Origin of the sequence: Comamonas sp. MYb69, assembly GCF_037479315.1 — a bacterium.
Taxonomy (GTDB): Bacteria; Pseudomonadota; Gammaproteobacteria; order Burkholderiales; family Burkholderiaceae_C; genus Comamonas.
Window position 1 is genome coordinate 373,220 of the sequence record NZ_JBBGZG010000002.1, and the last position, 57,671, is coordinate 430,890.

Below are 57,671 nucleotides of genomic sequence, written 5' to 3' on the forward strand. Positions count from 1 at the left end.
AGCAAGAAGGTGGAGGCGCCTGCGCCGTCGAGCTGAGCGATGGCTGAGATCAGCACCGTGCCCACGGCCACGGCAATCACATTGCCGCGCGTGATGCGCACCATGGCGCGAATCAGCGGGTCAAACAGGCCCACATCGTTCATTACGCCAAAAAACAAAATGGCAAAGATGAACATGGTCACCACCTGCACCACGGAGCTGATGCCATGGCGGTAGAAACCGGTGATCTCGCTGGTACTGAAGCCAGCGATCAGGGCGCCAGCAAGGGGCACCAGCACCATGCTGATCACGGGCGAGACCTTCTCGCTCAGCAGCAAGGCGACGATGACAACAACAATGGCTAAGCCAATCAAGGTGAGCATAAATACTTCTTCTAGTGCGTGGGGGGAATGGCGCATACCTTGCGCGGTATGCAGCCGGCGCTGAGTGGCCCACACATGCCCGGTAGCCAGGCCCGGCGGTGCTTGTGGCACCGCCAGCGGCTCGCCTCTCGTCTCCATGGCAAACACGGGGTGGGTTTGCCGGGGCGGTGTGGGCCGCTCTTATCTGTCGCGGGACCGGGTCGCGTTGAATTTGAAAAGGTCCTTGTCTTTCACATAGCGGGCCGATTGCTTGCGGGCGCGCCGCGCCCGGCTGCGCCGGCGTGTGTAGCCGGACCAGTCGGCCCACAGCTTCCACAGCAAGGCCAGCAACGAGGGCAGCAGCACATGGGGCCATGGCCAGCTATCTATCGGTGGAATTTCATAGATTTTCAGCATCAACAGGCTGACAGCAATGATCAAGAGGTACATGGCAGAAAGAAGGGGCGGGTTGCGCTGCCTGCGAGGGGCGGATCGGTACGACCCGCAGGCAGCGGCAGCGCAAAGCGGGCGGTGACCTCACCACCCGGGATGAAACGGGGAATCAGGCCGGCGATGGCTGGGCGGTACCCCACCCGGTGCCTGCAGACCTGAAGAACGCGTGTCTGGGCCGCCATCTGTAGAGACCGGGCGGCATGCGGTGACACATGCGTTTAAATTATAGCTTTATGCTAATAAATCAATGAATCAAATCATTAACAGCTATGTTGATTGCGCATTCTGTACTGGCGCTGCTGCTGGGCGTGGGGGCGGAAAAAGGCTGTCGATACCTTGGCTGCAGGCGGCCAAACCCTGGGAGCTACAGGGTTTGGCGGGGCGGGCGCGGGTTTTTGCGTAGCGCATGGGGCGCATTCCGGTTCATTGAGCTGGCAAGCGTCCGATGCGATTTTTGCGGTGCATTTCCAGGGTTTTAGAGCCCCGTGGCCTCACTCAGGTACAGCGCTTGGTTGTCAGAAGTTAACAAATCAAAAGCATATAGATAAAGACATTAATTAAATAACTAGCCAGTCATATCTGATGCCTTGCTGATCAGAACTTATGAAAGTCTGCAGGTGCCTAGAGCATTGCTAATACAGCAAATTTTTCAAGAAATGGTAGTTTTTGTGCGCGTGCTGATAAACGGTAAATGCTGTGGGTTGCATGCATAAAAAACCAATAGTTACGAAATAAATCAAAACTACCGTGGTACCGATTTGGCGACTAATTGTTAACGCAATGTCCTGGGTTATCGCGGTAACGCGACGTTGAATGTCAGCGGCAGAAGCCCTTATCTGTACTGGGTTTGCGGGGCCATAGCAGGAAAAAACTGCGCAGCGAAAAGCCGGCCAGGACGCACCCACGTAAACCCTGGTTTGTGGGGTTTGTATCGGATGAATGTCAATTTTTTCAAACTATGGAGAAATTAGTGGTTTTTATGCCAGCACTTGTAAGAGGTGCTAGTTTGGGTGCAGCGGTGATTAAAATCTGTACATATTTATATTTCCAATGAATGGAGTTGATGTGATAAAAAATTATTTGCATCGTGCGCGCTGGGAGGCGCAAGGGCCGGCGCTCCGGCCCACGGGAGGCGCCCTGCGCGGCGCGGTTATCGGCAGGGCGCTGTTGGCGCTGGCGGGGCTGTGCGCCTTGGCCGGCCCGGCGCATGCCGCTATCACCATCACCAGCGCGGTGGTCAGTGCCGATGGCAGCGGCCCCTTTGACGCCAACAACAACCCTGGCAATGACAACGGGCCTGCCAATGGCATCGTGCGCAGCCAGGACACCGTCCTCTACACCATCGGCTACAACGCCTCGGACACCAGCAACGGCGTGATCACCGCGACCTTGCCCGCGGGCATGCGCTGGGATGCCACCGCCACTGCTGCCAGCGTCTGCAATGGCCCCGGCGGCGGCAGCTTGAACGCAGCCAGAACCGTGCTGACCTGCAACCGCCAGCCTGGCAGTGCGGGCGTGGAATCGTTCCAGGTGCTCAGCTGGGTGGGCAATGTGGCCAATGGCGCCTCGGTGGCATTGACGGCCGCCTCCGGCGCCACGTCGGCCACGTCGGCGCCGGTTACCGTATCTGCCACCCCCAAAACCGACACCCGCGTGCGTGTGGAGGCTGCAAATATATTGCGTGCGGAAACCACGCCAGGCTCCAATGTGTGGGAGCGGCGCATGCCGGTGGCCATCAGCCTGGGCGCCTTGCTGCCCGCCAGTGGCAACTTCAAGGGCTATGAGGCGCTGCAAAACCCGGTGTCCGTCACCATCAAGGTCCAAACGGGCGCGGTAGTCCGTACCTGCCCCGCTGGCGCTACCTGTAGCCAGCCTGGCGGACCCGGCACCGATATCACGGTACAGATCGCCAACCCCACCACGCATTTCCTCGATGCCGCAGCGGTCGGTGGGCTCGATGCTGCATGGCGAAGCACGGCTTTGCTGACGGTGCTGATTGGTGTGCCCGAGATCCCGAACTTCCCGGCAGGCCAGAACAGCCCCATCACGGCGCAGCTGGTCAACTTTGCACCACTGGGCCTGGGCGGTCAGTCCAATGCGGTGCCAGCGCCGGGCTACCAGCCCGGCTATGTCTGCCCGGCTGGCGCGAACGGCACACAAACCTGTGTCTTTGCAACGGTCAGCCGTACCCAAACCCTGCAGCTGGCCATCAGCGGCGGCGCGGTGTATGACAACGTCAACCTGATCTACGGCGATGGCCATGGCTACACCCAGAACTTTGAGAAGGTGGTGCCCGGCCAGGCCTTTAATGCGCTGATGGGCGTGGGCAACCGGCCGACCTCCGAAGACCCTGCCACCGATGCGCAATCCTGCGTCGCCTGGAACCCGGCCTTGCTGGAGCTGCGTGCGGCCGCCAGCCTGAAGCTGAGCAACCTGGCGATCTTCTACCAGCCGACCAACCTGCTGTCGCCCGATGTGGCAGCCGCCAATATGGTGATGGAGTACTCGGCCCAGCCCTATGCCGATGATGCGGCGCGCCGCGCGGCCAACTGCGGGGTCGCCGGTGATGGCAATCCGCTGTGGACCAGCAACTACGCATCGCTGCCGCCCAATACCATCACCAGCGTGCGCTACGCGTACATCCCCAATCTGACGCCTGGCCAAACGCTGGGTCTGGTGCTGCCGCTGCAGCGCAGCAGCAGCGCCACCTCGCTGGCGCTGGCCGATGATGCACCACTGCCCTGGTTCTCCCAGTACTTCACGGCGGCCAGCGGGCGCGTGTACTCCACCTTTGACGGCAACAGCAGCACCGTTGGTGCCAACGGTGGCGGCTATGTGCAGGCGGCCTCTGCGCTGGTGCGGCACAGCATTGCGCTGCCCGGCAGCGTCTCGCCCGGCGATATTTTCCCGATCAGCGTCACGCCCACCACCATTGGCGCGACCACGCCCGGGGTCAATGGCGTCTCACGCAATGTGCAGATCACCATCGATTTCCCCAACACCTACATCCAGCCGCTGGAAAGCTCGATTGCGCCGTCTTTGCCGCCCGGAGCAACCTATGTGCTCACGCCTGCCGATCTGGGCGGCGACGGCCTGCCTGGTACGGCCGATGATGGCGCGCCCGCCAAGCTGGTGCTGAACCTGGGTGACCTGGCCGCACCCGGTGGCGCGGTGGGCCCGGCCCCGTACCAGGGCCATGCCACGGCCCACCCGGCCATCACCTTCCAGGCCCAGGCGGCCTATATCTCTCCGGTGGGCACCTACCCGCTGGTGGGCCTGGTCGCAGCCAACAATGACCTGAGCTTTGCCGATTACACCGGTGTGCCCAATATCGTGCCGGCCGCCTTGCTGCAAGACCGCAATGAGCGGGTCAGCACCACGGTCTCGGGCGTTGCTGGCTTCCAGATGAGCAAGGCACTGGTCAGTGGCGGCACGGTTGACACCAGCGACCCCGCCAACCCGGTCACCCGCATCACCGCCGGCGAGCCCTTTACCTATGCGATCTCGTTTGGCAATGCCACCAGCACGGCCAAGGCCCAGCTGCGCCTGGTCGATGTGCTGCCTTTGATGGCGACGACCGTGGCACCACGGGCCTGGGCCCGCTGCAAATGGTCAGCGCCACGGCGGCCATGGGCGGCTCTGGTCAGGGCACGATAGCCATCGAGTACACGACGATGCCCGCTGCCGACGTGCGCAATGCGCTCCTCAACATCCTCGATAACGAAGATGCGGCCACCGGCGTGCCCTGGACGGCCTACGCCGGCGGTGCCTTCCCCGCGGGCGTGACGGCGCTGCGCTTTAGCACCAGCTCGGCACTGCAGCCGGGTTACAGCGGTATTGCCAACCTGACGATGCGCAGCCTCTCGCCGCTGGCGCCCACCACCGAGCTGTACAACGACGTATATGGCCGCGAACAGATCCCGAACGGACTGGTGCTGGCGGCCAGCGGCCAGGTCGAGCTGCGTGGCCAGGCGGCTGCCAGCCTGACGGGTCTGGTGTTCAACGACCTGAACATGAACAACACGCTGGACGCCGGTGAAGCCGGCGTGGCGGGCATCACGGCCACGCTGACCTGCGATGCCGGCCCTGCGTGCACGGCAGGTGAAACGCATAGCGCGGTGACCGACGCCTCGGGCGTGTACAGCTTTGCGCCGGGCGCCACGGTCGATGGCCAGCCCAACTTCCCTGGTCTTGCCAGCGGCTCCTGGACCTTGAGCATCGCCCCCGGTGCGCAGTGGCTGGCCGTCGGTGCCACCCCTGGTACCGTCAATGGCACCGCGTCCGGCACGGCGGTGGACCGCAGCATCAGCGGCATCGTGGTGCCCACGGGTGGGGCGGCGGTGGACTACCTGTTTGCCGAGCGCCAGCAGGGCAGCCTGACCATCAACAAGGCGCTGGTGCTGCCCGCTGGTGTGACCGGTCCTTTTGACTTTGCGTTTACCGCAACCTGTGACCTGCCCACCGCTGGCTTTAGCTACCCTGCGACCTTGATCGGCTACCCGGGCAACACCTCGGTGACGATTGACGAGGTGCCCGCGACTGCCAACTGCACGGTGACCGAAGACACCCCCCTGCCCACGGCCCCTGCCTCGTACGAATGGGCGGCCCCCTCGGCGCCTGCGCCCGTGGTGATTGCTGCCAACGGCGATGTGGCCGTGACCGTGACCAATACGCTCAATGCGCTGCTGGGCAGCATCACGATCACCAAGGATCTGGTGTTGCCGGCCGATGTGCCCGGTCCGTTCAACTTCAGCTACACGGCGACCTGTGACCTGCCCAGCGCTGGCTCGGTGTACTCCGGTACGTTGACGGGCTACCCGACGGCGACTGCAGTGACCATTGCCAATGTGCCTGCAGGTGCGCAGTGTGTGGTGGCCGAAGGCCCCTTGCCTGCAGCCCCTGAGAACTACAGCTGGGGCCCTGCGGCAGCCAATGTGCCGGTGACCGTGCCTTTGAATGCCTCGGCCCCGGTGACGATGGCCAGCAGCCTGGTGCGCTTGACCGCCGGTATTGAAGTGACCAAGACCCTGGCGCTGCCCAGCGGTGTGACGGGACCCTTCAGCTTTGGCTTTACCGCCACCTGCAACCTGCCCAGCGCCGGCTCGACCTACACCGCGACCTTGGCCAACTACCCGACCAACACGCGGGTGACGATCCCTGGCATCCCCTCGGGTGCGAGCTGCGCGGTGGCGGAAAACACCCCGCTGCCGGCGGCGCCTAGCGGCTACGAGTGGGGCGCCCCGAGCGTGCCTGCGGCGGTGACGGTGCCCAGCGCGGGTGTGGCGTCGGTGGGTGTGACGAATACGCTGGTCCAGCAGTTCGGCATGATCACCATCAACAAGACGCTGACGCTGCCCAATGGTGTGACCGGTCCGTTCAACTTCACGTACACGGCCACCTGCAATCTGCCCAGCGCCGGCACGGTGTTCCCTGCGAGCCTGAGCTACCCGACCGCGACATCGGCCACCATTGCCAATGTGCCCGCTGGCGCGCAGTGTGTGGTGGCCGAAGGCCCGCTGCCCACGGCACCCGCCAACTTCAGCTGGGGCCCTGCGGCTGCCAATGTCAACGTCACGGTGCCTGCCAACAGCGACATTGCCGCGACGATGGCCAGCACCCTGGTGCGCCAGCAAGCGGGTATTGAAGTGACCAAGACCCTGGCGCTGCCCAGCGGCGTGACGGGCCCCTTCAGCTTTGGCTTTACCGCCACCTGCGACCTGCCTAGCGCTGGCTCGGTCTACACCGCGACCTTGGCCGACTACCCGACCAACACCAAGGTGACGATCGCCAATGTGCCAGCCGGTGCCAACTGCGCGGTGACGGAAGACCAGCCGCTGCCAACGGCGCCTGCCAACTACGAGTGGGCGGCTCCGTCGGTGCCCGCACCCGTCGTGGTGCCCAGCACCGGCGCGGCGGCAGTCGGTGTGACCAATGCACTGACCGGGCAGACCGGCGAGATCCTGGTGAACCTGAACACCACCCTCCCCGATGGCGTGACCGGTCCCTTCAGCTTTGTCGTGACCGCCACCTGCAACCTGCCCACGGCAGGAACCACCCACAGCGTGACCATCGTGTCGCCACCGGCCAGCGCGACCGGCACCATCACCGGTGCCCAAGCCGGCGCGGAGTGCACGATTGCGCAAACCTTGCCTGAAGCACCGGCTGGCTACCAGTGGGATGCGCCAACCGTGGAAGGCGGCCCGGTGACCATCGCCGCCAACAGCAATGTGCCGGTGACGGTGAGCAACAGCCTGGTCAAGGCACAAACGGGCACGCCAACGCCCGTGCCGGTGGACAGCCGCGTAGCCCTGCTGCTGCTGGCGCTGCTGCTGGCCGCCGGCGCCAGCCTGCAACTGCGCAAGCGCTAAACCCGCCATCCAGCAGCGCGGGCCACTCCGCACTGCTGGCCGGGTGACTACAAACAGCAAAACCGGGGCTTGATGCCCCGGTTTTTTTACGCCTGTTGGTTGGCTGCCCTTGTGCGCCAAGGCCCGCTTGTTGCGCAAGCGCGCTGCCGCTGCGAGCGCCCCAGCGGCTTTGACGACCGCTGGCGCTAATTCAGCAGCCCGGGCAGAAAATCGCTGGCCCGGCGAAACCGGAAACGTTGGTACGCCCGCAGCCGGTAGGTGTGCACGGTCGCTGGGCTGATGGACAGCGCCTCGCCAATGTCCTGGGCGCTGTCGCCCAGCAAGGAGCGCGCAATGACCAAGCGCTCGCGTGTGGTCAGGGACGGAAAGCTGCGCTCCAGGCGCGCCAGCAGCACCGCCTGGGCATCGGCTTGCGGCCGCGTGAGGGCAGCCGATGCGCGGACCCGGGCATGCAAGGCCACCATCGCCAGCTGCCCCAGGGCGGCCAGCTGCGGGCTGGGGCTGGCGGACTGCACATGCAGGCCCCGGTAAAAGCTCAGGATCAGCAGGCGCTGCGATGCATCACCCCAGGTGAAGCTGAGCTTGTCGACAAAGCCCGGTTGCTCAAAACACAGTTCGCGGTACTCGCCCGAGGGCAGGTGGCAGGCCCGCACCTGCTGAGAGAACGCCCCGCTGCGCTTGCCCCGCAAGGACTGGGCCTGCAGCACCGGGTCCATCGCATGGAAGCGCCGGGCGTAGGCGCCTGTCCGCTCGGCAATGCCCCGGCGCTCGCCTGCGGCCAGCACCTCATGCACACCGCCCGCTGCATCGACCTGGTAGGCGAAGATTTCCTCCACCTGGTCAAGGCCGCGCGAGGCGCCCAGCAGCGTTTGCGCAAAATCGGGCGACAGCGCCGCATCGAGCAGCGACTGCCCCATCGAGGGATCGAACATCAACGCTTGCATGGTGGCGACTCCTTGCTGCGGCCTGGGCAGCCTTCTTGGTTGTTGTGGGTGGCATCGTGGCACAACGCGGGCCATCGCGGGGCGCTGCCCCGCTGGCACCCGCTACTGCTTGAGATCGACGCCCATGCGCTCCCGCGTGGTGCTGACGGCAACCAGCGACAGCAGGGCCAGCCCCATGATATAGATGCCAATGTAGGTGGACTGGCCGTAGCTGGTGATAAGCCACTGCGCAATGGATGCGGCAAAGGCCCCGCCCAGGATGGTGCCCAGTGCATAGCCCACCGACACGCCCGAGTAGCGCACATGGGCCGGGAACATCTCTGCATAGAGCGCGGCCTGCGGGCCATAGGTGAGGCCCAGCGGAATGCTCAGCAGCGCCAGCGCCACAAAGAACAGGCCCAGGCTGCCCGAATCGACCAGCCACCACATCGGCACCGCCCACAGGGCCAGCAGCACATAGCCGATCTGGAAGGTGCGCACCCGCCCCCAGCGGTCGCCCAGGATGCCGCCCACCAGCGTGAACACCAGCCAGCTCAGCGAGGCGGCCATGGTCACCATCAGCAGTGGCGTGGCCGACAGGCCCAGCTTGTTGCGGCCATAGGCCACAAAGAACGCAATGAGCAAGTAGCCAGCGGCGTTGTTGCCGACAAAGATCAGCGCGGTGCGCAGCACGGTGCCGCCGTGGTGGCGGAACAGGCTGCGCAGCGGGGTGGATGACGCCGCCTTGCGGGCATGCATCTGCTCAAAGATCGGCGACTCGCCCACGCTGCGGCGAATCAAGGTGCCGACCCCGATCAGCACAATCGACAGCAGGAACGGAATGCGCCAGCCCCAGGCCATGAACTGCGCGTTGGACATGGACGAGGTCAGGATGCTGAGCACCAGGGTGGCCAGCAGCAGGCCAATGGGCACCCCGATCTGCGGAAAGGAGCCGAAAAAGCTGCGCCGGTGGCGCGGGGCGTGTTCCACCGCCATCAGCGCCGCGCCGCCCCATTCACCGCCGGCAGAAAAGCCCTGCACCACGCGCAGCACAACCAGCAAGATGGGGGCCCATACCCCAATCTGGGCATAGGTGGGCAGCAGGCCGATGAGCATCGTCGCGCCCCCCATCAGCACCAGGGTCATCACCAGCACGGCCTTGCGGCCCAGCCGGTCTCCCAGCGAGCCGCAGACGACCGCACCCAGCGGCCGGAACAAGAACGAGATGCCGATGGTGGCAAAGGAAATGATCTGCGCCATGGCCGGGTTGTGCTGGGCCAAAGGCCCAAAGAACAAGGTGCCCAGCACCAGGCCGGCCATCTGTGCGTAGATGAAGTAGTCATACCATTCGATGGCCGTGCCGACCAAGGTGGCGGTGAGCACCCGGCGTTCATCCGGGGTGGTGGTGCCTGCCTGCGACGCGGGCAGGCTGCTGATCGATGAATTCCCCATGTGCTTGTCTCCTTTTATAAGGTGGGTCTATGCCCTATTTGCTGGCTGGCGCTGGCGTGGTGGCTTGCGAACAGGCCACCGGGCCACCGGGCCAACGAGCCATCGGGCCACCGAGCCAAACGAAGGCCCCGGGGCGCGGTCAATCTGCCGCTTCGCCCGCAGCCGAGCTGGCCAGTGCGATGGCGCTGAGCACCACGCTGCTGTCGCCAATATGGTTGGCCAGCAGCAAGATCAGCCTGGCACTGGCCTGCAGGCTTTGGGCCTCGTCCAGGCCCTCGTGCATCTGCAACAGTTGCTGGTAAATATCATCGACGCGCTCCAGGTTGGGGTGGCGGATCAGGCGGGTCATGGCCGTGCTCCTGTGGCAGGGGTGAATCGGTTGGGCAGCGGGGCGGCACCAGTGCTGGCGCTGTCGCAGGCGCAAGCGGTATCCAGTGCTGCGTGCAAGACGCTGGCCGCGACCGGCGCCTGAAAGCGCGCGGCTACATACTGGTCCGGGCGGATCAGGTAGCCGCAGCCCGGCGCCAGCGCGTAGCGCGCCTGGAGCAGGGCCGTGTCGCCCAGCGCGGCAATATCGAGCAGCGCCACGCCTGCGGGTACGGCCTCGTGCCACTGGTGGGCCAGCAGCACAAAGCGCCCGCCCAGGCGCGGCAGCAGCCAATGCCCCGCCAGTGGCGCATCCACCGCTGGCGAGCCGGGGCACAGGCCGCCCTCCCAGGGCTGGTCATCGGCGGTGTTGAGCGGGCTGTGCGGGCAGGGGATGGCGGTGGAGAGCCTGCCTGAATTGACAAAGGGCCGGGCCCAGGCTTCGCGTGCTGCCAGCTCCAGCACCGCGTCGCGCAAGGCCCGGCTCGCGGTGCTCTTGGGCGTGAGGAAGTCGGTGGAGCGGCTCGAATGCAGAATGTTCTCATCGGCCATCGCAATGGCCTCGTCGTTGTAGCTCTCCAGCAGCGCCTGCCCTGAGGCCCCGCGCAGCACCCGGTCGAGCTTCCAGCCCAGGTTGTCGACATCGGCCAGGCCGCCATTGCAGCCGCGCGCGCCAAAGGGCGACACCAGGTGGGCACTGTCGCCGGCAAACAGCACGCGGCCATGGACAAAACGCGCCATGCGCCGGCACTGGAAGGTGTAGACGCTGTACCACTCCTTGCTGAACGGCACCCCGGGCCCCAGCATCGCGCGCACATAGCGCTCCACGTTCTCGGGCTGGACGCAGGCCTCGCGGTCAATGCCCCAGCCGAGCTGAAAATCCAGCCGCCACAGCCCATCGGGCTGGCGGTGCATCAGCGCCGACTGGCCCGGGTTGAACGGTGGGTCAAACCAGAACCAGCGCTCGGCAGGGCGCTCCTCGGGCATGCGGATGTCGGCGATGAGAAAGTTCTCCTCAAACACCCGGCCGTTGAAGTCCAGCCCCATCAGGCCGCGCAGCGTCGACTTGCTGCCGTCGCAGGCGATGAGCCAGTCGGCCTCCTGGGTGTAATGCTGCGCGCCTGCCTGCACGCCCAGCCGCACATGGTCTTCCAGGATCTGCAGAGACTCGATCTGCTGGCCCAGGCGCAGCTGCACATTGGGCAGTGCGCGCAGCGCATCGAGCAAGGCCTCTTCGACGTAGTACTGCTGGATATTGATAAAGCCCGGGTACTGCTGGTCCTTGATGGGCAGCATGTCGAACTGGTAGATGGGCTCGGCGCGCGCGCCCCAAAACACCTTGCCCACATTCCAGGTCACGCCCTTGTCCAGCAGTGGCTGGCCCAGTCCCAGGCGCTCGAAGATATCGAGCGAGCGCTTGGAAAAGCAGATCGCCTTGGAGCCCCCCGGCACAAAGTCCAGCCGGCTGATGACCACGACCGCATGGCCGCGCTGGGCCAGGTCCAGCGCCATGGCCAGCCCCACGGGCCCGGCCCCGGCGATGACCACGCTGGCGCGCGGCGGCTGGCGGCTGGGTGCCGGCGTGGCCCCGATATGGCGCCACACCGGAATGCCCCGCTGCTGCGGGGGGGCGGGCGGCGCGGCGGCACTGCGCGCCTGCGCCACGGAATGCATCGTGCTCGCTGCCATGGCGCTCACCCTTGCAGCTGGGCCCAGACGTCCCGGTCGCGCTCGGCCGTCCAGATGCGCGGCCAGCTGATGCCGTCGAACTCGTCCCACAGGCGCTGCACATTGAACGGCAGGCAGTGCTCAAAAATAGGCCAGCGGCCAAACTGGGGCGCCAATGCCTGGTGGGTGGCCTCAAAAGCCTCCTTGAGCGTGCCGCCGCGCCGGAATACCGGGCCCACCTGGTCGATCATGCCCTGGAGGAACGCGCGCGTCTGCTCGATGGCCGCGTCGCATGCCGCTTCGCCCCGGGCCACCGCGCCCCGGCCGCCGACCAGGTTCTGCGCGCGGTACTGCTTGAGCTGGTCCAGCGTTGCGCCGGCCCATTCAAAGTGGTGGGCATCGCCCGTGTACAAGGCCGCTTCGGCCTCCACCAGATCGCCCGCAAACAGGGTTTTGCTCTTGTCGTGCCAGACCACGATGTCGCCCGCCGTATGGCCCCGGCCGTTGAACTGCAGCTCCAGCTTGCCCCGCTCGCCTCCCAGTTCGATCTCGTGGCGGGTGGCAAAGGTCTGGGTCGGCCGGGTCAGCCCCGGAATGCCCTCGAACTCCTTGAACAGGCGCGGCATGCGGCCGTATTCGCTGGCCCAGTCCTGCTCGCCGCGTTCCTCGATCAGCTGGCGGGTCACGTCGCTGCTGATGATGTGCTCGACCTCAAAGGCCGATGCGCCCAGCACGCGCACGGCATGGTAGTGCGTCAGCACCAGGTATTTGATCGGTTTTTGCGTGTGGGCCCGCAGCGTGCGCAGCCAGTCACGCGCTGCCGCTGGTGTGGCGCGCGCCTCGATCGCGACAATAAAGTCCTCGCCCTCGATCGCGCCCACATTCGGGTCGCCTTGCGCGGTCAGCGCATAGACCCCGTCGCCCAGGATCTCCAGCGTCTCGGTTTTGGCCGTCATGTCGGCCGATGATGCAAAAGGTTTTGCCATCGCTTTGGTGCTCCTCGGTAGTCCATCCATGGTGTTCATTCACGCCAACGCGGCTGCCTGCCAAGCCAAGCCCGGCCCTTGCCACAGCGTCTGCGCCCATGCCAACCAGTCTGCTGTGGCTATGCAGCGCTGTCTGTCCATAGGTTGATGGACAAGCAGCACGGATCGGGCAAGGCGGTGTTGATTTGCCTCAGGTTTTTCTGCGAGCACACGGGTATATCCCTAGCTTTGTTCCACCCGCCCGACATGGGCAAAAGCCGCTGCTCCAGGCACCGGGTGCTCTGGCTGGCCCCGCTGCGGCGGCATCGGGCATGTTCTCGGCACGACGGCAACCAACGCCGGCCTCGCAATGCGATGCCAGCAGCATCAACCAACCGCTGCAAGCAATGAGAATAATATAAAAATGTAATCGTACTTTGTTTATTAATGGACATCATTTATCTTTATTGCCATCGCCATGGCGTGCCTTGGGGCCCTGGGTCTGAACGCGGGCTTGGGCGATTCATGTCCATCCCATGGGGCTGAAGAGGCTCCCTGCAACGGTGGTTTTCATGCAGGCGGATGCTGCGACTCAGCGGTATCTCTGCCGTGGAAAGCAGCGACCAAGGCTGGCAGGGCGCTCCAACCGGTGATGCGGCATGTCGGGACGTCTCAAACGCAATGGGCAAGGGAATGCAGAGGTTCTCTGCTGCGTTTGTCTCTTTCACTGCCTCGCCAATAGGAGGAAAAGATGCAAAGTCTCTCAAACTTTTTCAGGCTGTGCATGGCCGCTTTCTTGCTGTGTGCCGGTGCGCAGCAGGCCTGGGCACAAAAGGTGCTGCTGCTGACGACCAATATCTCAGGGGCCAATGCAGAGGCAGCAGATGCCATTACTGCTTACAACAACCTCCAAAGCGAGTTTTCCGCACAGCTCTCCAATCCCAGCGACTTGACCCGTTTGTCGGTATTGGGCAATGCCAATGCCCTGTCGCAAGCCAGCTTCACTGCTGCAGCCGGTACGCCCTATGACATCGTGATTGTTGCCAGTACGTACAGACCTGTTGATGCAACAAACTGGGCGGTGCTACAAAGTGCCGTGGCTAACCGCTGGGCCAACTCCATCCTGTTTTTTGTGGATGCGTGTTGTGAGGCCCAGAACGGAGGCAATGCGCAGCAACTGGTCACGACGCTCAATAGCAGCGCAGGAACTGCTTTCTCGCTTGGAGGTTCCATTGCCGGCTTTGCCAGGTTTCCACTCAATACCAACTCGCCTTTTGCGCCTTCATTTGCGGGACTCAATCCCTTTGCCGGGGGCGAAATCACCTATATCAACCAGGTGCCGGCCAACAACGCGCTGTATTTGGCAGCGGGCACGTTGCCAGGAAATTTGCCACCGGCAGGCAACTCCCTTATCGATCATGTTTATGGGCTGCTGATCCCCACCTCCCAATCCAACCAAGGCATGGGGGCCTGTGTGTTCGCGGTGGTGGATGTTTCTCCGTTCATCGATATAGAGTCAAGCTACCCAACCTGGGTGGAAAACCAAGGCAAGGTGGGCCGCGCCTTCCTTCACGCTGCCACATCCGGGGCGAGCGCCTGCGGCCTGCTCAAGGTCAGCAAAAGCTTTGACAAAACGGACCTCTCTCTGGGTGGCGGTGACAACACCGCACTGTTGACGATCACGCTGTCCAACAGCGCATCGCAGGCCGTCAGCAACGTGACGCTGAGCGACAAACTGCCTGCCCCCCTGGTGGTGGCACCGGGCGCCGTGAGCAACACCTGCACCGCTGGCAGGTTCAGTGCCGTGCCAGGCTCGGACATCATCCGCGATAGTGGCATGACCATTCCTGGTGGCGGTTGCAGCATCACCGTGCCCGTGCAATGGCCCAACACCGATGCCGGCCGCCAGGCATGCATCAGCACCCCGTCGGTGACCAACACCATCACGCCGGGTACCGACTTTGTCTCGCCCACCGGCCAGGTCAATACGCCAGCGACCGCAAGCCTCGCCTGCCATGCCGCGCAGCTTGCCATCTCCAAGCAGGTGGTCTGGCCCGCCAACGTCGCGCCCGTGGATCTGACGGGCAGCAGCTTCCCCGTCTCGGTGGTCTGCACCGGCAGCGATGGGCTGGCCTTGCCCGCGATCGACACCTCGATCACGCTGGATACGCCCAAAACCGGCAGTGTCACCGTCACGCCGGTGATCGCCAGCGGCAGCTGCGTGGTGACCGAGGGCGCGCGCCCCGCGCCCCCCGCCAACCATATCTGGATGGAAGACCCGGCGCCCAGCGTGTCCGTCCCCATGGCAGCGCCGCCTGCGGCCAACCATGCGCTGCTGGTCAACACCTTGGCCCGCGCCAACACCGATATCACCATCAGCACCGCCGTGACCGGTGGCCCGGCAGCGGGCATCAGCGGCAGCTTTAGCTTTAGCGCCCACTGCGGCACAGATGGCAGCTTCACAACGGCTGTCACCTTGAGCGGCAGCAATGCCGGTGCCATGGCCATCACCGGTGTGCCCCAGGGGGCCAGCTGCACCGTAAGCGAGGATCCGATCTTGCCCGCCGCTCCGGCCGGCTACGCCTGGAGTACCAGCTTGCCCGCCCCGGTGAGCCTGCTGACGGGCGATGGCGGCAATACGGCCTCCTTTGTCAACACCCTCGTGCGCACGGCGCCGCTGGTGCCTGCTGCCGTACCCACGCTGCAGCTATGGGCGCTGGTGGTGCTGTCGCTGATGCTGCTGGGTGCTGCCACGCTGCGCCGCCGCCAACGCTGACTGCCCCAAGCCGCTGCCAGCTGGCTTGGCTGCAGGCCGTAGGCCCTTGCTACCGCTAGCCGCCCACAAGACGAGCGAAGACACCGAGGCATCCCCCTTTGCCTCGGTTTTTGATGGCTGCTTGACAAGCAGGTGTGCGAATGCAGGTGGCCTTGCAGGCTTGGCAAGGCTTGGCTAAGCCCCTCTGCAGCGGTGCAGCCTGTGCCCGCTGAGCCGGTAGCTCCCCCTGTGCAGGCGCTGGGCCGGATGGTGCGCGCGACCACCTCCAAACCCCACAAGCTGCTGTCAATGCTTTTAATCAATTAACAATACAATTGCAATAGATTGCATTTGATCGATTAGTAGATTTTCTCAATAGCTTTTGTGTATGTATGATGCCATTTCACACGATATCTCTGCAGCGCAAGGTCGCCTCCTTGCGGCCCTTGTGCGCCATCAGGGCCGCGTAACAGCAGGCGCTTGCCACGGCCGGCCGCAACAGCCGCCCGCGAGGCGGTCCATCGGTTTGCGTTGCAGATCTGTTTTTTAGATGGACAAGTAAAGAGAGGACGAAATGAAAAATTTCCCCCATTTTTTCAGGCTATGCCTGGCGGCTTTGTTGCTAAGCGCGGGTGCACAGCAGGCCTGGGCACAAAAGGTGCTGTTGTTGACGACCAATGTCACGGGTGCCAATGCAGAACGAGCAGATGCGATTGCTGCTTTCAACAACGTACAAAGTGAGTTTTCGTCGCAGTTAGCCAATCCTAGTGATCTCACGCTCTTGCAGGTGCTGGGCAATGCCAATGCCATTTCGCAGGCCACTTTTACTTCGCCTTCTGGCGCCCCTTATGACATTGTGATTGTTGCAAGTTCTTATAGCCCTATTGATGCAACAAATTGGACGATGCTACAAAGCGCCGTTGCTAATCGCTGGGCTAATTCCATCGTGTTCTTTGTGGATGGGTGTTGCGAAGCGCAGAATGGGGGGAACGCGAGAAATATGGCGGCTGCCTTGAATGCAGGAACAGGCTCAGCTTTTTCAGTGGGGACGACTTCCGTTGACTCGCAGTTCCCCCTCAATACGAATTCCCCATTTGCAGCGACCTTCGCAGGCTTGGATCCATTTGCCGGAGGAGTTGTTTCTTACATCAATAATGTGCCAGCGGATAACGCACTTTATTTGGCGCAGGGAACGCCTCCTTCCCGTTTTCCTCCTCCAGGCGCAGCACCTACGAACAACGTTTATGGGTTGTTGATCCCCACGTTTCAATCCAACAACGGACTCGGCGCTTGCGTGTTTGCTGTGGTGGACGTTTCCCCATTCGTTAATTTTGCCCAGTACCAGTCATGGACGGCCAACCGAGGCAAAATCGCTCCCGCCTTTCTCGGTGCCGCGACCTCCGAGACCGGCGCCTGCGGCCTACCCAAGGTCAGCAAAAGCTTTGACAAAAGCGATATCTACCTGGGCGGTAGCGACAACAGCACCGTCCTGACGATCGATCTGTCCAATGGCACGCGCGACCCCATCATCAATGCCGATATGACCGACAACCTGCCCGCGCCTTTGGTGGTGGGAGCCGGCACCGTCGGCAATACCTGCACGGGCGGCAGCCTCAGTGCCGTCGCTGGCGCCAATGTCATCCGCAGCAGCGGTGTGACGATTCCGCCCGGCGGCTGCAGCATCACGGTGCCGGTGGTCTGGCCCAACACCGATGCTGGCCGCCAGGCTTGCACGGACACCCCGCTGCTGACCAACACCATCACGCCGGGCACGGACTTTGTCTCGCCGATTGGCCAGGTCAACACGCCAGCGACGGCCACACTGACCTGCCAGCCCGCGCAGCTCTCCATCGCCAAGCAAGTGGTCTGGCCGGCCAACATCACGCCGGTGGATTTGACCGGCAGCAGCTTCCCCGTCTCGGTGGTCTGCACCGGCAGCGATGGGCTGGCCTTGCCCGCGATCGACACCTCGATCACGCTGGATACGCCTAAGACCGGCAGTGTCACCATCACGCCGGTGATCGCCAGCGGCAGCTGCGTGGTGACCGAGGGCACACGCCCCACGCCCCCCGCCAACCATATCTGGGTGGAAGACCCGGCGCCCAGCGTCTCCGTCGCGATGGCAGCGCCGCCAGCGGCCAACAACGCGCTGCTGGTCAACACCTTGGCACGCGCCAATACCGACATCACCATCAGCACCGCCGTGACCGGTGGCCCGGCAGCGGGCATCAGCGGCAGCTTTGGCTATACCGCCAACTGCGGCGCCGATGGCAGCTTTAGCGCCACGGTGAACCTGAGCGGCAGCAGCGCTGGCGCCATTGCCATCACCAATGTGCCCATGGGCGCCAACTGCACGGTAGAACAAACGCCCACCATGCCAGCGGCCCCTGCAGACTACGTCTGGAGTGAGACGCTGCCGGCAGAAGTGGGCTTGGTGACCGGCCCCACCGGCAACACGGCGTCCTTTGTCAACACCCTTGTGCGCACGGTGCCGGCCGTGCCCGCTGCCGTGCCCACGCTGCAGCAATGGGCGCTGGTGGTGCTGTCGCTGATGCTGCTGGGCGCTGCCACGCTGCGCCGCCGCCAGCGCTGAATGCACTAAGCCACTGCGCGGCAGCAGGGGCTGGGTGGGCCACTCCACCGGGCTCCTGAGCGCCGATACGCCAAACCGCCGGGGCAGCTGCCCCGGCTTTTTTGTGCCTGCGCCAGGGCGCCGTAGCGGCGGCGGCGCACTGGGTACCAGTGATAAAAATGCCCCTGGCGCAGGCCACGGGGCATCGATATGGATAGGGCAGGGTGGCCGTGCAGCGCACCCTGGGTCTTGCTAGGCTGCGATAAGCCGCAGGCTCAGACCAGTTTTCGGCGGGCAAGGCCGACCAGCAGCAAACCCAGGCCCGCCAGCGCCAGTGGGTGGCCGACCGGCACGGCCTTGGGCACGACGACCACGGGGGCAGTCACCTCCAAGGTGACGGTGGCCGTATCGCATTGCGTGGCCTGCACGGTGCTGCAGATCTGGTAGCTCACCGTGTAGGCACCGGGCGTGGCGGCCGCGCCAATCAGCACATTGCCATCGGGCGTGACGGTGATGCCGGTGGGCCAGGTGCCCACGGGCGTCAGGGCCACATTGCTGGTGGTGGCGGGCGCCGCATCGACCGTGTCATTGGCCAGCACATTGACGGCGGTGACCGTGCCGCTGTTGGGGCGGGTAATGGCGGGAGCGGTGTCATTGACGGCGTCCACCCCAATCAGCTGCACCCCGCCAATGCCCTTGAAGGCAAAGATAAAGGTGTTGGGCGTGCCATCGGTGCTGGGGGTTCCGGGCGGATTCTGGCTAGGTTTGCCCAGCGAATAGGCCTCGGAGCCAAAGGCGGCCAAGGCTGCCAGCGCATCGACCTGGTTGCCCGCTGCGCCATAGCCAATGGTGAACTCCACCTTGGCGCCGGGAGCAATGGTGCCAAAGTTGAAGCGGAAGTGCGCGCCGTGGTCCTCGGGGCCACTGTCCTCAATATCCTGGTTGGTAAACAGAATGCCAGCGTCGGGGTTCAAAGGGTCTGCGTTGTGAAAACCGTTGTCGCTGGAGAAGACCAGCGCCGTGCTGCTGCCGCGCTGGATGGTCGTGTATTCGCTGAACTGGGTGGGGAACACATCCCAGTCCATTGCGCGGCCATACAGGGCTTCGACTGGTGCGGACGAGATGTTCTCGATCGTGACCTTGACTTCGTAAATATTGCTGGTGGCCGAAGAAGGCGCAAAAGCATGGGTCACGCGGAAGGTATTGAAGGCATTGGCCACGGCGGTAGCGGTGGTGGCCGTAGCGCTGAAAGACTCTGACGTAATCCCTTGAATACCGACATCGGCGCCGGTATAGCCCGACGTATTGCTCAGGGCATCGGCAACGCCCCAGGCCTCGCAGAAGCACCCTGGTGTCAGCCCATCGGCACCACTCGTCAAATAGGTAATGCCCGTCAGCGGCGATATTTCCTGGGGCATCAGCGAGCCATCGTTGCGCACTCCCACCCGCAAGGTGCCATTTTCAATATTGGCCTGCGCCAGCACGATCGCCGGCACGGCAACCACCATCCCCGCCAACAGTTTTCCTAGTTTCATGCTCTCACCTCATTTAGTATTTGAATTTATGATGAGGTTTTTTATCATAGTTATAAGAGATGAAAAAATTACTATACCAAACTTATGGCGTTAGAAATACCTCATAAAAACATGGACTTGTGTAGATGTCTGGAGTCAATTTTCTGAATGCATGTGATTATTCACTTTTGTCAAACATTGTCAAAATCTTGCTATCAAATATTCTTGATATAGGTCATGAAAATGGGGTTGCAACGCATTGCAATGCCTGCGCATTTGATTCGCAAGGCGAGAGAGGAAGTCGTCGTTTTTGACCTGCAGGGGGTGCGCAATGCTGGCTGCAGCACATTCCGCCCATGGATGGGCGGTGTATATCTGGGTGGCTCGCTGCATATGGCTGTTGATGGCCGCCTGAGCGCAGCGCTGGCATGGGCCCCTGGGGTGTTGCACCTGCACGCGCCAGTGGGGGCGATGGCCGCAGGCCTCAGCGGCTGACCCGGCTGGCCAGATGGGCGGGGTAGCGCGCACCTTCAATCGCAATGCGGTCCAGTGCCTCGCTGATGCGCTGCAGGTCGGTGCTGTCCAGAACGACTTGGGTGGCAGCCAGGTTCTCTTCCAGCCGGTGCAGCTTGGTGGTGCCGGGGATGGGCACTATCCAGGGCTTGCGGGCCAGCAGCCAGGCCAGGGCCACCTGCGCCAAGGTGATGCCCTTGGCCTGGGCCATGCTGCCCAGCGCATCGACCAGCGCCTGGTTGGCCTGGCGCGCCTCGGTGCTAAAGCGCGGCACGATATGGCGAAAATCATCCGGGCTGAAGGCGGTGTCTGCCTGGATCGCTCCGGTCAAAAAGCCCTTTCCCAGCGGGCTGAAAGGCACAAAGCCGATGCCCAGCTCTTCGAGCAGTGGCAAGGTGGCTTGCTCGGGCTCGCGCCACCACAGCGAATACTCGCTTTGCAAGGCTGCCACTGGCTGCACCGCATGGGCGCGGCGGATCGAATCGACGCCCGCTTCGGACAGGCCAAAGTAGCGCACCTTGCCCTCAGCAATCAGCTCTTTGACGGCACCGGCTACCTCTTCCATCGGCACGGCAGGATCGACGCGGTGCTGGTAGAGCAGATCGATATGGTCCGTGCGCAGGCGCTGCAGCGAGGTATGGACCACCGCTCGGATGCGCTCGGGCCGGCTGTCGAGCCCGGCTTGGGAGTCACCATCCTTGAAGCCAAACTTGGTGGCAATCACCACCTGGTTGCGCACCGGCGCCAGCGCTTCGCCAACCATCTCTTCGTTCAGGGCCCCATAGGCCTCGGCCGTGTCAAAAAAGGTGACGCCACGCGCTGCGGCATCGCGGATCAGCTGCACGCCTGCGCTGCGGCTGAGCCCCGGGCCATAGCCAAAGCTCAGGCCCATGCAGCCCAGGCCGAGGGCGGAGACCTGCAGGCCGCTGCGGCCGAGTGGGCGGGTGGGGATGGGGGTGTGGGTAGCAGAGTTCATGCCTATCAATGTAGGTATGTAGCCCCGTGATGACTAGATGGTCAGCATGGCACGCCATCATGAGCGGGGCTCATCAATGGCCTGCGCCATGCAGGCGGCATCAAGCGGCCGTGCTGGCCACCACGCAAATCTCGATCAGCTTGGCCGGGCTGGCCAGGCGCGCTTCCACCGTTGCGCGGGCCGGTGCATGGCCAGCGGCGACCCACTGGTCCCAGACCGCATTCATCTCGGCGAAATGGCGCATATCGGCCAGGTAGATCTGGCAGCTCAGGATGCGCTCCTTGTGGCTGCCATGCTCGGCCAGCAGGCGGTCAATCTTGGCAAGCACTTCTTCGGTCTGGCCGCTGATGCCCGCATCGGCCTGGTCAGCGACCTGGCCGGCCAGGTACAAGGTGTGGTCGTGGCGCACGACCTGGGACATGCGGTGGTTGCCGCCGATGCGGGTGATGGTGTTGGTGGTAGTCATCTGCTGTTCTCCTGGGTGATGGCGCAAGCTGGCATTCATCAGCGCGCATCAGCGCTCAATGCCGGCCTTGTATTTCTGGTACTGGATGGTGCTGACCACGGCGATGCGGCGCAGCGGCTCGGGCGGCAGCCAACTGGGGCGCTCAAAGCCGAGCGCATCGGCCAGCTGGGGCGACTGCTGGCCGCAGGCCATCTCGCCGAGCAGCTTGCCGAACATGCTGCCCTTGAGCATGCCCGCGCCATTGCAGCCGATGGAGATGTAGAGGCCATCGCCCACCTGGCCAAAGTAGAGCGCGCCGTTGCGGGTGAGGGCGGTGACACCGCCCCAGACCAGCGGCAGCGCATGCGTGCGCATCTGCGGGTAGCGCATCTGGTAGCAGCCCTGCAGCGCTTGGCGCACCTGGGCGAGCGGCTCTTCGCTGTCGTACGAGTACGAGCTGCGCACCATAAAGCGCCCGCCCGCGACCTTGCGCAAGGTGGTGCCCAGGCGGTTGGCGGGGATCACGCCCCATTCCGGCGCGGGGCCCAGTTTGTGCAGTTCCTCATCGTCCAGCGGCTCGGTGAGACCCGCGTAGGTGTAGATGGTGAACACGCGGTCACGCGCAAAGCCGAGCTTGCGGGCAAAGCCGTTGTTGGCGATGACGATGCGCGGGGCGCTCAGCTCGGCGGTAGCGGTACGCACGCGGTGGGGCTTGCCCTCGTGCAGCGACAGCACGGGCTCGCCCTCCCAGAGCTGCACATTGGCCGGCAGGCTGTCGGCCAGGCCACGCACCAGGGCGGCGGGCTGCACAAAGACGTTGTTGTCCGAGTGGTAGCCGTAGTGGTAGTGCGTGGTGCCCAGCTGCTGCTGCAAGGCATCGCGCCCCAGCTCGGTGTAGGCGACGCCCCAGTCCTGGTACTGCTGGAGCGTGCTTTTGAGGCGGGCTGCGCCGTCGGGCGTGGCGGCCGCGTGGTACTTGCCGACAGGGTTCCAGCCGCAGTCGATCTGGTGCTGGTCGATCAGCGATTTGAGCCAGGCCAGACCCGTGTTGTAGAGCGCTATCTGCTTGCGCGCCACCTCGATGGGGCTGCCGTGGCCGGACATGCCGGTGTTGTGCGGCAGGTTGATCAAAAAGCCCGAGTTGCGGCCCGAGGCGCCGTCGCCCACGGTGCTGGCATCGACCAGCAGCACGCGGGCCTGGGGCTCGAGCTCGGCGATGCGCCGGGCGGCGGCCAGGCCGGTGACGCCGGCGCCGATGACGATGGCATCAAAGTGCCGCTCGCTGGGCGCCTGGGTCTTGGCTTGCCTTTTGGGGAGCAAGGTATTCCAGCCCGAGCCCGCTTGGTAGCTCGGGAAAGTAGGTTGCTTGGACATGGGGTGGTGGTGGTTAGTGGCGGGTGGCCTGCAGGCTGCGCATGACCTCGGACTGCACGGTGTCCCAGATCTGGCCCTTGAGTTCGTTGTAGCGCGGCGAGAGCTGCACCTGCGCATTGCGCGGCATGGGCAGGTCGTTGCGGATATCGGTCACCACGCGGCCGGGCCGTGCGCTCATGATGAGCATGCGGGTGGACAGCAGCAGCGCCTCGTCGATGGAGTGGGTGATGAAGATGATGGTCTTCTTGCTCTTTTCGTAGATCTGCAGCAACTCGTCCTGCAGCACCTGGCGCGTCATCGCATCGAGCGCGGCAAAGGGCTCGTCGAGCAGAATCACATCGGGGTCATTGGCGAGCACGCGGGCGATGGACACGCGCTGGCGCATGCCGCCGGACAAGGCATTGGGGTACTTGTCCTCAAAGCCCTGCAAGCCGACCATGTCGATAAAGCGGCGCGCCACCTGCAGGCGCTCGGCCTTGGCAATGCCCTTCATCTTGAGGCCAAAGGCGACGTTGTCGAGCACCGTGAGCCAGGGAAAGAGCGCGTACTGCTGGAACACCATGCCGCAGTGCGGATCGACCTTGTTGACCTCGCGGCCGTTGACGACGATGCGCCCGGCCGTGGGCTTGTCAAAACCGGTGACCAGGTTGAGCAGGGTGGACTTGCCGCAGCCCGAGGCGCCCAGCAGCACGACAAACTCGCCCTTTTCAATCTCCAGATCGACGCGCTCGAGCGCCTTGAAATCCCCGTAGTGCTTGGCGATCCCCTGGATCGAGATCATCGGGCCTTTGTGTTGCGCGTTCATTGTTTCCACCTCAGTACCCAGTTTTCAATCAGTCGGAAGAAAAAGTCGGTGATCAGCACCGTGGTGCTGATGAGCACCATGCCCAGCACGACCACCTCGGTCTGGAAGAACTCCTTGCCGTTCATGATGAGAAAGCCCAGGCCTTCGCGCGCGGCGACCAGCTCGGCGGCGATCACGCAGGTCCAGGCCAGGCCCAGGATCACCTTGAAGCCGCTCAGGATCTGCGAGAGGCTGCCCGGCAGGATCACCTCCTTCATCACCTGCCAGCGGTTGGCGCCCAGGTTTTGCGCGGCGCGCACCAGGAGCGGATCGACATTGCGCGTGGCCTCGATCACATAGACCATCGCTGGCGCAAAGCAGCCCATGAAGACGATGCTGTACTTCTGCGTCTCGGTGATGCCGAACCACAAAAGCGACAGCGGAATCCAGCTCATCGAGGGCAGCGGGCGCAGAAACGACAGGATGGGGTCAAAGGCCGCCCGGGCGTACGACGAGGTGCCCAGAAAAATGCCCAGCGGAATGGCGACGGCGGTGGCCGCCAAAAAGCCGATCATCACCCGGCGCGCAGACGCCAGGATGTGGGGCCAGAAGGTGCCGTCGCCCAGCATGGCGGCGGCCTTGCCCAGCGCGGCGCTGGGCGGGGGCAGAAAGATGGGGTCGACCAGGCCTGCGCGGCACACGGCCTCCCAGACGGCGATGAACAGCAGCACGGAAGCCGCACTGGTGGCGGCCAGCGCCATGGATGAAGGGGGTTTGGCAATCACGGGGTGTGCTCCGGCCTTCAGACAAAGGAGGCATCGATCCAGTCTTTGACGACCGGGGCCTTGTCGATCTGCTTGTGCTTGACCAGCATCTCGGCGAGCTTTTGCAGGCCTTGCACAAACTCGCCCGTCAGCAGCTCTTTTTGCTGGGCTTGCGGGTACCAGTCCGAGCCGGTGACGGCCGACATCTGCTCCTTCATGGTCAAGCCGGTGAACTTGAGCAGCGCCTGCGAGGCCTTCTCGGGCTGCTCGCGCAGGAGATCGCTGGCCTTGAAGTAGGCCGACAGGTAGCGCTTGACCAGCTCACCGTTCTTGGCGGCAAACTCGCGGCGCACCAGCAGCACATCGGGGCCGGGCGTGACCTTGAAGGACTTGTAGAGGCTGAACTGCGAGTCATCGGCCAAGAGCTTGACGCCGGGCTCGCGCAGGATGTTGTCAAAGTGCGGGGTCCAGGCGGCGGCCGCATCGATCTGGCCGGTCTTGATCGCGCCATGCAGCTCCGGGCCGGGGATGTTGAGCACATCGGCTTCGCCCGGTTTGATGCCGGCCTGCTCCAGCACATCGAGCACCAGCAGGTGGGTGCTGGATGCGAAAGTCACGCCGATCTTCTTGCCTTTGAGATCGGCCACGGTCTCGATGCCTTTGCGGGCGACCAGGCCTTCAACGCGGCCAAAGTTTTCCGGAATCGCAATGATCGCGAACTGCTTGGCGCCGCGCGACATCAGCGCCAGCGCCGAAACAATGCCAGCGCAGCCAATATCGACGCCGCCGGACATGAAGGCGCTCATGCGGGCCGACGAGGTAGCAAAGGACTGCCAGTCCTGCGTGATGCCTACCTCCTTCAAATAGCCTTCGGCCATCGCCAGGTGGGCGGGGTAGTGGCCCAGCCAGGGTGAGCCCCCGTATTTGACGGTCGCATCGGCCGCCCAGCTGGGCAGCGACAGCGCGCCGGCCAATGAGGCGGCGGCGCTTTGTTGGATAAAGGAACGGCGGTTGAGGGTCATATGTGTCTCCTTGGATTTCCTGTTTTTCAAGAGCTGGCCAATCGCTGGACAAGGCGCTCCCCTGGCGCGGATGCGGTGGCATCCCAGCCATGGAGAGCGGCTTGTGCAAGGGCTGGCTAGCTCAGCGCGATCCCGCTTCTGAGCCAGGGGATCAGTTGGCGTACATCGGGAAAGATGTCGTTTTCCATGACGCTTCTGCTCACTTGGAAGCAGTTCTCGGCCATGTCCACATACTCCCCCTCGCGGGAGAGCTGGTAGATGGTGCGGTGCAGGCTGGCGCCGGGCAGCGGAATGGCGGTAATCTGCCCGCTGTAGGTGCGGCCCTGCAGCAGGCAGATGGGGGTGGTGACGGTCCAGCCCAGGTCGGCGGCGACCATGGCCATCACCACGTCGGAGGTGTCGATCTCCAGATAGGGGCGCGGGCTGAAGCCCTGGCGGCGCAGGTGCCGCTCGATCAGCGCGCCAAAGTGGGAGCGGGCGCTGAAGCGGATCAGCGGCATCTTCTCGATCAAGGTGGTGAGGTCGGCGTTCTTGAACTCTTTCTCGCGCACCTTGGGGATCACCGCGATAAAAGGCTCGGAGAAGATGGAGCGGCGCACGATGTGGTCGATGTCGTCGAGCGTGTCGGTCGTGACGATCAGGTCGAGCTGGCGCTTCATCAGCGCCGTCGCATGGCTGTTGGCGAGACCCGACCAGAGCAGCAGCTGGCTGGCCGACTCGGTGACCTTCTTGACGATGGCCGGCCCTGCGGTGGCGGCAAAGGAGTCGATCATGCCGACGCGAATCGCCGGGCGGCTGGCCAGGTCGGCATCGCGCACATGCACCACCAGCCGCTCCATGTCTTCCACAATCTGCCCGGCGCGGCGGCTGAGTGCAATGCCTGCCGGCGTGAGCTTGAACGGCCGCTGCGAGCGGTCAAACACCTGCGTCTGCAAGATCGCCTCGATCTGCGTGATCGTTTGCGACACCGCCGATTGCGTGACCCCCAGCGCTGCCGCGCCCTTGGACAGGCTGCCCGAAGACGCCACCGCCTCGAAAATCTTCAAGGCGCGGACATCGAGACCCGAGGTTGTCTTCATGTCGTCTCCGTTGTGGATCCACTGCAGTGCCTGGGGCACTTTTCAGTAGATTTTTAAGTATTAGTATTTCTACAAATACTAGCTATTAAGCGGAGATTTTGATAACAAATTAATTAAAACTAATACTTAGGATCAGTTTCGCTTTCAAGTTGGTTTGTTGAAGTGAGACACAAAAAAGCCTCCAAGGCCGCAACCTGCTGGCGGCGATGGAGGCTGTAGCCGGGGTGGAGCCGGTGCTTTTAGGCCTGCTGGCGCGTTGCGGCGAGCACGATTTCGCGGATGCAGACGCCGGCCGGCTGCGCATAGGCGTAGTGGATGGCGTTGGCCACATCTTGCGCCGCCAGCACCTTGCCGCCCATGGCGGTTTTCCAGTCCTCATAGCCGGACTTGATGGCCGCATCGGTGGTGTGGCCGAGCAGCTCGGTCTCCACCGCGCCGGGGGCGATGGTGGTCACGCGCACATTGTGGGCAGCGAGCTCTTCGCGCAGGTTCTCCGTCAGGCCATGCACGGCGAACTTGGTGCCGACATAGGCGACATGGTTGGGGAAGGTCTTGCGGCCCGCGACCGAGCTCACATTGATGATGCTGCCGCGCTGGCGCTGCACCATGCCGGCGGCAACAGCATGCACACCGTTGAGCACGCCTTTGACATTCACATCGAGCATGCGGTCCCACTGGTCCGGGTCCTGGCGCGTGATCTCGCCCAGCAGCATGACGCCGGCGTTGTTGACGATGGCATCGGCCGGGCCAAAGCGGGCTTCGCCTTGTTGCACGGCGGCGGCCAGTGCGGCGCGGTCGGTCACGTCGACAGAGATCGCCAGCGTGTCGGGCAGGTTCAGCGCCTGCATGGGCTCCAGCCGGCGCGCCAGCAGCAGCAGTGGGTGGTCCAGCGACGAAAACAGCTGCGCGGTGGCCAGGCCAATGCCCGAGCTGGCACCGGTGATGACGATCAGGGGTTGGCGGTTTTGCATGGTGTTGTGGCTTTCTAAAGAAATAGATTTTTCTGATGAATCAGTAGAGAATCTAGTGTAGATCGAGCGTATGTCGTTTGAAAAATGGTTTATTCTTCTTTCACTCATACGTTTTACTTATGGCTTGTGATGGATTACCGCCAGTTCCGCGCCTTTGTCGCCGTCTTTGAAGAGCGCAATATCACCGCTGCCGCGCAGCGCCTGCACCTGAGCCAGCCGGCGCTGTCGGGCAGCATCCGCCTGCTGGAAGAGGCCCTGGGCACGGCGCTGTTTGTGCGCAAGGCGCGGGGGGTGGAGGTGACGGACGACGCCCGCGCGCTCTACCCCCAGCTGCGCCGCATGGTGGCCGAGGCCGACGACCTGGCCCAGCGCTTTCGCCAGCGCGGCGCGCGTGCGCGCCTGACCATTGGCGTCGAAGAAGATGTGGCCCGCAGCACCGTGCAGCACTTGGCCGCCACCGCCCGGGCTTGCGTGCCCGGCCTGCAGCTGCACCTGCTGGCGCAATGCGAGGGCGATGCGCGCCTGGCCAGCGAAGAGCTGCGCTGCGAGGACGAGCTGTTTTTACCGCTGCTCAGCGAGCGCTATGTGCTGGCCCTGCCCGCCCAAGCGCTGCCACCAGACAACGCAGCGGGCACCCCACAAGACCTCGCCACCGACTGGATCGTCTGCCCCAGCCACGCCAGCCACCAACGCCTGGTGCCGATTTACGGCAGCCGCGCCGACACCCCCGCCGCGCTGGCCGGCAATTTCTCGCTGGCGCTGGACCTGGTGGCGGCCGGTGTGGGCCGGGCCATCGTGCCTGAATCCCTCGCGCAAGCAATGCCGGGCGTGCAGACCCAGCCGCTGGAGGTGGAGCTCAAACGCCGCATTGGGCTGTGCTACAACGCGCAAGCGCTGGGCAATGGGGCGCTGGCGCAGTTGCGGGATGGGGTGTTGGCCGTTTGATTGGCTGCGTATTGGTCGTCGGAATACGGAGTACAGCTGCCATTCAACGCGCTCGCCCGCCAAAGGGTTTTTGTCGCCAGGCTTTATCGCGTCATTGAATGGTTTAAGACGGCTGTTGATACCAACACAACTGCCTTTGAGGACGTAACGACGCATTACGCCGAAATGAGACATATCCAAACCCGGCACGCTTAAAAGCACAGCTGTTGTGTTTCAATATGTGTGAATCTGTATAAATATGGCCGCTGCTTTGCGGAGATTGTTGGCTGCATTTTGCCAAGAACTATTGGGACGAATAGGGACAGGGCATGCCGGTGAGACTTGGCAACTGCTATCGAAAAACAGAGCTTACAGCCAAGCATAGATAGAGCTAAACAATATATTCCATAGGCTGATGGTGAATAGCTGGCGCAACGCTGCATAGCCGCCCATACTGACAAGTCGCTGACAGTCCATGAGAAACCCACCGTCATTTCGACGGTTACAAACACGCTAGGTGCTTTTGTAAAGCTCGTCTACATTTGCCTCCATAGTTATATCAAATGGAAACAAAATGTATATAAGGGGAGCCTGAGGGAGGGAAGCGGCCGCGCGCTGCATCGATGTCGTAATGCTTCGCCACCCTGGCGAAAACCACGCTGGCAATGCGTGGTGAGTGATCACTATGACTAGCTGATCGCACTCTTGGTCAATTCTCATAGCCATCGACCCCTTTCAGAGAGGTTGGAACCAGCGCCGCGCTGGCTGGCTCACCCGCTGTGGTGGCGAATACCGGGATAACCCAATACCTGCAGATCTGAAACGGAGGGATGCCTGTACGCACCCGCGTTGTCGTGTCTGCTGCGATTTTTATAAATACGAGAGATGGATGGTGACGACCATGGTGTCAGAGGGGAAGCATTTTTTTCGTGCGTTGGGCAGACGCTTATCGATATGGCTGTTATTGCTGCTGTTCATGGCTGCCGGGGTGACTGCAGCACGGGCCGATGGCGTGGCGCAGGCCAAAGGTTTGGCATGGTTGCAGGGGCAGGTTCTGCCCTCCGGCAAACTGGCCAGTAAATCGCGCTTTGGTACCGCTGCGCAGGCGCAATGCGAAGCGGCGCAAACGTTGCTGCGCCTGGCAGGCAATAACAGCCAGGTAACGGCGCTGGTGAATGCCATGCCCGCATCGGGCGATAACGTACCGACCGAAACCCTGGCTTGCTGGCAGTCGCTCAAAACCCAGCAGGGTGTGCAGATTACCTCGCCGTTGTCCTCTCGGTTTATTGCCGACAAAGGCTATGCCACCTATCCCGACGAGATGGTGCCCGGCATTATCGACACGGCCTGGGGGTACAGCACCTTTGCCGCACCGGCAGCTTCCACGCGCCAAGGGGTGATGCAGTGGCTGATGTCCAAGCAGTCTGGCGGCATGCTCAAGGCGGGCGGCTATGCCAACCTCTACACCACGGCCGTGGTGCTGCGCGCCATCAACGCCGATGCCCTGAAAGACGCCGGCACCCTGGCCTTGGCACAGACCTTGGCGCAGGCTTTGCTCGCCAAGCAAGCCGCCTCTGGCGCATGGGGCGAGAGCCAGATGCTCACGGCCTTGGTGTTTGAAGCGGTGCATCCCTACACCGCATCGGCCCCGCAGGTCGCCACCCAGGTGCGGAGCTATTTGCTGGGCAGCCAAAAGCCCGATGGATCCTGGGAAGCCGACAGCTACACGACCGCCCTCGCTCTGAGGGCCTTGGCCTTGGTGGCAGTCAAGCCGACCGACCCGGGCCAACAGGCCAACTCGGGCACGGTCTTGGGCATGGTGCTCGATGGCAGCAGCAACACGCCGCTGGAGAACGCAACGGTCACGGTGACACCGGCTTCGGGAGGAGCACCCATCTCGGTGCAGACCAATGCACAAGGCTTGTACGAAATTGCGGTATCGCCCGCCGGCCAGGTAGGCGTTGCGGCGACCAAGGAAGGCTATAGCCTGGTGATGGGATCGGGGGTAGTGCAGGCGCGCGGCAGCTTGAGCTTCTCGCCCACGTTGACCAAGGCGATCACCGTGACCCCGCCTGCCAACCCGGACCCCGCAGTGACGACGGTGACGGTGCAAGGAACGGTGACCCAAGAGACCGGTGGCGCACCGATGGCCGGGGTGACGGTGATGGTGAAGAACACGGCAGCTGGAACAAGCTACCAGGCAAGCACCGATGCCGCAGGCAAATACAGCATCACCAGCGTGGCCGCCGGTGCAGTCGTTCTTTCTGCTGACAAAGCGGGCTGGGTCAGTGCATCGGGCACGGCCAACCTGCCTGCCGGCAGCACGGGCGTGTTCTCGCCTGCGCTGATCGACGCGAGCTCTGCCAGCGCCACTTCGGTGCCGGTGAGCGGCCAGGTCATCGATGCGGCGACGAAAGCGCCACTGGCCGGTGTCGCGATCGCGATCCAAGGGCCCTCATCCCAAACCACTGGGTCCTCGGGTGCGGATGGCAAGTTCTCGATGACGGCGCCCATCGGGGCCATCACCCTGAAGTACACCCTGGCGGGCTATGGCACCATCAGCCAGTCTGGTACCTCCAGCATTGGTTCGCGCCTGGATGCCGGCACCATTGAGATGTCTGCGGCGCGCCAAACTAGCGTCTTGCATGGCCTGGTGACCGATACATCGGGCGCAGCGATTGCCAATGCCACGGTGGCGGTGGGTGCGAACAGTGCACTGACCAATGCGGCCGGTGCCTATGTACTCGATGGGCTCACAGGCATCGCCTGGGATGTGCAGGTGTCTGCCAGTGGCTTCCAATCGCGTAGCTACCAACTGACGATTGCCGAGCCCGGCGATATCACGCAGGACTTTGTGATTCCGGCGTCGGCAGGGGTGGGCTTTCTCGATCTCGCCGACTTGGTGGTAGCGCCCACGACCACGGGTTTGAACAAGCCTGTCAAGGCCAGCGTCAAGCTGAAGAACAACTCGGCAGCGGCATCGACCACCAGCATCGTGCTGGAGATCCAGGGCCCCGCCGGTGATGTGGTGGCCACGCTGTCTGCGCTGGATGCGGCGGCCATTCCGCTGGGCGATGCGACGCTGAACCCTGGCCAAGCGCTGGAGGTGTTTTTTGAGTGGAACACCGCCAGTCATGCCGCCGGCCGGTATGCGGTGATTGCCAAGCTGGTCGAGCCCGGCTCGCGCGGCAAGGACAACCCCACTGGCGTTGTCACCGGCAGCTTGCGCGCCGCACTGGACATCACACCCCAGGCCGCATTCTCTGGCTCGGCCAATGCAGAGCCGCCGGTCGTACAGGCTGGTGCGAATACGCCGGTGGCCTTCAGCGCCCTGGTCAAGAACGATGGCAACGTGGTGCTGCCCGCATCGGGCTACTTGCTCAAGGTGAGTGACTCCACCACCGGCGCGCTGGTGTACCAGACCACGGCGCAAGCCCCCAGCATTGCGCTTGGTGGCCTGCAGGAGATCAGCTTTGGTACCTGGATGCCCGACAAGGCGGCCAGCCTGAAGGTGGAGGTGACGGCAGGCATTGCGCCGGGCGCCGCTATCCAGTCCAGCCTGTATGTGGGTGATATGGCCAAGGCCGAGTTCACGGTTGACAAGCCGGTGGTGCCACCCGGCGACCAGTCCGTCAAAGGCAAGATCAAGATCACCGGGCTGGACATGGCATCGGGCAGCAGCACCGATCCGTTGGCGCCCGTGATTCGGGATGCCGTGACCAAGGCCGTGCGCTATGGCGACAGCTATGCCTACCAGCACCATGTGAGCGATCTCAAGTGCTTTGCCTGCCATGTGCAGACGCAGGCTGTGGTGGGTGGCGAGAAGAACCTGCGCTTTGTGCAGCCGCTCGACCAGAACAAGCGCAACGAGCTGATGAATGCCATCTTGCAGCAGGTGCGTGCGGACGGCAAAGTCAATTACTCGGGCGAAACCTACATCCGTACCACCACCACTTTAGGCCTGTGGGCGACCAAGGAGTGGCACAACCCGCAGGAGATTGCATCGAGCAACCGCAAGCTGGCCGAAGCCATTGTCTCCATCGCCAACAACGGCGAGTGGAATCCGGACTATGGCGGCCACTGGTGGGGCTCAACCGGGCAATCGACGGGCATCAATGTGGCCAGCCTGGTGGACTACAGCACGCTGCTGAACAAGCACGGCCCGGGCACCGTCAAAACCAATACGCCAGTCAGCATTGCAGGGCTCAGCACCGGTGACCAGCGCTTGGCCGTGGCTGCCAACGGCCAGGTCTATGTGGGGGACAGGGGCCGGCAAACTGTCTATGCGGTGGATCTGGCCTCTGCCCAGGCGACGCCAGTGGCGACGGGTTTGCCGATCCAGAACCTGCGTGTGCTGGCCAATGGCAAATTGCTGATCGCCACCACCTCGGGTGTTTACCTGTCGGACACCGTGGGCACGCCCGTCAAGATCAGCAGCCAGGCCAGCAGCGATGCGATGGAGCTGGCAGGCGGCGGATTCCTGCTCAAAGCCTATGGGCAGACCAAGCTCTACAAGCTCGATGAGGCGGGCAACCTGTCGGAGTTCCTCAACAGCAACCTGCTTGAATCGACGGGTGGGCAGCTGGAGCAGGAGCCCGATGGCGCCATCCTGGTGACCCACCCCGGACAAAACCGCGTCTTGCGTTTTGAGCTGAGTGGCGCGTTCAGAGATACGCCTGCGGCATATACCAATGGCACGCCTTACCAGCTGGTGCGGTGGGGCGACAAGGGCTATCTGCTGAGCACCAGCAATGGGCTGTATTGGTACAACGAGAACTGGATCGTCGAGCGCCTGGGCTTTGCGTCCGTCAACACGGCGGTGGCCTTGCCGGATGGCTCGCTGCTGTGGAGCGACAGCTACAGCCTCAACCGCATGGCATTCACGCCGGCGGACGCTGCTGATGTCGCGACCAAGATCGACGCGACCTTGGCGAAGTCGGCGACCAAGCTGGTGGCGGGCTCGATATTCAATGCCTCGAACAATGCGGACACGGCGTTCAGAATGATGGGCCTGTCCAAGCTGCGCGAGTACTACCAAGGCACGGCGCGCGCTGCGGAGTTCGATACGCTGATCTACGACATTGCGCAGACCTTGTGGAGCCGCCAGAACAGCGACGGCGGCTGGGGCAATACGACGGGTTACACCACCAGCGACCCGGTGGCGACGGCCATCGTCGGCGTGGCGCTGGACTTCACCAACCCCTCGCGCAGCGACCCGAGGTTGCGGCGAGCGATTCAGTATGTGCTCAACCAGCAGCGCGCCGATGGCTCCTGGCTGAGTAACCAGGGGCTGGGCGGATCGCTGCTGTCTTCGACCTGGATCGAGATCTGGCTGCCCACGATGCTGGACCGTCTGGGTGCGCTCGATGCCGACCTGGTGGTGAACTTTGCGGCCAACACGGCGCCGACAAATATCCAGCCCGCTCCCACCAAGACGCTGCCGCAGGCCGATGGCTCCACGCAGTACCTGTGGTCGTTCACCGGCATTACCGAGACGGGCCGCGAGGTCAACTTTGACCTGGCGCTGGCCAACATGGCGATTGAAGAAGTGCGCCCGGCCGCGCAGATCGCCAGCTTGAAGTTCCAGAACAGCTTTGTGGCCGGAGAGGTGGTCTCGCCCATCGTGGTGCCGCGCATTGCCGCCAATGCCAACATCAGCATCCAGGCGTTGACGGACAAGCCGGTGTACACCAGCCAGGAGAGCGCGTTCTTCTCTGCTCCGGTCACCAACCAGGGTGTGGCTGCGCGTGAGGCACAAGTGCGCTTTACCGTGTTGGACGCCAACGGCGATGCCGTGGCCTCTTTGCCTTTGCCTGCACTGGTCAACGTCGTTGTGGGGCAGACCCTGCAGGTGGACAGTACTTGGCCGGTAGCGGGCGTGCTGGCGGGCGACTACCTGCTGCTGGCCGAGCTGGTATCGCCAGAAGGGGTGGTCTACGGCAGCGCCACGGCACCTTTCAAGGTCATTGGCGGCCCTGGGCCCGGCAATGCGACCAAGATCAGCACCGACAAGGCCGAGTACCTGGTGGGCCAGGCCACGCAGATCACCTCACGTGCAGGCAACACTTCATCGAACGTGGTGCAGCAAAACCTGCGTGCAGAAACCGTGGTGCTGCAGCTGACGAGTACCAAGCGTGAGCGGATGAAGGCGACCCCATCGTTCCAGCAGGCGGAGGCGATCACGCAGCTGGTACCCGCCGGATCGCGCGAGTTTGGCTACACCCTGCCGGCCGGGCAACTGGAAGCGGGCACCTACCAGGCGCAGCTCAGGCTGTACGACAGCGTGGGCAACCTCTTGTCTGAAAGCACGACGGGCTTCCAGGTCAAGGCTGCCGCTGCTTGCGTGCCTGGTGCCGTTGGTGCGATTACCGCAACGCCCAGCATGGCCAGTATTGGCGACAGCATCGCACTGGGCTTGAAGCTGGACAACCCCGGCGCTGCGCTGGCCAACGGCGCAGTCACCCTGCGCGTGGTTAACCCCGACAGCGGCGCGCTACTGATGGAGACGCCCACCCCCAACGTGTCGGTCGCAGCTTCTGGCCAGTGGAGCCAGAACTACCGCTGGACCGTGCCGCAAGGCGCGCCCGCCCACGTGCTGGTGATTGCCAGCCTGGGCGCAGCGGGCTGCGAGGAAGCGGTGGCGACTGCGACCTTGAAGATTGGCAACGGCGGCAATGGCAATGGAACCGGAACAGACACCGGCAATGCCAAGAAGGTGCCAGCCCATAGCCCTGCTGGGTTGCTGCTGCTGAGTGCCGCACTGGCCTGCTTGGCCGCTGCGGGCCTGCGACGCCGGCAAGCGGGCCGCTGAGCACCACCACAAAGCGGGCCCATGCGCCAAGGTATGGGCCCGCACATGACAACGACAAAAAACGAGAGAGAGAACGATATGGCGATCGTTAATGCAAACAGCCAGATGGCAGCCGCAGCGGGTGACGCAGCGACCGATGCCGTGATGCGCGGCTTCAAGAAAATAGTGCGTCCTGTTGCCTACGTAGTGGCTGCAGCCCACATCGCGCTGGCGCTGCAACCGCTGAGCGCCATCGCCCAGGAAAAAGCCGAACAGGCCTACAGCCCCTTGGCGCAAAGCCAAATGCAGCGCCTGCAAGACTGGGATGCCAAGCTCAAGGCCGCGAATTACCAGGCCCAGAAAATGGAACATGCCAGCTCGCTGCGCTTGCAAGACCTGATCCAACAAGCCAGCGAGCAAACCCAGGACTTGTTGGTGCAGCAGTCGCTGGCGCTGACCCAGCAAAAGAAGGCAGGCCCAGCGCCCGTCTACAACGCCAAGACGACCCCGGCATCGCTGCAAGCGACGCTGGCCGCTCTTCAGGACGAAAGCGCTGCCGCGCGCGCGGACTTGCACAGCATGCGCGCAACGTTGCTGCAAAAAGGTCTGAGTGCAGAGTTCTTGGCCCGCCACGATGCGGCAGCTGCCGAGTTTGAGCAGAAGGTGCGGAAGTTGGACGCGCTGGTTGCGCGCCTGGTCGTTGATAGAGGCGCCTTGGTGGCCAAAACTGCGGGTTCGGTGAACAGTGCTGATTTGCAAGAGCTGGGCGCATTTCTTGCCGAGAACACCCATAAAAAGACCGTGAACACCAGCAAGGACCTGCCGTGGCACGCGTCTCAACCTTACAAAAATGAGCCCGCTCAAACGCGCCAAGAGTGGAATTTGCGGCTTGGCATCAGTGAATCGCATGTGGCGAAAGTTACCAAAGTGACGAGCGTGGGTGGCGTGCAATTCACAACCCTTCCAACCGCTGAGGAGGCTCCATCAAACGCCGATTTAGCGGAGACGGAAGAAGTTGTCCTGACCGATGCGATCAAAGCCAAAGCGGCAGAACTTCAAAAAAACCCGGTTGCGATTCAGAATTGGGTCAAGAACCATATTGAGTGGCTTCCTTCATGGGGAAGTATGCAGAATGCGGATTCTGTTTTACAGTCGGGAAAAGGCAACTCTTTAGACATAGCGAGTTTGACCATAGCGCTTTTGAGAGCAAGCGGTATCCCCGCCCGCTACCAGTTTGGCACCATCGAACTGCCAGTGGACCGAGCAAAGAACCTCATTGGCAATTTCGACGACGCAGCTTCAGCGCAAAACATGCTGGGCCAAGGGGGAATCGCTAACGTCGGTGTAGTGTCTTCTGGAGTTATTCAGAAGATAAAAATGGAACATGTGTGGGTTACTGCATATATCAATTATGCAGCCAGTAAAGGCTCGGTTCAGGGCGGTGCGGATATCGTACCTCCTCAACATAACAATACCAATGCTAATATTAATGCGTGGATTCCATTGGACTCGAGTTACAAGCAATACAGCTATGCCAGCGGCGTAGAGTTTAAAGATTTTTCTGGATTAAGTCAGGCAGAGGCGCTGGCACTCGCTGGCAACGGGTCAGAGGCTAATAGCGCAGAAGGTTGGGTAGCAAAGGTAGATTTCTTGACCCTGCAAAATTTTTTAAATGACAATAGCGGCAAGATTCAAGCCCATATCAAAGCCAATCTGATTGACCTCAGTGAGGATGCGATCATGGGCAAAAAGATCATCAAGGAATCGGCACCCTCCACGCTTTCGGGGCAACTGCCTTATGTGGTTGTTACAGAGTCTTCCGCAGTGGCTCAGATTCCGGATTCACAAAAGTGGTCTGTGTCCATCAAATTGTTCGAAAATGCGATAGATAAATCTCTCGGTAACTCTAGCTATACCCAAAAAATACAGCTGTCGAATATTGGCTCCAACAAGATAAGTGCCATCGGCGTTCCAGCCACCAATGCGGATGCCGAGCTTTTACAAAACTATGCATCTAATAATGCAGAAAATTTGCCAGCATATCTTGTCAATCAAAAAACGAAACTGCTGCTGAATGATCAGGAGCTGTTTACTTCTGGACCACGGCGCATGGGAAGTGAGCAGTGGTGGGGGTTTGATATCTATTCACCCACGTTGGGTAGTGTGCAGAAGAATTTTTCAGTGGATTCAGCAGTAGGCGATGCCATTGTTTTTGGTGTCAGTTCGGTGGGTGTCACAGAGAAAATGGTTAAGGCGCGGTACCATGGCTTCAATCCGAACACCTTCACTGAGAATCTTCATCATTTGAACTTGGGGTATTTTCTCAGAGCGGATGTGTCCGATAAGGTGCTCGCAAAGTTAAATGGATTTGCGTATCTGAGACTTCCTTCGGTAGGGATGTTCTCCAATCCACTGGAGGTGACTTATTCATGGGGTGTGCCAAGAATTGGTGCCTACAAGGCTTATTCTATTGATATTCCTCGCATTACCCATGCCATTTCAAAAAACAAAGGTGTTTTCAATAACCAAGCCTTTGTCAACATGAATGTGATGATGGGGATGAAGAACTCTTCATTGGAAGGTTCTGTCATCGACGAAGTTTTTCAGTGGCCTTCTGGTTTGGGTGTGGCTGCTGCGCAAGTCCTGTCTGAAGCCAATAAAAAGGGTCAGAAAATATATTCTATTACCAGTGATAATCTTTCGAGTTTTTTATCAAAGTCTAGTCTTAATACTACATTAAAGCAGCAGATAGCCAACTACGTTTCTTATGGCTATATTGTTTATGCGCCGCAGGATAAGGTCAGTGCCATGTATTGGGATGCAGAAGCCTACGTGGCGATCGATCCGCAAACTGGCAGCGGTGCATATATAATTGGGACTGGTGCCAACGGCGGCGAGGGAATGACCTGCGAGACCAAGTCGGAACCTCTTGCCCGAGCGATCGAGCTGATCGTTACCACCTTGATCATCTTGGCGATGATCGCCATGCTTATCGCGCTGGGGTACCTGGTTGCTGGCGTGCTGGGCGGAATGGTAGTGGGCGGTGGAAGCGCTGTTGCCCAGATCATGGCTGCCTTTGGCGTTACAGCGCTTGTTTTCTCAGGATCAGCGTATGCTGGAAAAAATAGCTGCCCGAATGACAATAAATGCCATAGGGGAACTATTCAAGCACAGGGGCTAGATATTCCTGGAAATGGTAATACCAAATCTTTGGCTTGGGCGCAACCCATGCCGTTTACCGTCGTGCAAGGCTTGAATATGCTGGAAGGGGTGCAGGGTTTGCTGACGCCTGCTGAGATGAGCAGCCGGGTGGTTTACTTCTCTCAGGCTGCCGCATGGATCTCTGCGCGGCCGCCTGCCGGGGTATGTGCAGGCCCTACGTTTTCCTTTGGTCCCAATCCTGCGGATAAGGACCATGTGAAGAAGCAAATTCGCGTTGATATCAAGGTATACGCGGGAGAAGCGTTCTCTAACTGATGATGTTTATGAAAATTAGCTATCCAGTCATTGAGAGAAGGCGGCAGCATCGGGTTGTCAATGGGTACATCACCCTGCCAGGTCTGGTGGTGACTCATTCCGACTTCTTGGAGGTGGCTGGATTTTTCAAAAGCATATCCCAGTCTCAACGGGAATACTTTTCTTTGAGAATTCCAAATGGGGCTGCGGGGGATGTCAGGTATATCGCGCTGCAATGCTGGAATGATATTGATCTGAAGTGTGATTTTTCAAAAATCACATTGAATGAATTTTCAGCAATGTTGCCATTTTCTGGATTTGCTGCTGACTGGGTGTTTGGTAAAAATACAGCAGAGCCGTTTTTAAATTTACCGGTGGCCGGCCTCATAGAGAAGGCTTGGCCCTATTCGGTGCAGGTCAATGGGAAAATAATAGCCAAAGAAATGAAGCCGCTGACGGCCTACATTGCTGCGCCAAAGCATATTTTTTATATGCTAGCGCTTATCTTTGAAGAATTTGCCAGGCGCGAAGATGTGTCCGTGTTGAAGTTGGAACAGTCAGCGGCTGGCGGCGGTGTGGGAATGCCGAGCTATGAGTTGGAGTTCAGAAAAGCAAATTTTTCTGAGTAGATTCGCAGTCAAAAGCGGCGTGGCGAGAATCATGTATTGAAGCTCAGAGTCCACGCGCTCCGCGCAGGTTGCCATGGCGGCAGCCTGCTATATAGGGCGCGGCTGAGGTTCCTCAGGCGTTAGGACAGCACGTCGCGCAGCGACGCATCCTTGGCAAACTGCGCCTTGGCAAAGGGGCACAGTGGCAGCACCTTGGTGTGGGTCTCACGGGCCCAAGCTACCAAGGCATTGAGCAGCTGGCGGCCGGCGCCTTCGCCGCGCAGTGAATCATCCACTTCCGTGTGGTCGATGATGATCATCGTGGCATTGGTGCGGCTGTAGGTCATCTCGGCCACGCGTGCGGCATCGCGGTTGATAAAAAACGCGCCTTTGGAATCGGCTTCTTCGTGTTGAACGGTGTAGGGCATGCGGGCCTTGGGTTGAACAAAACTCCAAGAATAAGGGATGGCGGCAGCCCTGGGGGTGGAGGTGGCTTGGAGCAGGGCGCCGATGCCTGAGGTTCAATCCGCGCTGTCCGCGTCTTCGCCGTCGTCCTCTGGCGGGTTTTCAAACCGCTCCCAGGCGCCGCCCACTTCCTGGCGCCAGGCGCTCCAACCCAATGGCAGGTCTGCGATTTGTTCCAGGCTCTGGTCGCGCTCATAGATGCAAGCCATGCAGACCAAGAGGGCCTCGCCGGGCTCGTCGGTGGTGGCATCCAGAAACTGCCAAGCCCCATCGGCATCATGCGAGACCATCAACACTGGCAGATGCTCGCGTACCACTTTGGTCGTAGAAAAGCTGGCGGTGTTGTGCGCATCGGCAAAGGGCCAATGCGCGAACTGGTGGCTGTGCATGCGGCTGCGCCTTTCGGTATCAGGCTTCGGTGGCAAACAGCTCGACCGCATCGTCGGACCAGTCATGGCCGCTCCAGCCGGAATCTGCATCCGGCGGCGGGAAGGCGGTACGGCAGTAGCCCTGCTTGGCCGCAAAATCAAACACCGCATGCGGGTAGCCATTGATCAGCAGCACGACCTTGCTGCCATCGGTGGACCAGCCAATCGTCACCTCGGACGGCAGGTGCTTGTCCGAGACATCGGCCACGTTGTAGATGTGCAGCGCGTTCTGGATGGGTTGCTCGGCGTTCGCAAAATCCAGCGCATAGAAGTAGGCGGTGTCGCCATCGTCTTCAAACACCGCTGCATAGCTGCCTTCGGGCGCATTGCCTTGAAGGGGCTCGGCAGCGCCAATCTGGATGGTGTTCTGGGCGGTAACGACGATGGGCATGAACAGTCCTTGTCATGGATGGGGGGAAGCCGTGGCGGCCAGCAAAGGAGCAGCATAAACCGGCTTTGTGGCAGCGCTGGGTAGGCCAAGGTTGTTATCGCGTGCCCCGGATATGGGCAATCACTTCGCGCAAGGTGGTGGCCTCTGGCACCCACCAGTCAGCCAGCGCACCCAGCGCCACGGCGCAGACCAGGGCGCCGAGCAGCGGCTTCCAGGTCAGTCGCACGGCAGAGGCCAGCCAGCCTGCGCGCTCGACCCGCACCAGGGCGCGGGCGGTCATCATCGAAAAGGCCAGTTCCACCGCCACGGTCAAGAGCACATCCACGCCAAAGTACAGCCACAGCAGCGCGCCAAAGCCAAAGAAGGCCAGCAGCAGGCCGGCAAAAACGGCCAGGATGGGCACGATGATGATGCCCTCATCGCCGCCGCCGATATCGACCACATCGACGGCATCGGTCCAGGAGCTGGAAGCACCGGATGTAGCCGACGACAGGTCCACATCCGCCCAATCTCCTGACGCCCCACCACCACCAAAATTGCCGCCCCCGCCTGACTGCCAATCGGGCGCGCCCCTGCCTACGTGCAGATCGGGCACCGGGTCGATGCCATCGACCCAGGAGTCTTCGCGCTTGCGCGCATAGGCATTGCGCACCAGGTAGGCCGCCCACAGCCGCAGCACCAGCAGGTAGACCGCATAGCCCACGCCCAGGCTGATGGCATAGCGCAGCGCCATCGATGTCACCCCGGAATGGAGCAGTGCTGCCGTGACCGCCCACATCACCAGCAAGACCAGCAGCCCCATGCACAGGCCATGCAGACGCAGCCAGTGCTTTTTCTGCAGGGTAGATGCCATGTGCTGGGGCATGCGCAGCGATGACCAGCTGGACTTGCGCTTGCGCTGGGCGGCGCGGTTGTGGGGTGCTTGGGCCAAGGCTAAAGGGCAGGGAGTGAGGTCGGGAGCAGTGTAGCAGTGCGGATTTGGCGGTTGCTGGCCCCTTGGTGCACGCTGCTTTGGATGGCTGGGGCGCCTATCGCCCGCGCCCCTGGCCGCGACCGACCCAGCTCATACCCACCGCAATGCACAGTGTGGCGGGCGCGAGCAAGCCCAGCCAGGTGATCCAGGCCAGACCACTGTCCATCACCGCTAGGGTGCCAATCAGCGAAGCGAGCAAGGCCGTTGCGCCCAGCACCTGCAACCCACGCCGTGCACGGCGCCCTGACCACGCTAAAGGCAGATGCATCGCATGCCGGTCCATCGCCAAGGCCAGCGCGGCCAAGCCTAGCAGCATGCACAGCGCAGACAGTACCAGCATCAGCGGCGAACCTTTTGGCGGTGTTGCATGGCCAGGGCGCCTGCTGCAAATGCCAGGCCCAAGGCGATAAAGCCCAGGTCCATACCGGCCATCACCGCATCGCCCGTTTGCGTTGACTGCAGCAGGTTCCGATGGCTGGTAGCGGCATTCAGCACAGGCAGCAGGCCAAAGCCCAGCGCTGCACACCAGGCCAGCCAGCGCCAGGCTTTGGCAGGTGCGGTGCAGGCCGCCCAGACAAAGCTCACAAGCCAGGTGGCAAACAGCGCATGCAGCTCCCATTGCGCGCGCGCCTCCATGCCGATGGGCAACAGCCGGTTGGCCCAGAGGTAGGCCGCAATGGCCACGGGCAGGCCCAAAATGGCCGCAGGGTTGAGCCGGCTGACGAGTGCATGGCCCACGCTCGGCTGGCGTGCGCTGCGCCTGGCGGACCAGAGCACCATGCCGGTGGCAATCATCACGCAGCCCAGCAGGCCCGACAGCAGGTACAGCGCGCGCAGCACTGCGCCTGCAAACAGGCCTTCGTGCAGGCCCAGCCACAGGTCGCGGGCGGCGCGCGGCGCCGATTGCCGCGCAGGGCGCTCGGCCAGCAAGGCGCCGCTGACACCATCAAAGATGAGGATGCCGGCCTCGCGCACGGGGCCTGCGGCAAAGTTGCCGATGGCGCTGATGCGGGAGTTGGCATCGCCCGGGTGTTGCACCGTGAGCACGGCCACGGGCGCGCCCTGCCACTGGGCCTGGGCTTGGGCCAGCAGCGGGGCGATGGCGGTCAGCGGCGCGGCCTGGCCGGAGGCCGGGGCAGTGGCCATTGGCGGGAACAGCTCGCCATAAAAGCTGCGCACCGCAGCGCCTGGTGCCTGGCCGTACCAGGCGCTGGCGATCAGCGGCATGAAGGAGAACATCACAAAGACGAGGCCCGAGTAGCTGATCATCAGCTGGAACGGCAGGCTGGCCACGCTGGCCAGGTTGTGCGCATCCAGCCAGGAGCGCTGGCCCTTGCCCAGCCGCAGGGTGAAGAAATCGGCAAAAAAGCGCCGGTGCGCGACGATGCCGGTCAACAGCGCCAGCAGCAGCACCATGGATGCGATGGCGACCAGCCACTCCGTCAGCGCCGGGGGCAGGTAGTGCAGACGCCAGTGCAGTTGGTAGAGCGCCTGGCCGCCCGCCGTATCACGCACGGCGATGGGTGCGCCGGTCTGTGCATCCAGCCACATGGCTTGCGGTTGTGCGGCGCCGGCGGGCGACCAATCGACGCGTAGATAGGGCTCGTTGCGGTCCACCGGCAGCTGGATGGACCAGCTGCGGGCACCGGGCGCATGGGTCTGCAGATAGGCCAGCGCATGTGCGGCCTGGAGCGCCGGTGGCAGCGGGTACTGCGCTGGGGGCAGCTCGGGGCGCATCCAGCGGTCGATCTCGGTATCCAGATAGCCGGCAGTGCCGGTGACAAACATAAAGTACAGCAGCCAGCCCAACAGCACACCGGCCCAGGTATGCAGGCCCGCCATCGCCGGGCGCAGCGGGCGATGTGGGCGCTTGGGGGGATGCGATGGGCTCACAGCGCCACCCAGGCGATGAGCGCACTGCCCAAGCTGGCCAGCAGCATGCCCACCCAGGCGCGGCCTGCGCTGCGGGCGGCAAAGGCCGCCATCAGCGCAGCGGCATACACGACAAAGCTCAGCTGCATCGCCACCAGCACCGCATCGGTACGCGGCAGTGCCGGGGCCAGGCTGGCGACCAGGGCCACGGGCAGCAGCTGGGCCAGCGCATAGCCGCCCAGGCTGCCGGCGAGCAGGCGCGATGCCACGGTCCAGCCCGTCGCAGGCCTGCGCGGCTGGGCAGCCCGCGCCGCCTGGTCAGTGCGCAATCAGAACTCCGTCGATGCCGACAGCAGCACGGTGCGCGGCGCGCCCATGGTCAGGCCTTCACGTGCGGCAGACTGCCAGTAGTTCTTGTTCAGCAGGTTCTCCACCGTCAGGCGCAGGGTGACCGGCGTGTTGCCGGCCGTGAAGCGGTAGCGCGCGCCCAGGTCAAAGCGATTCCAGGAGGGCAGTTGCTGGCTGTTGGCCACATCCACATACTGGCTGCTGGTGTGCAGTGCGCGCGCGGTCAGGGTCAGGCCGGGCACCCAGGCAGTGTCCCATTCGCCGCCGATATTGATCTGCACCTTGGGGGTGGCAGGGGCCGTGCGGCCATCATTGAGGCCATCCTCGGTCTTGGTCAGCTTGCCCTGGGTAAAGGCCACGCCGGTCAGCAGGCGCAGGCCCCGGCGCACTTCCCCTTGGGTGACGATCTCCAGACCCCGGTTGCGCTGCTCGCCATCCATGCGGAAGGTCGAGGGCGTGGTCGAGGCATCGAGCAAGCTGCTGGGCCGGCTGATCTGGAACAGGCTGGCCGTGGTGACAAAGTTGCCGGTGTCGAACTTGGCACCCAGCTCCAGCTGCCTGGATTTGGCGGGCGGGAAGATCTCGCCGGCATTGGCCGTGCCTTCGGGCGCGGTCGAGCCCTGGGACAGGCCCTCGATGTAGTTGCCGTACAGCGATATGCCTGGTGTGGGTTTGAACAGCAGCGCCGCCATCGGCGTGATCGCCGACTTGTCGTAGCGCGCCGTTTCCGCGCCCGATGTGCCGTTGAAGGTGCGGGTGCGCACCTCCTGGTGGCGCGCGCCCAGGGTCAGCTGCCAGCGCTTGTCGGCCGTGGAGAGGGTGTCGGCCAGCGCCACGCTGGTCATGCGCGTCTCGCCGGTGCGGGGCAGGTTGGAGCCGATGCTGATCGAGGGCTTGGCAATGTCGGCAGGGTTGTAGATGCTCGACGCGTAGACCGTGCCATTCTGGCGCAGCAGGCCATTGTCTTGCGCATAGCCGCTGGTGCTCAGCACCCATTCGTGGCCCAGGCTGCCGGTCTGCAGCTTGCCTTTCAGGCCCACCTCGGCAGTGCGGGTGTTCACGGCTTCCTTCAGGCGGTAGGGCCGGGCCATCAGCGTGCCTTGCGCATCCTGCAGTTGCGAGGTGGTTTGCAGGCTGTCAAAGTCATAGCCCATCGCACCCAGCGCGCCGTAGGCCGTCAGGTTGGGGCTGATGTCCACCTCGCCGCGCACGATGGCGGCGCGCTCCTTGGCATCCCAGTAGCTCCAGGATGGCTGGAAATTGGTCTTGTTGTCGGGCGCTGCGGCAATCGGCGTGCCTTCCGACGGTGGGAACAGCAGGCTGCTGCGGCCATGGGTGACGCGCTTTTGGTAGTTAATGTCGGCCTCCAGCCGCACCCGCTCGCCCTGGTAGTCCAGGCCCAGGGCCAAGGCATCGACACGCTCGCTGGCGCCATGGATGGGCGTATCGCCCGAGCGTTTGGCGACGTTGAGGCGCACGCCCCATTCCTGGTCGGCACCAAAGCGGCGGCCAAAGTCGGCATGCACGCCAAACTGGCTGTCTTGCGCGTACGAGGCCGTCACGCGATTGAGCGGCGTGGCGCCGGCACGCTTGGGCACCAGGTTGATGCCGCCGCCCACCGAGCCAGCGGGCGCCATGCCGTTGAGCAACGCGCTGGGGCCACGCAGCACCTCTACCCGCTCCACGCCGATCAGCGAGGCCGCATTGCGCGGTGACAGGCCATACAGGCCGTTGTATGACACGTCGTAGTTGAAGACGGTAAAGCCCCGGATGTTGAACTCTTCGCGGCCCGCATTGCGCCCGTAGGTGTTGCGCACCGAGGGGTCGTTGACCAGCACATCGCCAATGGTCTGCGCCTGCTGGTCGTCCACCAGCTTGGCGGTGTACTGGGTGGTGCTGAAGGGCGTGTCCATCACATCGCGGTTGCCCAGCAACCCGACCTTGCCGCCGCGCGCGACCTGGCCGCCGGCATAGGGGCCGGGCAGGGCTTCGATGGCTGCTGCCGTGACCGAGACGGTGGGCAGCACCACCGTGCCTGCTGGATCGCCCGATGGCGCAGGGGGTGCAGGCCGCACCAGCACCGCACGGTCTTTGACCGCGCCCTGCAGGCCGCTGCCGGCCAGCAGACGGTCCAGCGCCTGCTGCGGCGTCAGCTGGCCCGATACGGCAGGTGCTGTCTTGCCAGCGACCAGCCCGGCCGGAAAGCCCAGCTGCAGATCGCCCTGGCGTGCCAGCTCATTGAGCGCCTGGGCCAGCGGCTGCGCTGCAATCGCGAAGCTGCGGGCTCCCTCCTGCGACGATGCTGCCGTTTGCGCATGCGCCGTCAGCGGCTGGACAGCGGCGATACCCAGCGCCAGTGCGGCGGCCATGGCAAGGGGCGTGGGGCGAGAGCGAAAAAGGGGCGCGGTGCGCAGCATGCAAGGGACTCCTGGAGCGGTAAAGGGATACGGCTGTTGCGCTGCGCACAGCGCCGCCACCCCCCTGTAGACGCAGCTGCGCCAGGAATCCGCAGGTCCCGAGGAAAAAAATTTTGAATAATTTTTGAGGCGCTCACACGGCCCGGCAAACCGAAGCTTGGTGGATGAGACGACGCCCAAAGGCTCAGACATTACGGAAGTACGGCAAGGGTTGGCAACGAAGGAACCAGGGCCTGGTCCGTGACGTTTAGCGGGCGACGATTTCCGTCAGGCCATCGCGTTTGACCAGGCGCACCGGCAGCAGGTGCGGCAAAAATTCCGCAAAGCGCTGGTGCTGGTTCAAACCATAGCTGCCGCCCACCGGCAGGGCGGCGACGGCCGGGTCGCGCACCACGAGGCCAGTGGGGCCATAGCGCTCAAACTCGGCCAAGGCCTGGGCCAGGGGCGTGCGGTTAAAGCTCAGCCGACCGCTGCGCCACTGGGCCACAGCGGCGGGCGCCACCTCGGTGATGGTGCCCAGGCCCGCGTCTTGCGCGTTGCTGTCTTCCAGCATCTGGCCGGCCGTCAGCAGCACCATGGCCGGCGCCTTGTCGGTCTGGTCCGCATCGCGCTGCAGCCGCTCCACCTTCACCCGGCCTTCTTCCACCGCCACCTGGGTGTGGCCCGCGCCCATGCCCTGCGCCGTATGGCGTACCGAAAAGCGCGTGCCCACCACGGTGATGCGCAGATCACCGGCCAGCACCTGGAAGGGCCTGCTGGCGTCGGCATGCACGGAGAACATCGCCTGTCCATCGGCCAGCGCCACCTCGCGCCGGTTGCGGTAGAGCCGTGCGGTCAGGTGCGTGTCGGTATCGAGCTGCACGGTGCTGCCGGAGGCCGCATCGTCGGGCAAGGTGACCATCAGCTGCTGGCCGCGCTGCGAGGCATAGTTTTGCTCAAAGCTGGGTTGTACCCACCAGCCAAACCAGCCTGCGCCCACAACGGCCGCTGCCACCAGCGCCGTGGCGGCATAGGGCAGCACGGGGCGCAGCCAAGCTTGCCAAAAGCGGGGGCGCGGAGTAGAGGTCTGCGTATCACGCTGAGGCAGGCCGGCGCGCAGCCGGGCCAGGTCGCGGGCTGGCAGGCTTTGCACGCCCGCGATGCTGGCGCGCATTGCATCCAGCGCGGGCCCATGGCGCGGGTCAGCCGCCAGCCAGGCCTGCAAGGCCGCCTGGCCCTGCGCATCCAGCCCGGCGTTGCAGCGCACCGCCCAGGTTGCGGCCTCGTGCTCCAGCGCGTCCACATCGTTGGCCTCGTCCGCAGCCATCCCTTCGGGCAAGTCACCCGGGCGGTGGTTAAAGGATGAAGAGGTGCTGGACATGCGCAGAAAAATCGGGAGGGAACGGAGCGAGAGGGGCGGTGAGGAGGAGACGATTGAAGCGGTGCACACTAAGCGCCAGGCCCCTGCCCATGCCGTTTGCAGGCCAGGGTGCCGCGCACCACATGCTTCTCAACCATGCTAACCGATATGCCCATGCGCGCTGCGATCTCGGCCTGCGGCAGGCCATCGATGACATGCAGCACAAAGGCCTCGCGGCAGCGCGGCGGCAGGCTCTCGATCACCTGCACATAGCCATGCACGGTCTGCTGTCGCACCAGGGCCTCCTCGGGTTGCAGATGCTGGGGCGCGGGCGGCTCATCGGATGCCGCCACCTCGTCCAGGCTGTCATGGCGCCGCAGCGCGTCACGGCGGTGCTGGTCAATCACCAGGTTGCGCGCGGTGCGGTACAGCAGCGCCCGACCATCCATCACCGGCGGCCCCGAGCGCTGTGCTGCCAGCACCCGTGCATAGCTCTCCTGCGCCAGGTCCGCCGCCGCATCGCGGTCGCCCACCTGGCGGTGGAGAAAGTTCAGCAGTTCGCGGTAGAAGCGCTCAAGCATGGAGGGGGCGGAGGGCCGGCGGCAGTCCCTGCAGGCAGGGGGCTAGTGACGAAAATAAGAATCATTCTAATTGTCGCGCCTAAGCCCTGTGCCCAGGTTGCCCTGTTCTGGATCTATCCCTTGCCAAGAACCAAGACGGCATCGCCCGCACCGGGCGCGGCCTGCATTCCAGGATCGCCCTGCAATGGAGTCGTTTTGTAGAGCAAATAAACATTTGTTAACATTATTTGCAGATATCTACGGCCGTGTATACATTTGCCAAATAGCTCATTTTTTTGGTAAATGCACACCCGAACGCATCCGGCTTGGAGCGGCTGGCGGGCTCAGAAAGATCCAACGGGATATCCAGATATGACAAACAACTACTTCAGCAGCCTTCTGCGAAAGCTGGGGGCGATCCTTGCGTTGCTGCCCATTTCCGTGATTGCCTGGGGCCAGACCGCCGACCTGCAGATCGTGAAGTCAGGGCCGGCCACGGCAGCCGGCGGTGGTGCATTCAGCTACACGCTGGTGCTGGACAACAATGGGCCCAATGCGGCCAACAACGCCAGCTTTTTGGACACCCTGCCGCCCGGCGTGGTGAATGTTTCGGCCTCCTGTGTTGCCGCCACGAATGGGGCGTCGTGCCCTGCCAGCATCGTGGCGGACAACAGCGCGGTCTCCGGCGTCCTGCCCACGTTTCCCGCACTGGGGAAGGTGACGATTGAGATCTTGGGGAATTTTGCAGTCTCAGGGCCGAGCTCGCTCACCAATACATCGACGGTGAGCCCTCCTGCGGGCGTCACCGATCCCATGCCCGAGTCCAATACGAGTTCGGTGAGCACGGCGATGAACTATGGTGCCGATCTGGTGGTCAGCAAATCGCAGAGCGCTCAGAGTTTTGTCTCTGGCCAGACGGTGACCTATGTCATGACGCTGACCAACAACGGCCCTGCGGCAGCGGATGGCACGATGATGGAGGACTTCCCCTACGGAAACAGCGGCAGCTCTGCGGCCCGCGTGAATGCCAGTTACACGTTTGGCGGTTGCAGCGCAGTGAACGGTGCCGTGTGCCCGGACACCGGTGCATTTCAGAACTACAGCGGTCAGGTAGGAAGCGCAGGCTATTTGTTCAATACCGCGGTTCCCCGTTTGCCATCGGGCGGTGCCTTCACCATCACCTACACGATGGTCGCGACAGCGCCATCGATGTGCGGCTTGACGGCAGGCGCACTGCAAAACGTGTTCCAGACCCGAGGCATGCCCGCCAGCGTCATCGACCCCGATCCGACCAATAACCGCGCGGAAGTGGAGCAGGCAGTAGCTGCGACGGCCGCCTGTCCGGAGGCGGACCTGGAAGTGACCAAAACCCAAAGCGCTGACGATTTTGTCCCTGGCCAGCCGGTGACCTACGTCATGACGCTGACCAACAACGGCCCCACCGCTGCGGATGGCGTCTTGATCGAGGATTTCCCTTACGGCTACGGCGGCACGGCTGCCGCCAACGTGAATGCGGTTTACAGCTTTGGGAGCTGTGTGGCGGCCAATGGCGCCGTCTGTCCGGACGCTGGCGCATTCCAGAATTACTCGGGCCTGGTGGGAAGCGCGGGCTATTTGTTCAATACGTCGGTACCGGCCTTGCCATCAGGAGGCACGATCACCATCACCTACACGATGGTGGCGGATGCGCCCTTGCGATGCGGCTTGCCCTCCGGGCCTTTGCAGAATGTGTTTCAGACACGGGGACTGCCACCGGGTGTCACGGACTCCAATGCATCCAACAATCGCGCCGAAGTGGAACAAACCGTCGATGCCACAGCGGATTGCCCACAGGCTGACCTGGTCGCGACCAAAACGCAAAGTACCGATATCTTTGTCGCTGGCCAGCCAGTCACCTACACGATGACCTTGACGAACAACGGCCCGGCAGCGGCCGATGGGGCGTCCATGTTGGATTTCCCCTATGCCTACGGTGCGGGCGTCCAGCTCAATGCCGCCTATAGCTTTGCCGGCTGCACGGCGACCAATGGCGCGGTTTGTCCCGACAACGGCGTTTTCCAGAACTACAGCGGCCAGGTCGGTAGCGCGGGCTATCTGTTCCAGACCACCGTGCCCAGCTTGCCATCAGGCGGTGCCGTCACCATCACCTACACGATGGTGGCCAACATGACGAGCGCTTGCACCTCTGCCAACGGGACCATTCAGAATAACTTTCGGGTCTCTGCACCGGTCGGCGTCACCGACCCCGAGCGATCCAATGACGAAATCCTGGTGGAGCAGCCGTTTGTATGCGCGGATATCTCCACCAACAAGACGGTAGCGCCAGTCACCGTCCAGGCCGGAGAGACGGTGACCTACACCGTCAGCGTGGTGAACGCCGGTCCTGCCGATGTCAGCAACGTGGCGTTTTCCGATCCGCTGCCCAATGGCTTTGTCTACGCCAGCGCAAGCTGTGCGGTTGAAGTGGCGCCGGGCACCTGCGGCCCCGTCAACTATGACGCTGCTACGCGCACCGTCAGCAGCAGCATTGCGGCGATTGGGAATGGCGGCCAAGTGCGATTCACCATCGTAGGTACCGCTGGAAACATCCCCGGAACCTATCCCAACGTGGCCTATGCCGCCGCACCTTCTGGTGTCGTGGATCCGGTGACCTCGTCCAACAGCAGCTCGGTCAATCTCCAGATCTTCAACACCAGCGCAGCGGTGACGGTCAGCAAAACCATCACGGGTCTGTCGCCCAGTGGCCTGCCCGCTCCGCTCACCTTCAGCGGCACCGTCACCTGTGGCGCACAAGCGCCGCAAAACTGGTCTGCCACCGTTGCCGCTGGCAGCAGCAGCGCCAGCAGTGCTGCTTTGAGCTTCTACGACGGTGATGCCTGCACGGTGACAGAGAACGCGCCACCTGCTGCGCCCGCAGGCTACCTCTGGACCGGCACGCCCGTCATCAGCCCCAGCCCCACCGCAACGCTGGCATCGGCACCAGTGGCCGTCAGCGTGACCAATGCCCTGCAGCGCCAGACCGGCAGCCTGGATCTGAGCCAGTTGTTTACCGGCCCGGCCGATGGGATTGCGCAGGTCAATGGGGTATTCAATTTTTCGCTGAACTGCGGCGCCGATGGCAGCTTCTCCTTGGCGATCACCGTGACCCATGGCACCAGCGTGCCCGCTGTCATCAGCAGCCTGCCCGCGGCTGCCAGCTGCACGGCGACTGCGACAGGCCCCATGCCGGCAGCTCCTGGCGGATTCACCTGGGAGGCATCGAGCTACCAGAACAATCCTGCAGTGACCATTGCCAATGGCGTGGTGAGCATTGTCGTTACCACGCCGTTGAAGGCGACGACGGGCGATGTGGGCGGCTCCGTCAAGGCCGTGCCCGGCCTCGGCAACGCCATGCTGGTGCTGATGGCGCTCCTGCTGTTGGGCTTTGCGGCTGTTAATGTCAAGAGGCGTGTGCATTGACTGGCATAGCACGGCTCTAGCTATGCGAAACGCCCGGCCATGCTGGGCGTATCCAGTGATGGAACGTCATCTGTTGATCGGCGATAGGCAACTGAATCGATGCATGATCTAAATTGGAGCATGCATGGAAGAAGACCCAATGTTCCACAGTGATGTGAAATCTAGGCGCATGGAACGCGCCGTGTGAGTTTGGGTGACCCCGTTATCTGCATAAAAATGAGGTAGAAAATACTATGCGACACCACATTTCTCGTCCATTGCGGCAGCTGCTTTCAGTTTTGTTGTTTGCAGTCATCGCCTCCGTCCAGCAAGCCAAAGCGCAATCGCTTGTCTTCTTAGACCAATTGCAATCCTGCACGTCGGGCCAGAACTATGCATCCCCGGTGACGACGGGGATAGGCTTTGTGAACATGTTCTACCCTTATGCGTCGCCAGCGACGGAGTACGGACAAGCGACATGTGCCGACACTTGGACATTTGATGGCGCATCCTATCTGGTGACCCCCAACGGAGCCACGGTTTTTCCAGGTGGCGCTGCCAAAGCGGTCTGGCTCAACGAAGCGTTTTTTGACACTGTCCTGGGAGCGAACCGTCCCAAAGGCGAGATGTACCGCACCGTTGCCGGGTTGACGGTGGGCCAGGTATACCGCGTGACCGCGGACGCCTGGCATGATGACTCTGCTGGTGACACTGCGCTAGGACTGGATTTCGGACCTGCCACCGCTACGCTTGCGATCCCTAATGACAATGTTGCGCGCTCCATTTCGGCCACGGTTTGCGCCAAGAGCGCCTCGCTCTCGATGCGCTTGTACGAGGCAGGAACTGCAGGCAACGGTGCTTCTCCCGTGGTCACGAATATTCAACTCGAAGACACGGGTCAATCTTGCTTGCTGACTGTGGATTTCGTCAGCAATGGGGGATCTGCCGTTGCACCCCAATCGGTCTTTCCCGATGATCTCGCCACAGACCCTTTGGCGCCCACGCGGGCTGGCTATAGCTTCACGGGGTGGTTCCAAGATCCGGGCCTCATGCAGCTGTATAGCTTTGCAACGCCTGTGACGCAGAACATCACCCTCTATGCAGGATGGGCACCCAATCCCTTCCATGTCAGCGGCACCGTCATCGGGCTGGCCAATGGCAGCAGCGTCACACTGGCCAACAGCAATGGCGACCAGATACAAGTGGCGGCTGCTGGGCCCTTTGTTTTCCCTTTGGGGCTGTTGGGCACTGACAGCTATGCAGTGACCGTTGTCACTCAGCCTGCTGCGCAAGTGTGTACCGTGACGCAAGCACCATCCGGTCCCATGAACAATGCGGATGTGACCAACGTCGTCGTGACTTGTGCAGCAACCGTGCCCCCAAGTCCCACGGCCGTGCCGACGATGAGCCAGTGGTCATTCATGGGACTGTCTGCATGCTTGGGTCTGGTCGGGTTCATGAGCATTCGCCGCCGCCAGATATCCTAGTCTCAGCCACATTCGGGTGGCTTTCCATTGGGCCTGACCAACCTGGTGGGCCTCATCGTCGGTGACCTGCCCCTGGCGTGCAGCTGTTTGGGCAGAGGACGAGCGGCAATCCCTGCAGACAAAAGTAGAAATTCTTCCAACTGGAGTGGGTAAGCCCTGTAATGACGCGTTGTCGAATGCAGGGCAACCGGCTGATGTGAGCCCCGTTGCTCTTGATGGGGAAGCGGTCACGCGTCTTGGGTTCGAGAGGCTGGCCATACACGGCAGCTGGACGATGGAGTCAGGCTACAGCCATGGCCCTGAAAACCGGTCCAGCCGATAAGCCGAAAGATCGGGAAGGGTCTGTGAGGCAACGGTGGTCGCAGGCCGCACGGCCAGTTGGGCGATCCATTCGGCCGTGATGGCCGCCTGGGTCAGGCCCAGGTGCTGGTGACCAAAGGCGAGCAGTACCCGCCCATCACACACTTGATCAATGACGGGCAGCGAGTCGGGCAATGACGGCCGGAAACCCATCCAGGTGGTTGCATCCCGGGCGTCCAGATCCTGGCGAAACAGGCCCTGGCTCAACCGCTGCAGTTGCCAAGCCCGATTCATGCGAGGCGGGCGGTGAAGCCCGGCAAATTCGACGGTGCCGGCGAGTCTGAGTCCTCCCAGCATCGGAGTCATGATGAATTTGCGCTCCAGGGAGGTCACCGGAAACGGCAGTCGCCCCTGCTCGTGGGGCAGCATCAGGTGGTAGCCCCGTTCGGTATCCAAAGGCACAGGCCTGCCGGTCAGTTCGGAGACGAGGGGGGCCGAGTGGGCGCCGCAGGCGATCAGCACGCGCCGGGCGTTCAGCTGCCCTTGGCTGGTGGTGAGTACGGCGCCTTTGTCATGCAGGCGGCCGTGGCGCACCTGCTGTTGGACAAAGTGCACGCCGCAGGCCCTGGCAGCCTCGGCCAGGCGGCAGACCACCAGATGGGGGTCGATGAAGTGTCCAGTCTGCGGGAAAAAAAGCCCTCCCAGCAGGTGTTCGCTCAGCAGGGGGGCCGCATTCTGAAGCGCCTGCGCTGACCACAGCTCGGTTTCTACTCCTTGCTGCATCCAGCGCCTGCGCAGTGTTTCGAGAGGGGTCTGGGACTGCCTTCGCTCGTAGACCAGCAGTGAGCCTCGGACCTGGAGCAGTTCTTCGCAGCCGATGGATGCCAGCAAGCGCTGCCAGGCGTTGAGGCTGGCTTCGTTGAGCTTGCGCAGGCCTGCAACCGTACGCTGAACAGGCGCGGCGCGCAGGTTCAGCAGCAGCCGCGTGAACCAGGGCAGTGCATGGGGGAGGTATTTCCAATCTAGTCGCAATGGCCCCATCGGGTCGAAGAGCATGGCGGGCAGACGCAGGAGAATGGACAGGTCAGCGATGGGACTGACCTGCTCGGTAGCCAGGTGGCCAGCATTGCCGTATGACGCGCCGTGTCCTGGTTCCTGGGCGTCGATCACCGTCACGCGCAGGCCTTGCCGTGCCAGCGCCAGTGCGCATGAGGTACCGATGATGCCCGCGCCCACCACGGCAATGTCGGTAACGTCCGGTCCGGAGTCTGTATGCGAGAAGTCTGACATGCAATTTCCTGTGGAGGAGCGGCATCGGCCGCCGGCTTTTACGTCGCTTGGGCAGCCTCGCTGGTGTTAGCTAAGACGGTGCTCGGCGGACCAGTGGGCATACCAGGCCTTGAACAGCGCGTACTGTTGCTCGGCATAGCGGCGCTGCGCTTCGCTGAGCACATCGCTTTCATTGAAGTGCAGGGTGTATTCCTTGTCGCCGTTGAGCACCATCAAGTGCTTGTAAAAGAGCACAAGGTCGCAGCCTTCATCGAAGGACGAGAGAACGGCCAGTGCGGATTCCAGCTCGCGCGCCAGACGGCGTGCCTTGGCATCTCCCTGCGCCGCCTGTTTGCTCAAGGCGACCAGTTGCAGCACTTCACGTGGCAGGGCATTGCCGATGCCGGTGATGGCGCCACTGGCGTTGCAGTTCACAAAGCCATGAACGACCTGGGTATCGACACCGGCCATGAGCGTGATGTCTTCCTCTTTGGAGGTGATGTTCTCCGCTGCATAGCGCATGTCTGCTGCGCCGCCAAACTCCTTGAAGCCAATCAGGTTCGGGAACGCGTGGCGCAGCTCAAAGAACAGATCAGCACGGGTGGCAAAGCCATAGTAGGGGCTGTTGTAGATCACCGCCGGCAGCTGGGGCGCCGCCTTGAGAATGGCTGAGAAGTGCGCCTTCTGGGCAGCCGCTGAGCTGCCACGCGAGAGGACACGCGGGATCACCATCAGCCCATGGGCGCCAACCTGGGCTGCATGGGCAGCATGAGAGACGGCTTCGCGGGTGTTGATCGCGCCGGTGCCGACAATGGTCGGGATGCCGGCGGCCACCAGGCGGGCAACGCCTTCTTGGCGCTGATGTTCGGAGAGCAGCGGCCAATCGCCCATGGAGCCGCAGTAGACGACAGCACGCATGCCGAGATCCACCAAGGCGCGGGCCTTGGCGACCAGGGCCGAAAAGTCTGGCGTGCGCTCGGCGGTGCAGGGGGTCATCAGTGCTGGGATGCAGCCGGTGAAGATGTTGTCGCTCATGGTCGTTCCTTGTGGTGGTGTTTAAGAACCTGTTCAAAGGGGAGCAAAGGAGAGGTGGCCAGAGGCTGTCTGGACGCCCCTGCACCTCTCAGATGCCCCATGCGAAAGGGTCCTGCTCGTCGATCAGCAGGGTGCTGTCGGCCGTCATGAAGGCACGGCCGGTGATGAAGGGGCGGATGCGCTCGCCATCTTGGGCATAGCGGGCGAAAAACTGGCTGCCCGTGATGCTCGCCTGCACCCAACGCTCGCCCGCTGCGAGCTTGCCGTCGGCCGCGAGGCATGCCAGCTTGGCACTGGTGCCGGTGCCGCAGGGGGAGCGGTCATAGGCTTTGCCTGGACACATGACGAAGTTGCGGCTGTTGGCCTGGTCGTCATCGGCAAACAGCTCGACATGGTCGATCAGGGCGCCATCTTCACCCCGTATGCCAGCGGCCTCCAGCGCTTGGAGCACCGCCCAGGTGAAGCGGCTCAGGGCTTCAACATGTGCAAGCCTGAGCTCCTGGCCGTGCTCGGACACCAGATAGAACCAGTTGCCGCCCCAAGCAATATCCCCGACCACACGGCCATGGCCGGGCACATCTACCGCAACCTGGTGGCGGTAGCGGTAGGCAGGCACATTGCCGACGGTCACCGACCCATCAGGGTGCAAGCTGGCGCTGACCGGGCCGACCGGTGTGTCGATCTTGTGTTCACCCGGCTCGATCAGCCCCAGATGGTGCAGCGACGCCACCAGGCCGATGGTGCCGTGTCCGCACATGCCAAGATAGCCGGCGTTGTTGAAAAAGACCACGCCACAGGTGGCATCCGGCGATACCGGAGCGCAGTACAGCGCACCCACCAGCACGTCGTTGCCGCGTGGCTCGAGCAGGCAGGCGCGGCGCCAGTGGTCGTGTTTCTCACGCAGTTCATCGCGTTTTTCAGCCATGGTGGTACCGGCTAAATCGGGAAACCCCTTCATGACCAGGCGTGTGGGTTCGCCGCCGGTGTGGGAGTCGATGGTGTGGAGTTGGATCATGGAGTGCTTCCTTGAAAACCTGCGCAGGTCTTTAGGTGGAGGTTTGGGGCGCGGCGTGCAGGCCGCTCATGGGGGTGTCGGCGACGGTCTCGCTTTCGTCGTCGCCCTCCAGCTGGATCAAATGGGCGGGTATGCCGGTGGCTGCGCCCCAGTGGTAAATGCCCAGGGCACATGCCGCTACGGCCAGCGTGTCGAACGGATGGCGCAGTACGCCCAGACCGCCCACGCTGCCCAGCTTGGAGAGCACGATGGTGATGGCGTAGAAGCCGATCAGCCAAGCCGATGAGCGCACCTGCTGGTACAGGTTGAGGTGTGCAGTAGGAACGAAGCGGCCGCACAAAACGTACACCACGAACATCAGAATCTGCAGGCCGAGCAGCCAGGAAACCGTGCTCCAGCCCGACCAGTACACGATGAGCGCAGCGATGACGAAGGACAAGGGTCCGAGCACGCCCATCCACCGCACGCGGAATGGACGAGGCATGCCAGGTGCATTGCGGCGCAGCGCGGCCACGGTGACGGGTGCTACGGCATAGCTCAACACCAGCGCTGCGGACACCACATTGATCAGCGCTTCCCAGGAGGGAAATGGCAGGGTCCAGAACACCGACAAGGCGAATGTCAGCCAAAGTGCCGGACGCGGGATGCCGGACTTGGCATCGATGTGGGTGAAGATCTTGAAGAACGTGCCGGTCTGTGCCCAGCCATAGATAACGCGCGGCGTGGCATTCATGTAGATGTTGCCGCAGCCACTGGGGGAGATCACCGCATCGGCCACGACCAGGTAAGCCAGCCAGCCCACACCCAGTAGCAAGGCAATGTCACGATAAGGCAGCGCAAGCTCTTTGGAGATGCCGGCCCAACCGTTGGCCAGCATCTCGGTCGGCAGGCTACCGAGAAAGGCCACTTGCAGCAGCACGTAAATCGCGGTGGACAGCAATACCGAGAGGATCAGCGCGACTGGAATGGTGCGCTGCGGGTTCCTTACCTCGCTGGCCACCGAGATGATGGGCGTCAGTCCCAGGTAGGCAAAGATAATGCCGCCAGCGGAGACTGCCATCTCGATGCCGGAAAGACCGAAAGGGGCAAATCCCTGGACCTGGAAATTCTCCGGTTTGAAAAAGGTGAAGAGGATGCCGATCACCAGCAGCGGAACGATGAACTTGAACACGCTGACCAGGTTGTTGGCTTTGGCGAAGGTCTTCACGCTGCGGTAGTTCAGCGCGAAAAACAGGCACAGCAGGCCAAACT

The 57,671-nt window shown here is 62.7% G+C and carries 39 protein-coding genes and 1 pseudogene (2 of these 40 running past the window's edge); 10 read left to right on the forward strand and 30 right to left on the reverse strand.

Annotation, left to right across the window (positions count from 1 at the left end):
• Together WH303_RS03805 and WH303_RS03810 are read right to left on the reverse strand one after the other, a co-directional pair.
• Window positions 1-362, reverse strand: partial view of a CitMHS family transporter gene (locus tag WH303_RS03805; protein ID WP_339517061.1) — the start only. The gene continues 1,075 nt to the left of window position 1, outside the view; only the first 362 of its 1,437 coding nucleotides appear in the window; its start codon is at window positions 360-362; its stop codon lies beyond the left edge, outside the window.
• 180 nt (window positions 363-542) lie between these two features.
• The gene (locus WH303_RS03810) at window positions 543-791 is read right to left on the reverse strand and encodes a TIGR04438 family Trp-rich protein (protein ID WP_021024739.1); all 249 of its coding nucleotides are present in this window, start codon (window positions 789-791) and stop codon (window positions 543-545) included.
• 1,068 nt (window positions 792-1,859) lie between these two features.
• On the opposite strand from WH303_RS03810, the gene WH303_RS03815 reads away from it, so the two are divergent.
• Both WH303_RS03815 and WH303_RS03820 read left to right on the forward strand, forming a co-directional pair.
• Window positions 1,860-4,451 (forward strand): hypothetical protein, encoded by a 2,592-nt coding sequence (locus tag WH303_RS03815; RefSeq protein ID WP_339517062.1) that lies wholly within the window; start codon window positions 1,860-1,862, stop codon window positions 4,449-4,451.
• Entirely contained in the window at window positions 4,424-7,162 is a 2,739-nt protein-coding gene (locus WH303_RS03820; RefSeq protein WP_339517063.1) for a DUF5979 domain-containing protein, read from the forward strand. Before WH303_RS03815 ends, WH303_RS03820 begins: the two co-directional genes overlap by 28 nt.
• Before the next feature lie 185 nt (window positions 7,163-7,347).
• Here WH303_RS03820 and WH303_RS03825 read toward each other — a convergent pair whose 3' ends face one another.
• From WH303_RS03825 to WH303_RS03845, 5 genes are all read right to left on the reverse strand, one after another.
• Window positions 7,348-8,106, reverse strand: coding sequence for a helix-turn-helix transcriptional regulator (locus WH303_RS03825; protein ID WP_021024816.1), 759 nt, complete (start codon window positions 8,104-8,106; stop codon window positions 7,348-7,350).
• Window positions 8,107-8,208: 102 nt separating this feature from the next.
• Window positions 8,209-9,537 carry an MFS transporter gene (locus WH303_RS03830; protein WP_339517064.1) on the reverse strand — a complete coding sequence of 443 codons (1,329 nt, stop codon included), beginning with the start codon at window positions 9,535-9,537 and terminating at the stop codon, window positions 8,209-8,211.
• Window positions 9,538-9,676: 139 nt separating this feature from the next.
• Window positions 9,677-9,886 carry a DUF2783 domain-containing protein gene (locus WH303_RS03835; protein ID WP_339517065.1) on the reverse strand — a complete coding sequence of 70 codons (210 nt, stop codon included), beginning with the start codon at window positions 9,884-9,886 and terminating at the stop codon, window positions 9,677-9,679.
• A complete protein-coding gene (locus WH303_RS03840) occupies window positions 9,883-11,592 on the reverse strand; it encodes an FAD-dependent oxidoreductase (RefSeq protein WP_339517066.1) in 1,710 nt (569 codons plus the stop codon). Before WH303_RS03840 ends, WH303_RS03835 begins: the two co-directional genes overlap by 4 nt.
• A gap of 5 nt (window positions 11,593-11,597) precedes the next feature.
• Window positions 11,598-12,557: an MBL fold metallo-hydrolase gene (locus tag WH303_RS03845; protein ID WP_339517067.1), complete on the reverse strand. Its 960-nt coding sequence runs from the start codon at window positions 12,555-12,557 to the stop codon at window positions 11,598-11,600.
• Between the two features lie 730 nt (window positions 12,558-13,287).
• Between WH303_RS03845 and WH303_RS03850 the strand changes: the two genes are divergently transcribed.
• Both WH303_RS03850 and WH303_RS03855 read left to right on the forward strand, forming a co-directional pair.
• Window positions 13,288-15,312, forward strand: coding sequence for an IPTL-CTERM sorting domain-containing protein (locus tag WH303_RS03850; RefSeq protein ID WP_339517068.1), 2,025 nt, complete (start codon window positions 13,288-13,290; stop codon window positions 15,310-15,312).
• Between the two features lie 1,285 nt (window positions 15,313-16,597).
• Window positions 16,598-17,884 (forward strand): IPTL-CTERM sorting domain-containing protein, encoded by a 1,287-nt coding sequence (locus WH303_RS03855; RefSeq protein ID WP_339517069.1) that lies wholly within the window; start codon window positions 16,598-16,600, stop codon window positions 17,882-17,884.
• Between the two features lie 254 nt (window positions 17,885-18,138).
• On the opposite strand, the gene WH303_RS03860 is transcribed toward WH303_RS03855, so the two are convergent.
• From WH303_RS03860 to WH303_RS03900, 9 genes are all read right to left on the reverse strand, one after another.
• On the reverse strand, window positions 18,139-19,398 hold the full coding sequence (locus tag WH303_RS03860) for a hypothetical protein (protein WP_339517070.1): 1,260 nt from the start codon (window positions 19,396-19,398) through the stop codon (window positions 18,139-18,141).
• Between the two features lie 463 nt (window positions 19,399-19,861).
• Window positions 19,862-20,842 (reverse strand): aldo/keto reductase, encoded by a 981-nt coding sequence (locus tag WH303_RS03865; RefSeq protein ID WP_339517149.1) that lies wholly within the window; start codon window positions 20,840-20,842, stop codon window positions 19,862-19,864.
• A 124-nt stretch (window positions 20,843-20,966) separates the two neighbouring features.
• Entirely contained in the window at window positions 20,967-21,332 is a 366-nt protein-coding gene (locus WH303_RS03870; RefSeq protein ID WP_339517071.1) for a RidA family protein, read from the reverse strand.
• 48 nt (window positions 21,333-21,380) lie between these two features.
• Window positions 21,381-22,685 carry an NAD(P)/FAD-dependent oxidoreductase gene (locus WH303_RS03875; RefSeq protein ID WP_339517072.1) on the reverse strand — a complete coding sequence of 435 codons (1,305 nt, stop codon included), beginning with the start codon at window positions 22,683-22,685 and terminating at the stop codon, window positions 21,381-21,383.
• A gap of 13 nt (window positions 22,686-22,698) precedes the next feature.
• Entirely contained in the window at window positions 22,699-23,466 is a 768-nt protein-coding gene (locus WH303_RS03880; RefSeq protein WP_116925529.1) for an ABC transporter ATP-binding protein, read from the reverse strand.
• Between the two features lie 20 nt (window positions 23,467-23,486).
• Window positions 23,487-24,230, reverse strand: a complete 744-nt coding sequence (locus WH303_RS03885) for an ABC transporter permease (protein ID WP_021028878.1) — start codon at window positions 24,228-24,230, stop codon at window positions 23,487-23,489.
• Between the two features lie 41 nt (window positions 24,231-24,271).
• Entirely contained in the window at window positions 24,272-25,255 is a 984-nt protein-coding gene (locus WH303_RS03890) for an aliphatic sulfonate ABC transporter substrate-binding protein (RefSeq protein ID WP_339517073.1), read from the reverse strand.
• A gap of 116 nt (window positions 25,256-25,371) precedes the next feature.
• Entirely contained in the window at window positions 25,372-26,334 is a 963-nt protein-coding gene (locus WH303_RS03895) for a LysR family transcriptional regulator (protein ID WP_260718621.1), read from the reverse strand.
• Window positions 26,335-26,573: 239 nt separating this feature from the next.
• Complete coding sequence (locus WH303_RS03900) at window positions 26,574-27,305, reverse strand: SDR family oxidoreductase (protein ID WP_339517074.1); 732 nt, start codon at window positions 27,303-27,305, stop codon at window positions 26,574-26,576.
• A gap of 129 nt (window positions 27,306-27,434) precedes the next feature.
• Here WH303_RS03900 and WH303_RS03905 point away from each other — a divergent pair, with 129 nt between their 5' ends.
• From WH303_RS03905 to WH303_RS03920, 4 genes are all read left to right on the forward strand, one after another.
• Window positions 27,435-28,250 carry a LysR family transcriptional regulator gene (locus WH303_RS03905; protein ID WP_339517075.1) on the forward strand — a complete coding sequence of 272 codons (816 nt, stop codon included), beginning with the start codon at window positions 27,435-27,437 and terminating at the stop codon, window positions 28,248-28,250.
• Window positions 28,251-29,205: 955 nt separating this feature from the next.
• Window positions 29,206-35,040: a carboxypeptidase regulatory-like domain-containing protein gene (locus WH303_RS03910; protein ID WP_339517076.1), complete on the forward strand. Its 5,835-nt coding sequence runs from the start codon at window positions 29,206-29,208 to the stop codon at window positions 35,038-35,040.
• A 78-nt stretch (window positions 35,041-35,118) separates the two neighbouring features.
• Window positions 35,119-38,496 (forward strand): transglutaminase-like domain-containing protein, encoded by a 3,378-nt coding sequence (locus WH303_RS03915; protein ID WP_339517077.1) that lies wholly within the window; start codon window positions 35,119-35,121, stop codon window positions 38,494-38,496.
• 8 nt (window positions 38,497-38,504) lie between these two features.
• Window positions 38,505-39,104 (forward strand): hypothetical protein, encoded by a 600-nt coding sequence (locus WH303_RS03920; protein ID WP_339517078.1) that lies wholly within the window; start codon window positions 38,505-38,507, stop codon window positions 39,102-39,104.
• A gap of 119 nt (window positions 39,105-39,223) precedes the next feature.
• Here the strand turns inward: WH303_RS03920 and WH303_RS03925 are convergent, their stop codons facing one another.
• From WH303_RS03925 to WH303_RS03970, 10 genes are all read right to left on the reverse strand, one after another.
• The gene (locus WH303_RS03925) at window positions 39,224-39,511 is read right to left on the reverse strand and encodes a GNAT family N-acetyltransferase (protein WP_133859135.1); all 288 of its coding nucleotides are present in this window, start codon (window positions 39,509-39,511) and stop codon (window positions 39,224-39,226) included.
• A 93-nt stretch (window positions 39,512-39,604) separates the two neighbouring features.
• Window positions 39,605-39,937, reverse strand: a complete 333-nt coding sequence (locus WH303_RS03930; protein WP_339517079.1) for a hypothetical protein — start codon at window positions 39,935-39,937, stop codon at window positions 39,605-39,607.
• Window positions 39,938-39,956: 19 nt separating this feature from the next.
• A complete protein-coding gene (locus WH303_RS03935) occupies window positions 39,957-40,367 on the reverse strand; it encodes a DUF2251 domain-containing protein (RefSeq protein ID WP_339517080.1) in 411 nt (136 codons plus the stop codon).
• A gap of 94 nt (window positions 40,368-40,461) precedes the next feature.
• The gene (locus WH303_RS03940) at window positions 40,462-41,298 is read right to left on the reverse strand and encodes a hypothetical protein (protein WP_339517081.1); all 837 of its coding nucleotides are present in this window, start codon (window positions 41,296-41,298) and stop codon (window positions 40,462-40,464) included.
• A gap of 97 nt (window positions 41,299-41,395) precedes the next feature.
• Window positions 41,396-41,680 (reverse strand): DUF3325 family protein, encoded by a 285-nt coding sequence (locus WH303_RS03945; protein WP_339517082.1) that lies wholly within the window; start codon window positions 41,678-41,680, stop codon window positions 41,396-41,398.
• Window positions 41,680-43,233: a PepSY-associated TM helix domain-containing protein gene (locus WH303_RS03950; protein WP_339517083.1), complete on the reverse strand. Its 1,554-nt coding sequence runs from the start codon at window positions 43,231-43,233 to the stop codon at window positions 41,680-41,682. Before WH303_RS03950 ends, WH303_RS03945 begins: the two co-directional genes overlap by 1 nt.
• Entirely contained in the window at window positions 43,230-43,541 is a 312-nt protein-coding gene (locus WH303_RS03955; protein ID WP_339517084.1) for a DUF3649 domain-containing protein, read from the reverse strand. Before WH303_RS03955 ends, WH303_RS03950 begins: the two co-directional genes overlap by 4 nt.
• The gene (locus WH303_RS03960; protein ID WP_339517085.1) at window positions 43,542-45,929 is read right to left on the reverse strand and encodes a TonB-dependent receptor; all 2,388 of its coding nucleotides are present in this window, start codon (window positions 45,927-45,929) and stop codon (window positions 43,542-43,544) included. It abuts the gene before it with no gap.
• 295 nt (window positions 45,930-46,224) lie between these two features.
• Window positions 46,225-47,337 carry a FecR family protein gene (locus WH303_RS03965; RefSeq protein ID WP_339517086.1) on the reverse strand — a complete coding sequence of 371 codons (1,113 nt, stop codon included), beginning with the start codon at window positions 47,335-47,337 and terminating at the stop codon, window positions 46,225-46,227.
• A gap of 68 nt (window positions 47,338-47,405) precedes the next feature.
• Window positions 47,406-47,897, reverse strand: a complete 492-nt coding sequence (locus WH303_RS03970; protein WP_339517087.1) for a sigma-70 family RNA polymerase sigma factor — start codon at window positions 47,895-47,897, stop codon at window positions 47,406-47,408.
• 351 nt (window positions 47,898-48,248) lie between these two features.
• Here WH303_RS03970 and WH303_RS03975 point away from each other — a divergent pair, with 351 nt between their 5' ends.
• Window positions 48,249-51,335, forward strand: coding sequence for a DUF5979 domain-containing protein (locus tag WH303_RS03975; RefSeq protein ID WP_339517088.1), 3,087 nt, complete (start codon window positions 48,249-48,251; stop codon window positions 51,333-51,335).
• A gap of 233 nt (window positions 51,336-51,568) precedes the next feature.
• A complete protein-coding gene (locus WH303_RS03980; RefSeq protein ID WP_339517089.1) occupies window positions 51,569-52,801 on the forward strand; it encodes an IPTL-CTERM sorting domain-containing protein in 1,233 nt (410 codons plus the stop codon).
• 285 nt (window positions 52,802-53,086) lie between these two features.
• Here WH303_RS03980 and WH303_RS03985 read toward each other — a convergent pair whose 3' ends face one another.
• The 4 genes and pseudogenes from WH303_RS03985 to WH303_RS04000 all read right to left on the reverse strand — a co-directional run.
• A complete protein-coding gene (locus WH303_RS03985; RefSeq protein WP_339517090.1) occupies window positions 53,087-54,391 on the reverse strand; it encodes an NAD(P)/FAD-dependent oxidoreductase in 1,305 nt (434 codons plus the stop codon).
• 66 nt (window positions 54,392-54,457) lie between these two features.
• Window positions 54,458-55,405: a dihydrodipicolinate synthase family protein gene (locus WH303_RS03990; RefSeq protein WP_339517091.1), complete on the reverse strand. Its 948-nt coding sequence runs from the start codon at window positions 55,403-55,405 to the stop codon at window positions 54,458-54,460.
• An 88-nt stretch (window positions 55,406-55,493) separates the two neighbouring features.
• A complete protein-coding gene (locus WH303_RS03995; RefSeq protein ID WP_339517092.1) occupies window positions 55,494-56,420 on the reverse strand; it encodes a 4-hydroxyproline epimerase in 927 nt (308 codons plus the stop codon).
• A 97-nt stretch (window positions 56,421-56,517) separates the two neighbouring features.
• A pseudogene (locus WH303_RS04000) lies at window positions 56,518-57,671 on the reverse strand (APC family permease) (its annotated part continues 409 nt past the right edge of the window); the annotation flags it as partial.

Excerpts from the sequence above, each read along its gene's own strand:
- WH303_RS03995 (WP_339517092.1), bottom strand. The coding sequence starts at position 56,420 with ATGATCCAACTCCACACCATCGACTCCCACACCGGCGGCGAACCCACA.
- WH303_RS03810 (WP_021024739.1), bottom strand. The coding sequence starts at position 791 with ATGTACCTCTTGATCATTGCTGTCAGCCTGTTGATGCTGAAAATCTAT.
- WH303_RS03980 (WP_339517089.1), top strand. The coding sequence starts at position 51,569 with ATGCGACACCACATTTCTCGTCCATTGCGGCAGCTGCTTTCAGTTTTG.
- WH303_RS03965 (WP_339517086.1), bottom strand. The coding sequence starts at position 47,337 with ATGTCCAGCACCTCTTCATCCTTTAACCACCGCCCGGGTGACTTGCCC.
- WH303_RS03870 (WP_339517071.1), bottom strand. The coding sequence starts at position 21,332 with ATGACTACCACCAACACCATCACCCGCATCGGCGGCAACCACCGCATG.
- WH303_RS03850 (WP_339517068.1), top strand. The coding sequence starts at position 13,288 with ATGCAAAGTCTCTCAAACTTTTTCAGGCTGTGCATGGCCGCTTTCTTG.
- WH303_RS03910 (WP_339517076.1), top strand. The coding sequence starts at position 29,206 with ATGGCTGCCGGGGTGACTGCAGCACGGGCCGATGGCGTGGCGCAGGCC.
- WH303_RS03900 (WP_339517074.1), bottom strand. The coding sequence starts at position 27,305 with ATGCAAAACCGCCAACCCCTGATCGTCATCACCGGTGCCAGCTCGGGC.
- WH303_RS03905 (WP_339517075.1), top strand. The coding sequence starts at position 27,435 with ATGGATTACCGCCAGTTCCGCGCCTTTGTCGCCGTCTTTGAAGAGCGC.
- WH303_RS03915 (WP_339517077.1), top strand. The coding sequence starts at position 35,119 with ATGGCGATCGTTAATGCAAACAGCCAGATGGCAGCCGCAGCGGGTGAC.
- WH303_RS03970 (WP_339517087.1), bottom strand. The coding sequence starts at position 47,897 with ATGCTTGAGCGCTTCTACCGCGAACTGCTGAACTTTCTCCACCGCCAG.
- WH303_RS03875 (WP_339517072.1), bottom strand. The coding sequence starts at position 22,685 with ATGTCCAAGCAACCTACTTTCCCGAGCTACCAAGCGGGCTCGGGCTGG.
- WH303_RS03960 (WP_339517085.1), bottom strand. The coding sequence starts at position 45,929 with ATGGCCGCCGCACTGGCGCTGGGTATCGCCGCTGTCCAGCCGCTGACG.
- WH303_RS03945 (WP_339517082.1), bottom strand. The coding sequence starts at position 41,680 with ATGCTGGTACTGTCTGCGCTGTGCATGCTGCTAGGCTTGGCCGCGCTG.
- WH303_RS03890 (WP_339517073.1), bottom strand. The coding sequence starts at position 25,255 with ATGACCCTCAACCGCCGTTCCTTTATCCAACAAAGCGCCGCCGCCTCA.
- WH303_RS03935 (WP_339517080.1), bottom strand. The coding sequence starts at position 40,367 with ATGCCCATCGTCGTTACCGCCCAGAACACCATCCAGATTGGCGCTGCC.
- WH303_RS03820 (WP_339517063.1), top strand. The coding sequence starts at position 4,424 with ATGGGCGGCTCTGGTCAGGGCACGATAGCCATCGAGTACACGACGATG.
- WH303_RS03845 (WP_339517067.1), bottom strand. The coding sequence starts at position 12,557 with ATGGCAAAACCTTTTGCATCATCGGCCGACATGACGGCCAAAACCGAG.
- WH303_RS03975 (WP_339517088.1), top strand. The coding sequence starts at position 48,249 with ATGACAAACAACTACTTCAGCAGCCTTCTGCGAAAGCTGGGGGCGATC.
- WH303_RS03985 (WP_339517090.1), bottom strand. The coding sequence starts at position 54,391 with ATGTCAGACTTCTCGCATACAGACTCCGGACCGGACGTTACCGACATT.
- WH303_RS03830 (WP_339517064.1), bottom strand. The coding sequence starts at position 9,537 with ATGGGGAATTCATCGATCAGCAGCCTGCCCGCGTCGCAGGCAGGCACC.
- WH303_RS03920 (WP_339517078.1), top strand. The coding sequence starts at position 38,505 with ATGAAAATTAGCTATCCAGTCATTGAGAGAAGGCGGCAGCATCGGGTT.
- WH303_RS03990 (WP_339517091.1), bottom strand. The coding sequence starts at position 55,405 with ATGAGCGACAACATCTTCACCGGCTGCATCCCAGCACTGATGACCCCC.
- WH303_RS03925 (WP_133859135.1), bottom strand. The coding sequence starts at position 39,511 with ATGCCCTACACCGTTCAACACGAAGAAGCCGATTCCAAAGGCGCGTTT.
- WH303_RS03840 (WP_339517066.1), bottom strand. The coding sequence starts at position 11,592 with ATGGCAGCGAGCACGATGCATTCCGTGGCGCAGGCGCGCAGTGCCGCC.
- WH303_RS03835 (WP_339517065.1), bottom strand. The coding sequence starts at position 9,886 with ATGACCCGCCTGATCCGCCACCCCAACCTGGAGCGCGTCGATGATATT.
- WH303_RS03860 (WP_339517070.1), bottom strand. The coding sequence starts at position 19,398 with ATGAAACTAGGAAAACTGTTGGCGGGGATGGTGGTTGCCGTGCCGGCG.
- WH303_RS03930 (WP_339517079.1), bottom strand. The coding sequence starts at position 39,937 with ATGCACAGCCACCAGTTCGCGCATTGGCCCTTTGCCGATGCGCACAAC.
- WH303_RS03825 (WP_021024816.1), bottom strand. The coding sequence starts at position 8,106 with ATGCAAGCGTTGATGTTCGATCCCTCGATGGGGCAGTCGCTGCTCGAT.
- WH303_RS03885 (WP_021028878.1), bottom strand. The coding sequence starts at position 24,230 with ATGGCGCTGGCCGCCACCAGTGCGGCTTCCGTGCTGCTGTTCATCGCC.
- WH303_RS03895 (WP_260718621.1), bottom strand. The coding sequence starts at position 26,334 with ATGAAGACAACCTCGGGTCTCGATGTCCGCGCCTTGAAGATTTTCGAG.
- WH303_RS03880 (WP_116925529.1), bottom strand. The coding sequence starts at position 23,466 with ATGATCTCGATCCAGGGGATCGCCAAGCACTACGGGGATTTCAAGGCG.